The sequence below is a fragment of the Bradyrhizobium sp. S3.3.6 genome, from assembly GCF_040546905.1.
GTDB classification, from domain to species: domain Bacteria; phylum Pseudomonadota; class Alphaproteobacteria; order Rhizobiales; family Xanthobacteraceae; genus Bradyrhizobium; species Bradyrhizobium cytisi.
In genome coordinates this window covers 226,595-275,840 of record NZ_JBEPOT010000012.1, presented here as the reverse complement: position 1 = coordinate 275,840, position 49,246 = coordinate 226,595, and the positions used below count along the sequence as shown (strand labels likewise).

The 49,246-nt window shown below is 64.0% G+C and carries 52 protein-coding genes and 2 tRNA genes (1 of these 54 only partly in view); 33 read left to right on the top strand and 21 right to left on the bottom strand.

The genetic code is table 11. The features are described from left to right. Window positions 1–112: 112 nt before the first annotated feature. Window positions 113–844 (bottom strand): SDR family NAD(P)-dependent oxidoreductase, encoded by a 732-nt coding sequence (locus ABID59_RS29640; protein ID WP_354085698.1) that lies wholly within the window; start codon window positions 842–844, stop codon window positions 113–115. Between the two features lie 385 nt (window positions 845–1,229). Between ABID59_RS29640 and ABID59_RS29635 the strand changes: the two genes are divergently transcribed. Further along, window positions 1,230–1,457 carry a hypothetical protein gene (locus ABID59_RS29635; protein WP_148749875.1) on the top strand — a complete coding sequence of 76 codons (228 nt, stop codon included), beginning with the start codon at window positions 1,230–1,232 and terminating at the stop codon, window positions 1,455–1,457. Window position 1,458: 1 nt separating this feature from the next. Here ABID59_RS29635 and ABID59_RS29630 read toward each other — a convergent pair whose 3' ends face one another. The 4 genes from ABID59_RS29630 to ABID59_RS29615 form a co-directional block, all read right to left on the bottom strand. Further along, the gene (locus ABID59_RS29630) at window positions 1,459–1,962 is read right to left on the bottom strand and encodes a DUF6496 domain-containing protein (RefSeq protein ID WP_354085697.1); all 504 of its coding nucleotides are present in this window, start codon (window positions 1,960–1,962) and stop codon (window positions 1,459–1,461) included. 68 nt (window positions 1,963–2,030) lie between these two features. Beyond that, a complete protein-coding gene (locus tag ABID59_RS29625) occupies window positions 2,031–2,813 on the bottom strand; it encodes an alpha/beta fold hydrolase (RefSeq protein ID WP_148749877.1) in 783 nt (260 codons plus the stop codon). A 4-nt stretch (window positions 2,814–2,817) separates the two neighbouring features. Beyond that, window positions 2,818–4,113, bottom strand: a complete 1,296-nt coding sequence (locus ABID59_RS29620) for an O-acetylhomoserine aminocarboxypropyltransferase (RefSeq protein WP_354085696.1) — start codon at window positions 4,111–4,113, stop codon at window positions 2,818–2,820. A gap of 97 nt (window positions 4,114–4,210) precedes the next feature. Further along, on the bottom strand, window positions 4,211–5,017 hold the full coding sequence (locus ABID59_RS29615) for an IclR family transcriptional regulator (protein WP_354085695.1): 807 nt from the start codon (window positions 5,015–5,017) through the stop codon (window positions 4,211–4,213). Between the two features lie 128 nt (window positions 5,018–5,145). Here ABID59_RS29615 and ABID59_RS29610 point away from each other — a divergent pair, with 128 nt between their 5' ends. The 6 genes from ABID59_RS29610 to ABID59_RS29585 are packed head-to-tail and all read left to right on the top strand — an operon-like array spanning window position 5,146 to window position 9,757. Then, complete coding sequence (locus ABID59_RS29610; protein ID WP_354085694.1) at window positions 5,146–6,111, top strand: Bug family tripartite tricarboxylate transporter substrate binding protein; 966 nt, start codon at window positions 5,146–5,148, stop codon at window positions 6,109–6,111. 3 nt (window positions 6,112–6,114) lie between these two features. After that, on the top strand, window positions 6,115–6,732 hold the full coding sequence (locus ABID59_RS29605; protein WP_354085693.1) for a flavin reductase family protein: 618 nt from the start codon (window positions 6,115–6,117) through the stop codon (window positions 6,730–6,732). Between the two features lie 49 nt (window positions 6,733–6,781). Further along, window positions 6,782–7,642 (top strand): fumarylacetoacetate hydrolase family protein, encoded by an 861-nt coding sequence (locus tag ABID59_RS29600; protein ID WP_354085692.1) that lies wholly within the window; start codon window positions 6,782–6,784, stop codon window positions 7,640–7,642. 3 nt (window positions 7,643–7,645) lie between these two features. Further along, window positions 7,646–8,449 (top strand): 2-oxo-hept-4-ene-1,7-dioate hydratase, encoded by an 804-nt coding sequence (gene hpaH / locus ABID59_RS29595; RefSeq protein WP_354085691.1) that lies wholly within the window; start codon window positions 7,646–7,648, stop codon window positions 8,447–8,449. Window positions 8,450–8,474: 25 nt separating this feature from the next. Next, on the top strand, window positions 8,475–8,867 hold the full coding sequence (locus ABID59_RS29590; RefSeq protein WP_354085690.1) for a RidA family protein: 393 nt from the start codon (window positions 8,475–8,477) through the stop codon (window positions 8,865–8,867). Between the two features lie 14 nt (window positions 8,868–8,881). After that, entirely contained in the window at window positions 8,882–9,757 is an 876-nt protein-coding gene (locus tag ABID59_RS29585; RefSeq protein ID WP_354085689.1) for an amidohydrolase family protein, read from the top strand. Between the two features lie 51 nt (window positions 9,758–9,808). Here the strand turns inward: ABID59_RS29585 and ABID59_RS29580 are convergent, their stop codons facing one another. Then, a complete protein-coding gene (locus ABID59_RS29580; protein WP_354085688.1) occupies window positions 9,809–10,816 on the bottom strand; it encodes an LLM class flavin-dependent oxidoreductase in 1,008 nt (335 codons plus the stop codon). A gap of 339 nt (window positions 10,817–11,155) precedes the next feature. Here ABID59_RS29580 and ABID59_RS29575 point away from each other — a divergent pair, with 339 nt between their 5' ends. Genes ABID59_RS29575 through ABID59_RS29565 form a run of 3 tightly spaced genes read left to right on the top strand, consistent with a single transcriptional unit; the run spans window position 11,156 to window position 12,825 of the window. Continuing rightward, window positions 11,156–11,659, top strand: coding sequence for a peptidase associated/transthyretin-like domain-containing protein (locus tag ABID59_RS29575; RefSeq protein WP_148749887.1), 504 nt, complete (start codon window positions 11,156–11,158; stop codon window positions 11,657–11,659). Between the two features lie 35 nt (window positions 11,660–11,694). Beyond that, on the top strand, window positions 11,695–12,297 hold the full coding sequence (locus tag ABID59_RS29570) for a ferric reductase-like transmembrane domain-containing protein (protein WP_502916836.1): 603 nt from the start codon (window positions 11,695–11,697) through the stop codon (window positions 12,295–12,297). A gap of 39 nt (window positions 12,298–12,336) precedes the next feature. Further along, the gene (locus tag ABID59_RS29565; protein ID WP_354085686.1) at window positions 12,337–12,825 is read left to right on the top strand and encodes a cyclic nucleotide-binding domain-containing protein; all 489 of its coding nucleotides are present in this window, start codon (window positions 12,337–12,339) and stop codon (window positions 12,823–12,825) included. Between the two features lie 1,045 nt (window positions 12,826–13,870). Here the strand turns inward: ABID59_RS29565 and ABID59_RS29560 are convergent. Beyond that, window positions 13,871–13,945 (bottom strand) — tRNA-Thr (locus tag ABID59_RS29560). A gap of 315 nt (window positions 13,946–14,260) precedes the next feature. Here ABID59_RS29560 and ABID59_RS29555 point away from each other — a divergent pair. The 5 genes from ABID59_RS29555 to ABID59_RS29535 all read left to right on the top strand — a co-directional run bounded on the left by ABID59_RS29555 (window position 14,261) and on the right by ABID59_RS29535 (window position 18,261). Beyond that, complete coding sequence (locus tag ABID59_RS29555) at window positions 14,261–14,467, top strand: hypothetical protein (RefSeq protein ID WP_354085685.1); 207 nt, start codon at window positions 14,261–14,263, stop codon at window positions 14,465–14,467. Window positions 14,468–14,506: 39 nt separating this feature from the next. Then, entirely contained in the window at window positions 14,507–16,213 is a 1,707-nt protein-coding gene (locus tag ABID59_RS29550; protein WP_354085704.1) for an FAD-dependent oxidoreductase, read from the top strand. Between the two features lie 179 nt (window positions 16,214–16,392). Further along, window positions 16,393–16,701, top strand: a complete 309-nt coding sequence (locus tag ABID59_RS29545) for an EthD family reductase (RefSeq protein WP_148749892.1) — start codon at window positions 16,393–16,395, stop codon at window positions 16,699–16,701. 196 nt (window positions 16,702–16,897) lie between these two features. After that, window positions 16,898–17,407 carry a hypothetical protein gene (locus ABID59_RS29540; RefSeq protein WP_148749893.1) on the top strand — a complete coding sequence of 170 codons (510 nt, stop codon included), beginning with the start codon at window positions 16,898–16,900 and terminating at the stop codon, window positions 17,405–17,407. Between the two features lie 29 nt (window positions 17,408–17,436). Continuing rightward, window positions 17,437–18,261 (top strand): alpha/beta fold hydrolase, encoded by an 825-nt coding sequence (locus ABID59_RS29535; RefSeq protein WP_354085684.1) that lies wholly within the window; start codon window positions 17,437–17,439, stop codon window positions 18,259–18,261. 9 nt (window positions 18,262–18,270) lie between these two features. On the opposite strand, the gene ABID59_RS29530 is transcribed toward ABID59_RS29535, so the two are convergent. Continuing rightward, the gene (locus ABID59_RS29530) at window positions 18,271–18,924 is read right to left on the bottom strand and encodes a TetR/AcrR family transcriptional regulator (RefSeq protein ID WP_354085683.1); all 654 of its coding nucleotides are present in this window, start codon (window positions 18,922–18,924) and stop codon (window positions 18,271–18,273) included. 84 nt (window positions 18,925–19,008) lie between these two features. On the opposite strand from ABID59_RS29530, the gene ABID59_RS29525 reads away from it, so the two are divergent. The 9 genes from ABID59_RS29525 (at window position 19,009) to ABID59_RS29485 (ending at window position 24,953) form a co-directional block, all read left to right on the top strand. Then, the gene (locus tag ABID59_RS29525) at window positions 19,009–19,947 is read left to right on the top strand and encodes an SDR family oxidoreductase (protein WP_354085682.1); all 939 of its coding nucleotides are present in this window, start codon (window positions 19,009–19,011) and stop codon (window positions 19,945–19,947) included. A gap of 26 nt (window positions 19,948–19,973) precedes the next feature. Continuing rightward, window positions 19,974–20,633, top strand: a complete 660-nt coding sequence (locus tag ABID59_RS29520) for an NAD-dependent epimerase/dehydratase family protein (RefSeq protein ID WP_354085681.1) — start codon at window positions 19,974–19,976, stop codon at window positions 20,631–20,633. Window positions 20,634–20,715: 82 nt separating this feature from the next. Further along, window positions 20,716–21,165, top strand: a complete 450-nt coding sequence (locus ABID59_RS29515; protein WP_354085680.1) for a DUF2948 family protein — start codon at window positions 20,716–20,718, stop codon at window positions 21,163–21,165. Between the two features lie 158 nt (window positions 21,166–21,323). After that, the gene (gene hisD, locus ABID59_RS29510; RefSeq protein WP_148749899.1) at window positions 21,324–22,619 is read left to right on the top strand and encodes a histidinol dehydrogenase; all 1,296 of its coding nucleotides are present in this window, start codon (window positions 21,324–21,326) and stop codon (window positions 22,617–22,619) included. Beyond that, the gene (locus tag ABID59_RS29505) at window positions 22,616–23,113 is read left to right on the top strand and encodes a UPF0262 family protein (RefSeq protein WP_354085679.1); all 498 of its coding nucleotides are present in this window, start codon (window positions 22,616–22,618) and stop codon (window positions 23,111–23,113) included. Before hisD ends, ABID59_RS29505 begins: the two co-directional genes overlap by 4 nt. A gap of 5 nt (window positions 23,114–23,118) precedes the next feature. Beyond that, entirely contained in the window at window positions 23,119–23,586 is a 468-nt protein-coding gene (locus ABID59_RS29500; protein ID WP_354085678.1) for an arsenate-mycothiol transferase ArsC, read from the top strand. A 158-nt stretch (window positions 23,587–23,744) separates the two neighbouring features. Beyond that, window positions 23,745–24,374, top strand: coding sequence for a Maf-like protein (locus tag ABID59_RS29495; RefSeq protein ID WP_148749902.1), 630 nt, complete (start codon window positions 23,745–23,747; stop codon window positions 24,372–24,374). A gap of 133 nt (window positions 24,375–24,507) precedes the next feature. Then, entirely contained in the window at window positions 24,508–24,693 is a 186-nt protein-coding gene (yacG, locus tag ABID59_RS29490; protein ID WP_354085703.1) for a DNA gyrase inhibitor YacG, read from the top strand. Window positions 24,694–24,877: 184 nt separating this feature from the next. Continuing rightward, window positions 24,878–24,953: transfer RNA gene (locus ABID59_RS29485), tRNA-Phe, on the top strand. Window positions 24,954–25,050: 97 nt separating this feature from the next. Here the strand turns inward: ABID59_RS29485 and eutC are convergent. The 6 genes from eutC to ABID59_RS29455 all read right to left on the bottom strand — a co-directional run bounded on the left by eutC (window position 25,051) and on the right by ABID59_RS29455 (window position 31,459). Beyond that, window positions 25,051–25,848: an ethanolamine ammonia-lyase subunit EutC gene (gene eutC, locus ABID59_RS29480; RefSeq protein WP_210250879.1), complete on the bottom strand. Its 798-nt coding sequence runs from the start codon at window positions 25,846–25,848 to the stop codon at window positions 25,051–25,053. Beyond that, window positions 25,848–27,245, bottom strand: a complete 1,398-nt coding sequence (locus ABID59_RS29475; protein ID WP_354085677.1) for an ethanolamine ammonia-lyase subunit EutB — start codon at window positions 27,243–27,245, stop codon at window positions 25,848–25,850. Before ABID59_RS29475 ends, eutC begins: the two co-directional genes overlap by 1 nt. A gap of 11 nt (window positions 27,246–27,256) precedes the next feature. Continuing rightward, on the bottom strand, window positions 27,257–28,084 hold the full coding sequence (locus tag ABID59_RS29470; RefSeq protein WP_354032525.1) for an ABC transporter permease: 828 nt from the start codon (window positions 28,082–28,084) through the stop codon (window positions 27,257–27,259). Window positions 28,085–28,089: 5 nt separating this feature from the next. Then, on the bottom strand, window positions 28,090–29,301 hold the full coding sequence (locus tag ABID59_RS29465; RefSeq protein ID WP_148749906.1) for an ABC transporter permease: 1,212 nt from the start codon (window positions 29,299–29,301) through the stop codon (window positions 28,090–28,092). A 65-nt stretch (window positions 29,302–29,366) separates the two neighbouring features. Continuing rightward, window positions 29,367–30,416 carry an ABC transporter substrate-binding protein gene (locus ABID59_RS29460; protein WP_354085676.1) on the bottom strand — a complete coding sequence of 350 codons (1,050 nt, stop codon included), beginning with the start codon at window positions 30,414–30,416 and terminating at the stop codon, window positions 29,367–29,369. Beyond that, window positions 30,413–31,459: an ABC transporter ATP-binding protein gene (locus ABID59_RS29455; protein WP_347340221.1), complete on the bottom strand. Its 1,047-nt coding sequence runs from the start codon at window positions 31,457–31,459 to the stop codon at window positions 30,413–30,415. Before ABID59_RS29455 ends, ABID59_RS29460 begins: the two co-directional genes overlap by 4 nt. A 379-nt stretch (window positions 31,460–31,838) precedes the next feature. Between ABID59_RS29455 and ABID59_RS29450 the strand changes: the two genes are divergently transcribed. The 6 genes from ABID59_RS29450 to ABID59_RS29425 all read left to right on the top strand — a co-directional run bounded on the left by ABID59_RS29450 (window position 31,839) and on the right by ABID59_RS29425 (window position 39,251). Then, window positions 31,839–33,224: an aminotransferase-like domain-containing protein gene (locus ABID59_RS29450; RefSeq protein ID WP_148749909.1), complete on the top strand. Its 1,386-nt coding sequence runs from the start codon at window positions 31,839–31,841 to the stop codon at window positions 33,222–33,224. Window positions 33,225–33,230: 6 nt separating this feature from the next. After that, on the top strand, window positions 33,231–34,478 hold the full coding sequence (locus ABID59_RS29445) for an NAD(P)/FAD-dependent oxidoreductase (protein ID WP_354085675.1): 1,248 nt from the start codon (window positions 33,231–33,233) through the stop codon (window positions 34,476–34,478). 232 nt (window positions 34,479–34,710) lie between these two features. Continuing rightward, window positions 34,711–35,376, top strand: coding sequence for a response regulator transcription factor (locus ABID59_RS29440; protein WP_354085674.1), 666 nt, complete (start codon window positions 34,711–34,713; stop codon window positions 35,374–35,376). Window positions 35,377–35,549: 173 nt separating this feature from the next. Further along, window positions 35,550–35,834: a circadian clock KaiB family protein gene (locus ABID59_RS29435; RefSeq protein WP_187434695.1), complete on the top strand. Its 285-nt coding sequence runs from the start codon at window positions 35,550–35,552 to the stop codon at window positions 35,832–35,834. Next, complete coding sequence (kaiC, locus tag ABID59_RS29430; protein WP_354032520.1) at window positions 35,831–37,324, top strand: circadian clock protein KaiC; 1,494 nt, start codon at window positions 35,831–35,833, stop codon at window positions 37,322–37,324. The genes ABID59_RS29435 and kaiC overlap by 4 nt, the downstream gene beginning before the upstream one ends. Before the next feature lie 25 nt (window positions 37,325–37,349). Then, window positions 37,350–39,251 carry a response regulator gene (locus ABID59_RS29425; RefSeq protein ID WP_354085673.1) on the top strand — a complete coding sequence of 634 codons (1,902 nt, stop codon included), beginning with the start codon at window positions 37,350–37,352 and terminating at the stop codon, window positions 39,249–39,251. A 112-nt stretch (window positions 39,252–39,363) separates the two neighbouring features. Here the strand turns inward: ABID59_RS29425 and ABID59_RS29420 are convergent, their stop codons facing one another. Both ABID59_RS29420 and ABID59_RS29415 read right to left on the bottom strand, forming a co-directional pair. Further along, window positions 39,364–40,137, bottom strand: a complete 774-nt coding sequence (locus tag ABID59_RS29420; protein WP_354085672.1) for an SDR family NAD(P)-dependent oxidoreductase — start codon at window positions 40,135–40,137, stop codon at window positions 39,364–39,366. A gap of 79 nt (window positions 40,138–40,216) precedes the next feature. Then, window positions 40,217–40,597 (bottom strand): winged helix-turn-helix transcriptional regulator, encoded by a 381-nt coding sequence (locus ABID59_RS29415; protein ID WP_148749915.1) that lies wholly within the window; start codon window positions 40,595–40,597, stop codon window positions 40,217–40,219. Between the two features lie 149 nt (window positions 40,598–40,746). Here ABID59_RS29415 and ABID59_RS29410 point away from each other — a divergent pair, with 149 nt between their 5' ends. The 3 genes from ABID59_RS29410 (at window position 40,747) to ABID59_RS29400 (ending at window position 43,140) form a co-directional block, all read left to right on the top strand. Beyond that, window positions 40,747–41,136 carry a DoxX family protein gene (locus tag ABID59_RS29410; RefSeq protein ID WP_354032518.1) on the top strand — a complete coding sequence of 130 codons (390 nt, stop codon included), beginning with the start codon at window positions 40,747–40,749 and terminating at the stop codon, window positions 41,134–41,136. Window positions 41,137–41,360: 224 nt separating this feature from the next. Continuing rightward, window positions 41,361–42,221, top strand: coding sequence for an SDR family NAD(P)-dependent oxidoreductase (locus ABID59_RS29405; protein ID WP_354085671.1), 861 nt, complete (start codon window positions 41,361–41,363; stop codon window positions 42,219–42,221). Between the two features lie 7 nt (window positions 42,222–42,228). Continuing rightward, a complete protein-coding gene (locus ABID59_RS29400) occupies window positions 42,229–43,140 on the top strand; it encodes an NAD-dependent epimerase/dehydratase family protein (RefSeq protein WP_354085702.1) in 912 nt (303 codons plus the stop codon). A gap of 119 nt (window positions 43,141–43,259) precedes the next feature. On the opposite strand, the gene ABID59_RS29395 is transcribed toward ABID59_RS29400, so the two are convergent. The 5 genes in view from ABID59_RS29395 to ABID59_RS29375 are tightly spaced (at most 35 nt apart) and all read right to left on the bottom strand, a layout consistent with a single transcriptional unit that may run on beyond the window. Then, window positions 43,260–45,572 (bottom strand): TIM-barrel domain-containing protein, encoded by a 2,313-nt coding sequence (locus tag ABID59_RS29395; RefSeq protein ID WP_354085670.1) that lies wholly within the window; start codon window positions 45,570–45,572, stop codon window positions 43,260–43,262. A gap of 20 nt (window positions 45,573–45,592) precedes the next feature. Next, window positions 45,593–46,672: an ABC transporter ATP-binding protein gene (locus tag ABID59_RS29390; protein WP_354085669.1), complete on the bottom strand. Its 1,080-nt coding sequence runs from the start codon at window positions 46,670–46,672 to the stop codon at window positions 45,593–45,595. Window positions 46,673–46,690: 18 nt separating this feature from the next. Further along, window positions 46,691–47,755 (bottom strand): carbohydrate ABC transporter permease, encoded by a 1,065-nt coding sequence (locus ABID59_RS29385; RefSeq protein WP_354085668.1) that lies wholly within the window; start codon window positions 47,753–47,755, stop codon window positions 46,691–46,693. A 1-nt stretch (window position 47,756) separates the two neighbouring features. After that, window positions 47,757–48,797: a carbohydrate ABC transporter permease gene (locus ABID59_RS29380; RefSeq protein WP_502916394.1), complete on the bottom strand. Its 1,041-nt coding sequence runs from the start codon at window positions 48,795–48,797 to the stop codon at window positions 47,757–47,759. 35 nt (window positions 48,798–48,832) lie between these two features. Next, window positions 48,833–49,246, bottom strand: partial view of an ABC transporter substrate-binding protein gene (locus ABID59_RS29375; protein WP_354085667.1) — the 3' portion only. 879 nt of this gene lie beyond the right edge of the window; the window shows 414 of its 1,293 coding nt (coding positions 880–1,293); its start codon lies beyond the right edge, outside the window; it ends in the stop codon at window positions 48,833–48,835.

Below are 49,246 nucleotides of genomic sequence, written 5' to 3'. Positions count from 1 at the left end.
GGCGCTGCGCTAGCGCAGCGCCGGAGCCGACCAAATCATGAACAGTGTCACCCATCCATCCGGTCTGTTCTGTTACCAATCCATCCGCTGGACAGGCCGCAATCACCGAGTTTCAATTAAACGCCATCCCGCCACTCAGCGCGATCGTCTGCCCGGTCATGTAGGCGTTGTCGACCAGCAGCATCACGGCCTTCGCCACCTCATCCGCCGTGCCGAAGCGGCCGAGCGGGATGCGGCTGATGAGTTGCGGCTGGCCGCTCATCATGTCGGTCTCGATCAGCGACGGCGCTACCGCATTCACGGTGATGCCCTCCTTCACCAGCCGCGCCGCGTAACCGCGCGTGAGGCCCTCCATGCCGGCCTTGGAGGCGTTGTAGTGCGGGCCGATCGAGCCAGCGCCGCGCGCGGCACCCGAGGAGACGTTGACGATGCGGCCCCACTTTCGCGCGCGCATCGACGGCAGCACGGCCTGTGTGCACAGGAAGACCGATTTCAGGTTGACCAGGATGGTGCGATCGAAATCGTCCTCGGTGAGATCGTCGACGCCGCGCGTGATGGTGATGCCGGCATTGTTGACGAGAATATCGATCGGCCCGAGCCCGGCTCCGGCGCGCGCGACCATGTTGGCAACGGCCTCGCGCTGCGAGACGTCGGCGGCAACGACGATGGCACGGCCGCCATGTTGGCCGATCTCGCCTGCGAGCTGCTCGGCCTGTCCGATCTGCTCGCGGCAATTGATTGCCACGGCTGCGCCGGCCTCGGCCAGCGCGCGGCAGACGGCAGCGCCGATCCCGCGCGAGCCGCCGGTGACGAGCGCTACGCGCCCCTCCAGATCGTGCGCCATATCAGGATCTCCCCATGATTGCGTTAGTCGAAGTTTACCACGCCTGGCCGTGCGGGCGCGTTGAACTCATCGCGAGATGAATCCGCCTGTCAGCACTTGCAGCGGGAGGAACACCCCAGCGCGCCGCTGCCAAATATGGATAGCCATTTCATTGACCAATCGCGCCAATCGCTCGATATTCGAAGCATCGAAACTGCTCCTCGAGCTTGATGCCGCGATATGAGAACCGATCACCAGCGTAATCCTGACGACATGCACGCGTGCATGACGCGGCGCTGTTTCTCCGCGGCCACCGGCGCCTGTTGTTGTTGCTGACCACATCCTGGCAACGCCTCACACCGCAAATCCAAGACAGGAACGCCGAGATTTCGGCGAGCGAGCAGTCATGTCCCAAGCCCAGTTTCAAGCCCAGTTTCAGGCCCGGTCCAACGCCTACATCATCGAAATCCACGATCGCGCCGCTGGCATCATCACAAGAGATGAGCGCGGCTTCCGCTTCTTCTCCTCCGAGCGCCTGTTCGACAGTCTCGAAGGCCGTCAGTTCCGCTCGGCACGCGAGGCCGAGCGCGCCGCGCGTGCCGTGTTCTCGGAGCGGAGCCGGCGCGCGAGCTAGATCAACTCCGGCGGTGGGCCCTGGTGCGTGCCGCCTTCTTTGCGGCCGTGGAGCGGACCTTGGCGCCCTTGGTGTGGCTCGCCTTCCGTGCAGCGGCCGAGCGTGACGCAGCGGTTCGCCGGCTCGCGGCGCGCTTGCCCTGCTTCGACAGCGCACTCCGCGATGCGGTCGAGCGCGGCTCCTTCTTCAGGACGCCTTCGACGGCCCGCGAGACGCGCGGACGGCGCTTCGGGGTGCGTTTGCCCTGACCGGCCTCATAGGCGTATTTGGCGCTGCGGCGCGTCGCCTTCTTGACGCGTCCTTTGCGCGGCGGCGGCAGATCGACGCCGGCGCGGCGCGCCTCGGACAGGCCGATGGCGATGGCCTGGCGCGCCGAGCGGGCGCCATGCTTGCCTTTCCTGATCTTGTCGATCTCGTCCTTGACGAATTCACCGGCCTGCGTGCTGGCGGATTTGCCGGCGCGCTTGTCCCGCTTGGCTTTACGAATGACTTCCTGTCTTGGCATGGGTCGAGTTCCCTCTTGCAATCGCAAAGGTGTCCAACCGCAACGCGCGACGCGGAAGATTGATCCTATCAGCCCCTCAACGCCGCGAGCAATTCATCGGGCCGCTCGGCCATGATCATGTGGCCCGCGCCCGGCACCACGATTGTTTTCGCATGCGGGATCGCGGCGGCGAGCGCCTTGCCGGCCTTCGCCGGCGTCATCATGTCCCGCTCGCCGAGGATGAGGGTCGCAGGCACCTTCACGCTCGCCGCCGCAGCAAGCGCATTCGCGTAGGCATTGCAAGCCGACAAATCCTTGAACAGCACGCCCGGCTCGCAAGCTTGAAGCACCGCCTGCGCGCCGCCATGCATCCACAGGCCCGGCGCGAGACTGCCGCCGAGCTCGGCGTTGAAGCCGAGGCCCCAGATCGAGACCATGTCGAGCGCGTCCTGCTCGTTGGCTTCGGCCGCTTTCAGCAGATCCGGGCCGACCGTCATGGTCGCGGCCGTGCCGATCAGGCTCAGCGCCGAGACCTTGGCCGGGTGCCGTGCCGCGGTCTCCAGCGAGATCAACGATCCCATGGAATGGCCGATCAGGTGCGCCTTCGCTGCGCCCGCCGCACCGAGCAACGCCGCCGTCCAGTCGGCCATGTCAGCGATACTTGTGAGTGACGGCCCGGCCGAGCGGCCGTGGCCGGGCAAGTCCGGAGCGAGAACGCCAAACCCGTGATGGGCGAACCAGCGCGTGTGCAGCGCCCAGGTCGAATGATCGAAGCCGGCGCCGTGGATGAAGGCGACCGTGGGCAGCGCCTTGTCGAATTCGCGGCCGCCGGTTGCGGCAAACACCTCGGCGCCGTTGACGGAGAGCTTCATCGTGTCAAACCTTCTGCGAGATGCGCAGCGCCTGCGCGAGATCGTCGATGATGTCGCTGGCGGCCTCGATGCCGACCGACAGCCGCACCAGCTCCTCGCCGATGCCGGCAGCCCTAAGCTGCTCGGCGTCCATCTGCTGATGCGTGGTCGAGGCCGGGTGGATCACCAGCGTCTTGGCGTCGCCGACATTGGCGAGATGGCTGATCATGCGCAGCTGTTCGATGAACTTGCGGCCCGCAGGCCGGCCGCCCTTGATGCCGAAGGAGACGATCGAGCCCGCCCCGCGCGGCAGCAGCGTCTTCGCGAGCTGGTAGTCGGGATGGTCCTCCAGCGCGGGATGCAGCACCCAGTCCACGGCCTTGTTGGATTTCAGCGCCTCCAGCACGAGATGCGTGTTCTGGATGTGGCGATCCATGCGTACGCCCAGCGTCTCGACGCCTTGTAAAAGCTGGAACGCGTTGGTCGGCGACAGGCAGGCGCCGAAATCGCGCAAGCCTTCGGTGCGCGCCCGCATGATGAAGGCCGCCGTGCCGAACTGCTCGTCGAAAACGATGCCGTGATAGCCGCCATAGGGCTCGGTCAGCACGCCGAACTTGCCCGACGCGCGCCAGTCGAAGCGGCCGCCATCGACGATGGCGCCGCCGATGGCGATGCCGTGACCGCCGATCCATTTGGTCGCCGACTGCATCACGATGTCGGCGCCGAGCTCGATCGGCCGGCTGAGATAGGGCGTCGCAAAGGTGTTGTCGATCAGCAGCGGAATCTTTGCCTCATGCGCAATCGCGGCGACCTTCGGGATATCCAGCACCTCAAGTCCGGGATTGCCGATGGTCTCGCCGATCACGAGCTTCGTGTTCGGCTCGATCGCCTTCCGGAACGCATCATGATCGCGCGGCTTCACGAAAGTCGTGGTGATGCCGAAGCGCGGCAGCGTGTGCGCCAGCAGATTGATGGTGCCGCCATAGAGCGAGCTCGACGCCACGATGTGGTCGCCGGCATTCAGAAGCGTCGCGATGGCGAGATGCAGCGCGGCCATGCCGCTCGCGGTGCAGATCGCGCCAACGCCGCCCTCCAGCGCCGCGAGCCGCTCCTCCAGCACGCCGGTAGTGGGGTTTGAGATGCGCGTATAGATGTGGCCGGCGCGCTCCAGATTGAACAGCGCCGCCGCGTGATCGGAATCCTGGAACACGTAGGACGTGGTCTGGTAGATCGGCACTGCGCGGGCGCCGGTCGCGGGATCCGGATGCTGGCCCGCGTGCAGGCTCAGGGTCTCGAAGGCAGGCGGTTTTGGCGCGGGCATGCGTGGCCTCGTTGGTCGATCGGCGATGGCGGCCGTTGTGCCACAAAAACGCGCGCCACGTCAGCCCATTGACAGTCTCGCGCGGGCTCGCGCAGCGCTATGCACTCGCGCGGATGGCCTGCTCGATGCTCCGCGCCTCGCGCAACAATATCTCCGCAACCTCCTGCTCGCGGCGGGGGCCGAGCCTCGTCCGAACGGCGGACACGGTCATCGCCGCCGCAGGGCGCCCGTCCGGGGTCTTGATCCAGGTGGAGATCGACGTCGTGCCCTGCACGAGACCGATCTCCCGCATGCCATATCCGCGCCGCCGCGCCGCGGTGACCTGGCCGAGCACGGTTGCGGCGTCGGTCCGATAGGCCTCGAACCGCTTCTCGTTCGCTGTGACAATTTTTCGCGCGTCTGGCGCCGGCAGCGCGGCGAGGATGGCGACGCCGGCGCTGGAGACGCCGAGCGGGCGGCGCGCGCCGACCTCGATCGACAGCACCTGGATCGGATAGGCGCCGATCCTGCGATCGACGCACAGCGTGTCGTTGCCGGTGCGCACCGTCAGGAACAGCGTGTCGCCGATTTCGGCGGAGGCGCGTCGCAGCGAAGGACCTGCGGCCACCAGCAAGGGCGAGGGCCGGGAACGCGCGAGCGCCAGCTCCGGCACCTGGTTGCCGATCGCGTAGCGGCCGGTTCTGTCGTGCCGCTCGACGATGCCTTCCTCGATCAGCACGTGAACAATGCGGTGCACCGTCGGGCGCGTCAGCCCGGTTGCCTGCACCACCTCGGCCAATGGCACACCGTCTTCGCGGCCTGCGGCAAGAATACGCAGCACCGACAATGCGCGACGGATCGCTTGCGCACCCTGTCGCGGTTCCAGCGCGTTGCGCGCGGATCTTGAGGAATGGGCTTGGTCCATATTATGGACAAGAACGCCACAATTCACTCGACAGGTAAAGCGCTCATCTGGAGATTGCGCGCCGATCGAGCGCCGTGCACAACGGCGAAGCGCTCGAAGTGGGTTGGAAGCGCCGCCGGGAGGTTAACATGAAATTAATCGCGATTGCCATGGCCGTCGTCACTGCGATGCTGGCGGGGCCCGCGTCGGCCCAGCAATGGCCGGCGCGCAGCGTCAAGCTGATCGTGCCGTATCCCGCCGGCGGCAATGTCGACAGCGCCGCGCGCATCATCGCCGACAAGCTCCAGGAAAAGCTCGGCCAGCCCTTCATCATCGAGAACAAGGCCGGTGCCGGCGGCATGATCGCGGGCGAGGCCTTCGCGAAATCGGCGCCCGACGGCTACACGCTGTTCGTCGGCGCCAATGGTCCGGTCCTGTTCGCGACCGAGATCAACAAGCGCGACGCCTATCATTGGAAGAAGGACTTCCTGCCGATCTCGACCATCTCGATGACACCGCTGGTGCTTGAGGTTCATCCGTCGGTGCAGGCCACAACCTTCAAGGAATTCATCGAGCTGGCCAAGCGCGAGCCCGGCAAGCTGACCATGGCCTCGCCCGGCCCCGGCACCACCAACCATCTGCTCAGCGAGCTGATGCAGTCGAGTCTCGAGCTGCAATGGGTCACCGCGCATTACCGCGGCAACGCGCCGGCCATCAACGATTTGCTTGGTGGCCAGGTGCAGTTCGCCTTCGACCAGCTCACGGTCAGCCTCCAGCACATCAAGGCCGGCCTGTTCCGTGCGCTCGCCGTCACCAGCCCGCATCGCCTCAAGTCGCTGCCCGACGTGCCGACCTTCGCCGAGCTCGGCTACAAGGACTTTGACGGCCAGACGTTTACGGGCCTGTTCGCGCCCGCAGGCACGCCGGCGCCGATCGTGGACAAGCTGCACGAGACGCTGGTTGCGATCCTGAAAGATCCGGGCGTAGTCGATAAGTTCGACAATCTCGGCGGCGAAGCCGTCGCGATGACGCCCGACGAGTTCAGGGCATATCTCGAGCGCGAGGACGCCAAATGGATTCCGGTCGTGCGCAAGGCCAACATCAAGGCTGACTGAGCGATGCGGATCGACCCCACCGAGCTCGGCGCGGAGCGCATCTACCGGCTGATGACCGGCATCGTGGTGCCGCGCCCAATCGCCTGGGTGACGAGCCTGTCGCGGAGCGGCGTGCTCAACCTCGCGCCGTTCAGCGCCTTCACCTTTGTCTCGCAGAAGCCGCCGATGCTCGCCATTAGCGTCGGTCGCAAGGGCGCTGATTACAAGGACACCGCGCACAACATCCTCGACACCGAGGAATATGTCATCCACATCGCCGACACGCCGCTGATGAATGCGGTGCACGACAGCTCCATCGAGCATCCGCCTGAAATCAGCGAGGTCGAGCAGCTCGGGCTGGAGACGCTTGACTGCGAGCGCATCAAGGTACGAAGGCTCGCCGCTGCGCCGGTTGCGATGGAATGCCGCTTTCGCCAGTGCCTCGAATTCGGCGAGGCGCGCAGCCGGCTGATCGTCGGCGAGGTCGTGATGTTCCACATCCGCGACGGCCTCGTCACCAACGGCAAGGTCGAGACCGCGGCACTCGATCCGATCGCCCGCATCGGCGGGCCCCGTTATGCCCGCCTCGGCGAGATCGTGACGCTGAACACCGTGTTCCAGACGTCCAAATCGAAGGACTGAACGTGCGGACGCTTGGCATACGCCGCCTGAAGACCATTGGAGAACGACGATGCGACTGTTGAGCTATCTGGTGGACGGAGAGCCGCGCTACGGCGCGGCGATTGATGGCGGCGTGGTCGATCTGACCACGCGGATCGGCCGCGATTTCTCCGACCTCAAGGCGCTGATCGCGGCCAACGCGCTGGCCGAGGCGCAGGATGTGGTGGCCGGCCAGAAGCCCGACTATATGCTTGAGAAGCTCACGCTGCTGCCGCCGGTGCTGTCGCCCGAAAAGCTCTGGTGCATCGGCGTCAATTACGCCGAACGCAATGCCGAATATAAAGACAATTCGGACCTGCCCAAATATCCGAGCCTGTTCGTTCGCAGCATGTCGTCGATGACGGGCTCCGGCCAGCCGCTGGAGAAGCCGCACGTCTCGGATCAGCTCGACTACGAAGGCGAGCTCGTCATCGTGATCGGCCAGGGCGGCCGTCATATCCAGCGCGAAAAGGCCTTCGCGCACATCTTCGGCATGACGCTGTGCAACGAAGGCACGATCCGCGACTGGCTGCGCCACGGCAAGTTCAACGTCACGCAGGGCAAGAACTTTGACCGCTCCGGCAGCATCGGCCCGTGGATCGTCACCGCGGACGAGCTCGATCCGCGAGGGCCGCATGACATCGTCACCCGCGTCAACGGCGAGGTGCGGCAGCAGGACACGACCGAGCGGCTGATGTTCCCGTTCGATGTCCTGATCTCCTATCTCTCGACCTTTGCGACCCTGAAGCCCGGCGACATGATCGTGACGGGCACGCCGACGGGCGCGGGTGCCCGCTTCGATCCGCCGCGCTGGCTGAAGGTTGGCGACGTCGTCGAGGTCGAGTCCAGCCGCATCGGCGTGCTCAGGAACACCGTGGCCGCGGAGCAGTAAGTGATGCTTGATACCGTCACGATCGAGCGCCTTGCTGGGCGCCTCGATGAGGCCGAGCGCACCAAGGCGCTGATTCCAATGTTCTCAAAGGACTATCCCGGCTTCAGCATCGAGGATGCCTACGCCGTCCAGCGCGCCTGGACAAAACTTCAGCTCGGTCGCGGCCGCGTCATCAAGGGCCACAAGATCGGCCTGACCTCGAAGGCGATGCAGAACGCGGTCGGCATCTCCGAGCCCGATTACGGCGTGCTGTTTGCCGACATGTTCTATGCTGATGCCACGCCGATTCCGTTCGATCGCTTTCACGCGCCACGGATCGAGGTCGAGCTTGCCTTCGTGCTGAAGGCGCCGCTGCGCGGTCCGGATTGCACCATCTTCGACGTGCTCAACGCTACCGATTACGTCACGCCCGCGCTCGAAATCCTGGAGACGCGCATGCATCGCGTCGATCCCGAGACCGGCAAGGCGCGCAAGGTCGTCGACACGATCTCGGACAACGCCGCCAATGCCGCGCTGGTGCTCGGCGGCCGGCCGTTCCGCCCGCTAGACGCGGATTTGCGCTGGATCGGCGCGCTCTTGTTCCGCAACGGCGAGGTCGAGGAGACCGGCCTTGCCGCCGGCGTGCTCAACCATCCCGCCAACGGCATCGCCTGGCTCGCCAATCGCCTGGCACCGCATGACGAGCATCTCGCCGCCGGCGAGGTGGTGCTGGCGGGATCGTTCACGCGTCCGGTCGATATCCGCCGCGGTGATACCTTTCATGCCGACTATGGCGCCTTCGGCTCCGTGTCGTGCCAGTTCGTCTGAACCAATAAAAAAGGAGGAAGCGCACATGACAGGCCCAACGCGGCGCAAGAGCATCCATATCGGCGGCTTCAAGCACGCCAATCCGATTCCGAACGCCTGCCGCATCGGCAATCTTGTGATGTCGGGCGTCATCCTCGGTCGCGACGGGGCTGGCACGATGCCGGAGAGCCTGGACGCCCAATGCGCCAACGTGTTCGCGCATATGAAGGCGACCGTGGAGGCTGCGGGCGGCACGACGGACGACATCATCAAGATGACGGTGTGGTTGAAGGACCGCACGCAGCGCGGCCCGGTCAATGTCGAATGGCTGAAAATGTTTCCGGACGAGCATTCGCGCCCGGCGCGTCACGCGCTGCCGATGGACAACATGGACGGCGGCGCACTGGTGCAGTGCGACTTCACCGCCGTGATCGACTGAGGGAGTTTTTGCACATGCCGACCTATCTGCCGTTCGATCCGAACCCGCGCCGTCCGGTCAAGGCGCCGCCGCCGAAAACCGTCGACAGCCAGTTTCACGTGCTCGGCCCCGTCGACAAATATCCGGAACGTCCGGGCGCGGCCTATCGGATGCCCACGGCCACCTGGGAAGCGGCATTGCGCATGCACAAGACGCTCGGTATCGAGCGCGGCATCATCGTGCAGACAACGACCTACGGCGCCGATCATTCCGTCGTGCTCGACGGTCTCGCCGCGATGGGCCCGAACTATCGCGGCTGTGCCAATGCCTTGGTGTTTGCTGAAGCGAACGATTCCTATCTCGCCAAGCTGCATGATGCCGGCGTGCGCGGCGCGCGCTTCAGTTTTCGACAGGAGCTGGGCGCGGTATTGTCGGACGCTGATTTCGCCCGTGCGATCGCAAGGATTCGCGAGCTCGGCTGGTACGTCAAGATCCAGCCGGAGAAGGACGGCATCGTCTCCAGCGTCGCCAAATACGAAAATCTCGACGTGCCCGTGCTGATCGACCACATGGCGCGCCCCGACCCCTCGCGCGGCAAGGACGATCCGAACCTGCGCAAGATGCTGGAGCTGCTCAAGAAGGGCAATTTCTGGGTCATGCTCTCGCTCGGCGAGAAGACCTCGCAAGCGGGCCCGCCGTATGACGATGTCATTCCGATCGCGCGCAGCTATATCGAGGCCGCGATCGACCGCTGCGTCTGGGCCAGCGACTGGCCGCATCCGGTCTCGGTGAAGCAGCCGCCGAACGACGCCGATCTGCTCGAATTGATGTTCCGTTACGCGCCCGACCAGGCGGAGCTGGAGAAGATCCTGGTGCACAATCCGGCGAAGCTGTTCGGGTATACGGATTAGAGGCTCGGGACTCGCCAAGAGCGCACCTTCGTCGGGGTGCGCACATCGCGCTCACAGCACCGGCTGCCTCGCCAGCCGATCCCGCACCTCGGCCGCGATCTCGAACGAGCGCAGCCGGGCGGCGTGATCGTAGATCTGGCCCGTGGTCATCAGCTCGTCGGCTGCGGTGTCGGCAATCAGCGCCTTCAGCTTCTCTTCGACGACCGCGGGCGAGCCGACTGCGGAGCAGGCCAGCGATTGCGCGACGCCTGCCTTCTCGGTCGGCGACCACAGCGCGTCCATGTCGTCGACCGGCGGCGGCAGCTGGCCGGGCGTGCCGCGGCGCAAATTGATGAACTGCTGCTGCAGCGAGGTCAACATGCGCTGTGCCTCGCCGTCGCTGTCGGCGGCGAACACATTGACGCCGACCATCGCATAGGGCTTGTCGAGCTGCGCCGATGGCTCGAACCGCGCGCGGTATTCGCGCAGCGCCGGCATCATCATCTGCGGCGCGAAGTGCGAGGCGAATGCGAAGGGCAGCCCCAGCATGGCCGCGAGCTGCGCGCCGAACATGCTCGAGCCGAGGATCCAGAGCGGCACTTTCGTCCCCATACCGGGCACGGCACGGATCGCCTGGTTCGGCTGCAAATCGCCGAGCAGGGCTTGCAGCTCCAGCACGTCATGCGGAAAATTCTCGGCAGCCGTCGCCAGATCGCGCCGCATCGCCCGCGCCGTGAGCTGGTCGGTGCCCGGCGCGCGGCCGAGCCCGAGATCGATCCGCCCGGGGTAGAGCGACTCCAGCGTGCCGAACTGCTCGGCGATCACCAGCGGCGAATGGTTCGGCAGCATGACGCCGCCCGAGCCGACGCGGATCGTCCTGGTCCCGCCCGCGACATGCCCGATCACCACGGATGTCGCCGCGCTCGCAATGCCCGTCATGTTGTGGTGCTCGGCCAGCCAGAAGCGCTTGAAGCCCCAGGCTTCCGCATGCTGGGCGAGATCAAGCGAGTTGCGAAACGCCTGCGCGGCGTCAGCGCCCTGCTTGATAGGCGCGAGGTCGAGCACGGAGAAGGGGATCATGGGAGGGCTGCCGGTGTGGGGGATCTGCGCGTGTGAGAAGATCACATGTAATGTCAGCGCGTTTGCGTCGCCACCACCCCGGTCACAACCCTGTTATTGCGGCCTATGGCGCCCTATGACTCAACTGGGCGTTTCGCACCTGTTGGTGTACCTTGAGCGTCGCATAGCGGTCTCGTGTCCCGGACGCGGTGCAGCGTGGAACGCTGCGCCGCAGAGCCGGGACCCATGCTCCGAATTGTGGGCCCCGGCTCTGCGACGCATCACTGCGTGCTGCATCGCGTCCGGGGCACGAGAGTAGCCGCACGTCGCCGCCACCGCACCGTCGCAGGAGGAATCGACATGACCATCGTCGTACTCAGCCGCCGCAATCTCCTCGCCGCCGGCGGCACCGTCCTCGCAACCGGAGTTTTGACAGTCGGGGCTTCCAGACTCCTGCTGCCGGCCCGTGCGGAGGGCCTCGCGCCGACTGAGTCGATGACGGGCGGGGCGAACAACTACCGCAAGGGCGCGGCGGTCGTGGAGCGGATCGGCAAGGGCGGCTTCTGGATGAGCGGCACCGTTCGCCGTGCCGGCGACGGGGCGCCGCTTGCCGGGCAGCGCATCCAGATCTGGGCGCACACGGTCGAAGGCCAGGAGCACGAGCCGCAGAGCCACGGCGCCACGCTCACCGACAAGGATGGGGCGTTCCGGCTCGAGATGCCGCAGATCATTCCGATCTTCGGCCAGCCGCACGGCCACCTCGCCTATGACAGCGGTGAGTTCAAAACCGTCTTTCTGCGGCCGATCATGCGAAGCGCGAAGGAAACCAGCCTCGAGGCGCACTTCGTGCTTCAGCCGGCTTGACCGCGTTGCAAGTGAAGGCGTGGAGATCGGCCCGGGTGCACTTGATCTGGGCCGCCCTTGCTTTGGCCATCGGCGTGCCGATCGCGCTCGCTGCGGCAAGCGAGCAGCTCGCATGGCGCGGTCCTGTCTACATCCTCGCTGGATTCGCAGGCATCGTCGCCCTCGGTCTCGTGCTGGTTCAGCCTTTGCTGATCGGCGGATATTTGCCGGGCCTGTCGGCCTATCGCGGGCGGCGTGCACACCACTGGATCGGCGGCGCGCTGGCCTTCGCGGTGGTGATCCATGTCGCCGGCCTCTGGATCACCAGTCCGCCTGATATGATCGACGCCCTGACCTTCGCGTCGCCGACGCCGTTCTCCCCCTTTGGCGTGATCGCGATGTGGGCCATCTTCGCTGTCGCGCTTCTGGCGCTGCTACGCCGGCGGCTGGGCCTGCGACTGCGAACCTGGCGCATCGTCCATCTTCCGCTCGCGATCGTCATCGTCGCGAGCGGCGTGGTCCATTGCCTGCTGATCGAGGGGACGATGGAGACAATCTCGAAAGCGACGCTCTGTGCATTTGTCCTCGCTGCAACCGCCAAGGCGATGATTGATCTCCGGCGAAAGCGGGCGTTGCGCGGCGAGAGCATTGCGAGGTAGTGAACCGGGCAGAATCGATTGCGATTTCGGGTTGGGGCGATGACTGAAAGTTCTTCCGATCTGAAAGCATTCCTGCTCGCGACGCCGTTCTTCGGCGGTCTCACGGACCCAAGTCTCGACCTCCTGCTATCGATGCTGGTCGAACGCAGCTTCGACGTCGGCGCGACCGTCGTGGCGGAAAGCGAGCCGGGACGCTCGATGTTCATCGTCAAATCCGGTCGTCTCGCGGTGAGCAAACGGGCGAATTCGGGGGACGCCATCCCGATTTCCACCCTTAGGCCCGGCGATTTCTTCGGAGAAATGACGCTGATCGAAATGCAGAACCGCTCCGCCACGGTGGTCGCGGAGGCCCCGACCGTGCTGTACGAGCTGACCGCGCAAAAGCTCTACGTCTGCTACAAGGCCGATATCCACGCCTATGTGATCGTCCTGCAGAACATCAATCGCGAGCTGTGCCGGCGCCTGCGCCGTTCCGACGATCGCCTCACTAGGCATCGAATGGATGAAGAGGGAAACTCTGCGAATTGAATGTGCGTCTCGGCGATGCCGCGAGTTCGTAGCCCGTAGGATAGGTAGAGCACTTGCGAAACCCATCATGTTTCGTCACCGGGGAGGGAAGGCTTGATGGGTTTCGCTTCCGCTCTACCCATCCTACGAGCTACAGCAACGCCAATGAGTGCAGCGAATTTCTATGAAGCCCGAAGGCAACCAAGCCGGAGAGAAGCAGCGCAGTCCCAGTCACGATCAGGCAAAACGCAAACACTATTGAAGCCTTTGGTTCGTCACGAATGACAAGGACGATAATAGATAAAATTTTACCGACAATCGAAAGGAAGAATTAACCTTACTTCCGCAGCCCGACAGGTATGAACCTCGGCATCTTGGATCCGATGTCCGCGCAGATTTAGCCCGTCGGGCAAAACACCCGGCTCCCACCAAAATCCCGTCAACCCTCCTTCATAAAAATATTCCACTTTACCGAAATTCGGATTTGCGGCACACTCCCGCCATCCCGACCCCTGGAGAGGGGCGATCGTACGTCGTCACGAACGTGGGTTGGGGGGCGGTGGACGCGGCAGCGCCGGCGCGGATGTGGGAGCAGGGCGGGCAGAGGATTGAGCCGAACCCCGTGAGCTCTCTGCAAGCCGCGTCGAACGAACGGCGCCTGTATCCCGCGAAGCCCTCGGGCGAAGCGGGATCGCTGCGTACGGCTAAACCGTGTGGTCCTGGCTGTCGTCGCTACAGCCAAGCTTTCGCGGAGGTGTGGAGCGCCCAACCGGGTCAACCACATCGTCAATTCGCTGAAAGCGAGGGAGGCCAGAAGGAACTCGGCTCCCGGGAGAGCGCGGCATACGCCGTCAACCCATCGCGCAGGGAAGGCCGAGTGTTCGGCGTCACCTGTATGCTGCTGTGCGGTTTCCTTGCGCTACACTTTCGCGCAGCGGACCGCGGGTGCCCGTCGGCACCCGGTCTTCCCTGCGCCCTCTTCACAGAGGAGGGCGACGGAAAACAGCATAACTCGGGCGTTTCGTGCCGCGAGAATGCTGATTCATGCGTACTTCGAGAGATGAAATGGTGCTGCCAGACAGGATTGAACTGTCGACCTCTCCATTACCAATGGAGTGCTCTACCACTGAGCTACGGCAGCATGTGCTGGGATAAGAATCGGCCGCCCAAGGGGCCTACCAAGCGGGCCGATATCTGCCACAGGCCTCCCCGCTGTGCAAGCTTGCAGGACCTGCCAAGATGAGAAAATCGGGACGATATCGGGGGTATCACGGCTGCTTTGGCCCGAAACGACCGACTTTCCGTCGATTTTGGTTCCTACTCCCCCGGCCAACTGGCCAGTTGGCCGGTGCGGCGGATTCGACCCATTTTGAGTTTCCACGATCGGGACCGCAGGGCCCTCTTGAGCTGCCGCATTCTCCGGGCATGTTATCGCCAACCGCTGTATGGACCCGTGATGGCTGACGAGAACGACAGAAGCGCGAGACAGGCGAAGGGATCGCGGGACGACCGCCTGAAATCGGCGCTGCGAGAGAATCTGAAGCGGCGGAAGCTGCAGGCGCGCGAACGCGCCGCAAGCGCCGACCCCTCGCAAGTCGACGATGGTTCCCTAGATGAGGGGACCGTCGGCAAGACTGGACCAATAGACAGGACCGGCCGCTAAAATCGAGCGGCCAGAATTTTTGGAGTGCATGCAGTGACCATGGGGCAGGACAACTCACACCAAACCGAACGCGATGCGATGATGTCGCGCTTCACCCGCCCCGAGCAGACATTTCCCGCGCTGACATCCGCCGAAATCGAGCGCATGAGACATTTCGGCGAGCTCTGCACCTACACAGACGGCGAGCTGCTGTTCGAGACCGGCAAGCCGGGGCCGGGCATGTTCGTCGTGCTGAAGGGCCATGTCGCCATCACCCAGCGCGACGGGCTCGGCAATATCACCCCGTTAATCGACCAGGGACCGGGGCAATTTCTGGCCGAGCTCAGCCAGCTCTCGGGCCGTCCGGCGCTGGTCGATGGTCGCGCCAAAGGCGATGTCGAGACGCTGCTGTTGCCGCCGGAGCGGCTGCGCGCGTTGCTGGTTGCCGAGGCCGAGCTTGGCGAGCGCATCATGCGCGCGCTGATCCTGCGCCGGGTCAATCTGCTGCAGGCCGGCGTCGGCGGCCTTGTGCTGATCGGTCCGTCGCATTCGGCCGGCGTGGTCCGCTTGCAGGGCTTTCTCACCCGCAACGGCCAGCCGCATCATTTGCTCGATCCCGAGCGTGACCGGGATGCCGCCGAGCTGATCGCGCGCTATTCGCCGAAACCTGAGGATTGGCCGCTGGTGGTCACGTCCGACGGCGCGGTGTTGCGCAATCCCGGCGAGACCGAGCTTGCGCGCGCCATCGGCATGATCGGCGGCCCGCGCAACGACCGCATCTACGACGTCGCGATCGTCGGCTGCGGACCGGCCGGGCTTGCGACCGCCGTGTATGCGGCGTCCGAAGGGCTCTCGGTTGCCGTGCTCGACACCCGCGCTTTCGGCGGCCAGGCCGGCGCCAGCGCGCGCATCGAAAACTATCTGGGTTTCCCGACCGGCATTTCCGGCCAGGCACTGACGGCGCGCGCCTTCAACCAGGCGCAAAAATTCGGCGCCGACATCATGATTCCTGTCACGGTGAAGTCGCTCGACTGCACGCGCAAGGACGGTGCGTTTTCCGTCGCGCTCGACGGCAGCGATCCCCTGCGCTCGCGCTCGATCGTGGTCGCGAGCGGCGCGCGCTATCGCCGGCCTGACATCGAGAACCTCGACAAGTTCGAGGGTCGCGGCGTCTGGTACTGGGCCTCCCCGGTCGAGGCGAAGCTGTGCGCCGGCGAGGAAGTGGCGCTGGTCGGCGCCGGCAATTCGGCGGGGCAGGCGGCCGTGTTCCTGTCGGGACACGCCAGACGCGTGCTGATGATTATCCGCGGCGGCGGCCTCGGGGCCAGCATGTCGCGCTATCTCATCGAGCGCATCGAAGCGACGCCGAACATCGAGCTTCTCTTCAACACCGAGATCACCGCGCTCGAAGGCGACGAGGCAACGCTGCTGCGGCGGATCCGCTGGAAGAGCCGGCTGTCCGATGACGAGGATTCCGCCGACATCAAGAATCTCTTCTTGTTCGTCGGCGCCGATCCCGCCACCACCTGGCTCGATGGCTGCGGCGTGACGCTCGATCGCGGCGGCTTCGTCGTCACAGGCGCGCAGTCCGAGCTGAACCAGGGCAAGCTGGTGGCGCCGCTGGAGACCTCCGTGCCCGGCGTCTACGCCGTCGGCGACGTCCGCTCCGGCTCGGTCAAGCGCGTCGGTGGCGCCATCGGTGAAGGCGCGCAGGTCGTGGCCTCCCTGCACGGCTATCTCGGCGACGCCGCAAAACCGGCGCTTTAAAGCACGATCTGGAAAAGTGTGAAGCGGTTTTCCGAAAAGATCGTGCTCAAACAATAAGTCAAGGACAAGACAAGCGAATGGCAAGCCGATTGTGACTTGCCATCTTGCCGTGTCCCACGGACTATCGCCTCGTCGCGACCAATCGCGCGTGGAAGAAAAGATTCACAAGGGAGGACTAAATGGCCGAACTCGTCGTGCTCTACAAGACGCCCAAAGACGTTGCCGCCTTCGACAAGCATTATGCCGAGACCCACATTCCGCTCGCCAAGAAATTGCCCGGCTTGAAGAAATACGCCGTCAGTACGGGCGCTGTCGGCTCGCCGGCCGGACCTTCAGGCGTTCATCTCGTCGCCATTCTCTCCTTCGACAGCGTGGGCGACATCCAGAAGGCCTTCGGCAGCGAGGCGGGCAAGGCTGCAGCCGGCGACGTTCCGAAATTCGCCAGCGGCGGCGCCGACCTCTTGATCTTCGACACCAAGGAAGTGTGATCGCGACGATCGATTCAACTTTCGTCGAAAGCTGCCATCGTTTGTGACAGCGCTGCAAAAAAATCAGCCATGCGTTTGTCGATTCGCACGACGACGCATGGCTGCGCCCGCATATGTGACGTCAGCGCAGGTAGCAATCCGATGAGGAGCGTAATAACAATACTCTGATCTCAATGCTGAGAGTAGGAGAGATGCCATGGTACTCGGGATGAGCCTGCAAGCCTTCACACTGGTCCATGTCATCATCAGCCTGATCGCCATCGCCGCCGGCCTGATCGTGATGTTCGGCTTGCTCGGCTCGAAGCCGATGCCCGGCCTCACCGCGATCTTCCTCCTCTTCACCATCCTGACCAATGCGACGGGCTTCTTGTTTCCATTCAAGGAGCTGCTGCCCTCGTACATCATCGCTGGCATCTCGCTGGTGCTGCTCGCGATCGCCTGCATCGCGCTGTATGGCATGAAGCTCGCGGGCGCGTGGCGGCCAGTCTACATCGTGACCGCGATGATCTCGCTCTATTTCAACGTCTTCGTGCTGGTGATCCAGTCGTTCCTGAAGGTGCCGGCGCTGGCCGCGCTCGCGCCGGCCGTGCCGCCCGCGCCGCCGTCGGGCCCTGTGTTCGCCGTGGTGCAGGGCATCGTGCTGGTGTTCTTCGTGCTGGTGACCATCGGCGCCTGGCGCCGCTACAAGCCGATGGCGTTCGCCTGATCGTTTCTGACTAAAGGAGTCCCCCCCCAATGCCCATCATCACCACCAAAGACGGCGTCGAGATCTTTTACAAGGATTGGGGTTCGGGCCAGCCGATCGTGTTCAGCCATGGCTGGCCGCTGTCGTCCGACGACTGGGACGCGCAGATGATGTTCTTCGTCACCCGCGGCTATCGCGTCGTCGCCCATGATCGCCGCGGCCACGGCCGCTCGGCGCAGGTCGCCGACGGTCACGACATGGATCACTATGCCGACGACCTCGCGGCGGTGAGCGCGCATCTCGACCTCAAGAACGCCATCCATGTCGGCCATTCCACCGGCGGCGGCGAGGTCGTGCACTACATCGCGCGCCATGGTGAGAGCCGGGTGGCGAAGGCCGCAATCCTCTCCGCGGTGCCGCCGCTGATGGTGAAGACCGAGGCCAATCCCGGCGGTCTGCCGAAGAGCGTGTTCGACGGCTTTCAGACGGCGCTCGCGGCCGGCCGCTCGGCGTTCTACCGCGACGTCGCCGCTGGCCCGTTCTACGGTTACAACCGTCCCGGCGCAAAACCGTCGGAAGCGGTGATCCAGAACTGGTGGCGCCAGGGCATGATGGGCGGCGCCAAGGCGCATTACGACGGCATCGTCGCGTTCTCGCAAACCGACTTCACCGAGGATTTAAAGAAGATCAACGTGCCGGTGCTGGTGATGCACGGCGACGACGACCAGATCGTGCCTTACGCCGATTCCGCGCCGCTGTCGGCCAAGCTGCTCAAGAACGGCACGCTGAAGACCTACAACGGCTTTCCGCACGGCATGCCGACCACGCACGCCGAAACCATCAACGCGGATCTGCTGGCGTTCTTCAAGGGCTGAGCGGATCGCTCACGCCAGGATCGCCCTGATCGCGTCGAAGGTCCGCTTGACGAAGGCCTCCGGCTTGTCGCGCGTGCCTTCGCTGAGCCAGCTCTCGCCGCCGACGCGCATCGCGCCGGTGGCGATCATGGCGACGAGGCGGGCGTTCAGCCGGTCCGACTTGTGCCCCGAGCGTTGCGCAAGTCCGTCCGCGAGCGCGCGCTCGAGCTTTTCGTATTTGAGCTGGTCGCGGGCCTGAAGCGCGGGATTGTCGCGCTTGAGCCGCGACATCGCCGCTGCCTCGGTCGGGTCGATCCGCTTGACCGCGGCTGCGATCGCGTTTTCCGCCGCCGTGAGCATGGACTCATCCGCAGGCCGCGCGAGGATCCCGGCGACCAGCGCGGCGGCCGCATCCTCCTGCCAGGCGGCGACGACGTCCTCCTTCGACGCGAAATAATGGAAGAAGCTCCGGCGCGAGACGTCGGCAGCGGCAGCGATGTCATCGATGGTCGTGGCCTCGAAGCCGCGCTCGAGGAACAAGCCCATTGCCGCGCGCTTCAGCCGCTCGCGGGTTTCCTGCTGCTTGCGCTGGCGCAGGCCGGGGCTGGCAGCGGATTTTGCTCGTGCCGGCAATGGCTTGGCGGCTTTGCTGGCCGATGTCGCGGCGGGCTTCGAAGCCTTCAAATCATTTCACCTCTTGCAAACTTGCACTCAGTGCACATTTAGACCCGTCGCTGGCCTCATTCCAGCCCTGAACGGAGATATGGCATGACCGACTGGACCACGGCAGACATCCCCTCGCTCAGCGGCAAGACCGCCGTCGTCACCGGGGCCACCGGCGGCCTTGGCTACGAGACGGCGCTGGCACTGGCGGGCGCCGGAGCCATCGTCATACTCACCGGGCGCAACGACGCAAAGGGTCTGCGGGCGATCGAGGGCATTTGCGCCCGGTTTCCCAACGCCCTGATTGCCTATGAACATCTCGACCTCGCAAGCCTTGCCTCCGTGGCCGATTTCACCCGGCGCTTTGCCGCCAGCAACGAGCAGCTCGATCTCCTCGTCAACAATGCCGGCGTGATGGCGCTGCCGAAGCGGCGGCAGACCGAGGATGGTTTCGAGCTGCAGCTCGGCACCAATTATCTCGGCCACTACGCCCTGACCGCCCGCCTGTTGCCACAGCTTCGCCGTGCGAAAGCTGCGCGCGTTGTTAATCTCTCCAGCCTCGCGCATCGCTCCGGCGCGATCAATTTCGACGATCTGCAGAGCCAGCGGTCCTATCGTCCCTGGCGTGCGTACTGCCAGTCCAAGCTCGCGATGCTGATGTTCTCGCTCGAATTGCAACGGCGTAGCGATGCGGCGGGCTGGGGCTTGCGAAGCGTTGCTGCGCATCCCGGCTACGCGCGCACCGATCTCATTCCGAACGGACCTGGCACCAACACCCTGCAATGGCGAGTTGGCCGGTTGCTCCAGCCGTTGATCAGCCAGTCCGCTGCGGAAGGCGCGCTGCCCACGCTATTTGCGGCGACGTCGGCGGCCGCTGAGCCCGCTGGCTATTACGGCCCGAACTGGTTCTACGAATTGAAGGGGCCGCCCGTGCCGGCGCGGATCATGCCGCAGGCGAAGGATTTCGCTTCGGCGGCCATGCTGTGGGATGTCTCGGCGACGCTGACCGGTGTATCCTTCGACGAGATCGCGGCCGCCGCATGAGCCGTGACTTCGGTGGGGACGTCCCGATGCATGTCATCATTTTCGGCGCGACCGGCATGGTCGGGCAGGGTGCGTTGCGCGAGTGCCTGGTCGATGCCGGCGTCGAGCGCGTGCTGGTGGTCGGGCGCAGCCCGACCGGCGTGCGCAACGGCAAGCTGACCGAGATCATCCACGACGATTTCACCGATTATTCGGCGATCGAGGCGCAGCTCTCAGGCTTCGACGCCTGCTTCTTCTGTCTCGGCGTCTCCTCGATCGGCATGAGTGAAGAGCGCTACCGCCATCTCACCTACGACATCACGCTCGCCGCGGCGACGACGCTGGCGCGGCTCAATCCGCAGATGACCTTCACGTATGTCACCGGCGCCGGCACAGATTCCACCGAGCAGGGCTCGCGGATGTGGGCGCGCGTCAAGGGCAAGACCGAGAACGATCTGCTCAAGCTGCCGTTCAAGGCCGCCTATATGTTCCGGCCAGGCGCGATCCAGCCTCTGCACGGGATCCGCTCGAAGACGCCCTGGGTGCAAGCGGTCTATGATGTGACCTGGCCGCTGTGGTCGGTGCTGCGCCGGATCTCGCCTGGGCTCGTCACCTCGACCGAGCAGATGGGCCGCGCCATGATCCATGTCGCCCGGGTCGGCTATCCCAAGAAGCTGCTGGAGATGAAGGATATCAATAGCCTCTAGTCCGCGTGATCGCTAGCTTGCGCGGAAATTTCGGCAGCCCGGCGCGTTGAGCCGTATCAGCCCTCGAGGAGAAGTGTCGGTGATGTCTCCCCAGCTCAAACTGATCGCGCTCGATGCCGACGATCTCGCGGTGATCTCGACCCATGTGCAGGACGCCCGCGTGCAGCCTTCCGACATCATCTGGCGGCAGGGCGAGAAGCGCCTCGTGGTCGGCATGAGCCGGCTAGACTGGGAGCAGACGCTGGCGGGCGAGACCGGGCCGCGCCGGCTGGTCTCAGCGCTCCGCTTCGACCGCGTGCTCGCCTGCAAGTCGCGCAACATCGATCTCGCGATACCCGAGGCGGTCCTGGACCTCGTCGGCATCGAGTTTCATCCCCGGGACGGCCGCGATGAGGAGCCCAGCGGCAGCGCGCTCTTGCTGTTCGCCCAGGGCGGCGCCATCCGGCTCGACGTCGAATGTCTGGAATGCGAGCTGACCGATCTGGGCGCGGACGAATTGGGAACGGGGCTGGGGATCGAGGGGGAGGGGTGAGGTTGCCTGTATACCTACCGAACCGGCTCAGGCCCTCGCCGGAACGGTAGCTTCCAAAGGGGGCTGCCAAGGGTTGACGCAGCTTCCCCGCCGCGCCATTGAGCAGGGGGCCGGTGAGCCAGACGGCGCCCCCTCAACCAGCAGAAGCCAAGCCCAAAATGCCCGTTCGTCTCGACCGCAGCAGCGCCGATTTTGACCAGCGATTCGCGGCCTTTCTCGCCGCCAAGCGCGAGATCTCGGCCGATGTCGAGGCCGCCGCGCGCACCATCGTCGATGACGTGGCCAGGCGCGGCGATGCCGCCCTGCTCGAGGCCACGGCAAAGTTCGACCGGCTGACGCTGGATGCTTCCGGCCTTCGCGTCTCGACCGCCGAGATCGAAGCCGCGAAAAAGGCCTGCGATGCCGCAACGCTGGATGCGCTCAAGCTCGCGCGGGACCGCATCGAGACCTACCATCGCCGTCAGCTGCCGAAGGACGAACGCTTCACCGACCCGCTCGGTGTCGAGCTCGGCTGGCGTTACACCGCAATCGAATCCGCCGGCCTCTACGTGCCCGGCGGCACTGCGGCCTATCCGTCGTCGGTGCTGATGAATGCGGTGCCGGCGAAAGTCGCCGGTGTCTCGCGCCTGGTGATGGTGGTGCCTTCGCCCGACGGCAAGCTCAATCCGCTGGTGTTGGCGGCAGCGCATCTCGGCGGCGTCACCGAGATCTACCGCGTCGGCGGCGCGCAGGCTGTGGCCGCGCTCGCTCATGGTACCGCGACGATTGCGCCGGTCGCAAAGATCGTCGGTCCCGGCAATGCCTATGTCGCCGCCGCAAAACGGCTGGTGTTCGGTAAGGTCGGCATCGACATGATCGCGGGCCCCTCCGAGGTGCTGGTGATCGCCGACGACACCGGCAATGCCGACTGGATCGCCGCTGATCTCTTGGCGCAGGCCGAGCACGATGTCAGCGCGCAATCGATTCTGATCACTGACTCGGCGCGCCTCGCCGCCGATGTCGAGAAGGCTGTCGAGGCGCAGTTGAAGACGCTGCCGCGCGCCGCAATTGCCGGCAAGTCCTGGGCCGATTTCGGCGCCATCATCATGGTGAGCTCTCTCGCCGACGCCATTCCGCTCGCGGACGCGATCGCTGCCGAGCATCTCGAGATCATGACCGGTGATCCCGACGCGCTCGCCGCTAAGATTCGCAACGCCGGCGCCATCTTCCTCGGGGCGCATACGCCGGAGGCGATCGGCGATTATGTCGGCGGCTCCAACCACGTGCTGCCGACGGCGCGCTCGGCGCGATTCTCCTCGGGCCTCGGGGTCGCCGATTTCATGAAGCGGACCTCGATCCTGAAATGCGGCCCGGACCAGCTGCGTGCGCTGGGGCCGGCTGCGATGACGCTCGGACAAGCGGAGGGGCTGGATGCCCATTCGCGCTCGATTGGATTGCGCCTCAATCTGTCATGACCCAGCCGCCCGAACAGGACGCCTCGACCAATCGCATCGTCGCGGTCACGCTCGACGAGGACTCGATCGGCCGTTCCGGGCCCGACATCGAGCATGAGCGCGCGATCGCGATCTACGATCTGATCGAGCAGAATTTGTTCGCTCCCGAGGGCGCCGACGGCAAGGGCCCATTCACGCTGCATATCGGCATCACCGGCAGCAGGCTGATGTTCGACATCCGCCGCGAGGACGGCACGCCCGTGGTCGCGCATCTGTTGTCGCTCGGACCGTTCCGGCGGATCGTGAAGGACTATTTCATGATCTGCGATAGCTATTACCAGGCGATCCGCACCGCGACCCCGGACAAGATCGAGGCGATCGACATGGGCCGCCGCGGCATCCATGACGAGGGATCGCGCACGCTGCAGGAGCGGCTGAAGGGCAAGGTGCGGGTCGATTTCGAGACCTCGCGCCGCCTTTTCACGCTCATTACTGTCCTTCATTGGAAGGGTTAGGCGCGATGGCGGGTCCGCCACGCGCACGCGATCCGCAATCGGTGCTGTTCGCCTGCGCCATGAACAGCGTGCGCTCGCCGATGGCCGAGAGCCTGCTGCGGCACATGTTCGCGCAGGGTCTCTACGTGAAATCGGCCGGTGCGAGGAAGGGCGAGCTCGATCCGTTCGCGATCGCCGTGATGGCCGAGCTCGGCCAGGACATCTCCACCCACAGGCCGCAGACGTTTGAGGAACTGGAGGACTGGGAGGGGCTGAATTTCGACCTCATCATCACGCTCTCGCCCGAGGCACACCACAAGGCGCTGGAGCTGACCCGCACGCTTGCCGCCGACGTCGAATACTGGCCGATGCAGGATCCCACCACCATCGAGGGCAGCCGCGACCAGAAGCTCGCCGCCTATCGCGAGGTCTGCGACCAGCTCCTGATGCGGATTCGCCGGCGTTTCGCCAAGGTCGGCGCGGCGAGCGGGTAGCATTGGGCAGGCGTAACACCCGCGTCACAGACTAAGGGCACACGCATGTCGGACACCTCGAATCACCAAAGTCCGGGTTCCCGGGTTGTGAAATCAGCCCCCTTCCGATAGGTTCCGCGCGCAATTCACCCCCTGCCTCGTCTCCCAAAAATCACCTGATGCTCGGCCGCCCCAAATTCGTTCTTGCCTCCGGTTCGCCGCGGCGCCTGTCGCTGCTCAACCAGGCCGGCATCGAGCCGGACGCGCTCCGGCCGGCCGATGTCGACGAGACGCCGAAGCGGGGCGAGCTGCCGCGTGCCTGCGCCAATCGCCTCGCGAGGGCCAAGGCCGATGCGGCGCTGAAATCGGTGCAGCTCGATGACGAGCTGCGCGGCGCCTTCATCCTGTCCGCCGACACAGTGGTGGCGGTTGGCCGCCGCATCCTGCCCAAGGCCAATCTCGTCGACGAGGCCGCGCAGTGCCTGCGGCTGCTGTCCGGCCGCAACCACCGCGTCTACACTGCGATTACGCTCGTGACACCGCGCGAGGCCTTCCGCCAGCGTCTGGTCGAGACCCGGGTCCGCTTCAAGCGGCTGTCGGAAGACGACATCCAGGCCTATATCGGCTCCGGCGAATGGCGCGGCAAAGCCGGCGGCTATGCCGTGCAGGGCATCGCCGGCTCCTTCGTGGTGAAGATGGTGGGCTCCTACAGCAACGTGGTCGGCCTGCCGCTCTACGAGACCACGACGCTGCTCGGCGGCGAAGGCTTTCCGATCCGCTTCGGCTGGCTCAACGCCACGGCCATTTGACCACGGCCCGACAAAAATCTCGAAAACAACCCCATGCACAGTAGAATCGGCAGGCGGCGCGCCTGCGCCTCCGCCGCAGGAACCCGTTTGCCGAGAGGCTCTTGAACCCTTTCACCTCGTGTAAGTTGCCGCCATCAAGGACGACCACATCAAAAAGCCCGCTGCGCCCCTCAAAACCTGCCCGATCTGCGGCAAGCCGCAGGCGGAGGCCACCCGTCCGTTCTGCTCCTCGCGCTGCCGCGACGTCGACCTGAACCGATGGCTGAAAGGGTCCTATGTCATCCCCGGCCGCGACGACGAAGCCGACGGCGAAGAATAATTAGTTATATCAATAGCTTGCATGGAAGTCCGATGCATCGCGCGCCAGCCGCGGCAATGGCGCCCGACCTTGTGCACAGCCGGCCCGCACCCGGCGAAGCCTCTTGGCGAAGCCGGGTGGACAGGCCGCTTCCAGCCCACTATAAACCGCCCGCTCGATGGGCTTTGGCCCCTCTTTGGAGCACGCCCAGGTAGCTCAGTTGGTAGAGCATGCGACTGAAAATCGCAGTGTCGGTGGTTCGATTCCGCCCCTGGGCACCATTCCTGAACAGATTTACGAAACCTCGCAATGGCTGGAGTGCCGGTCTCGGTTGCTCGGTCATTTGCCAATGACTAGATAGGACATCGTCGTTCGCGCCTATTCTCGCGGCCCGACCGCGCTGATTGCTTCTGTTCCCCGCAAATCGTTGAGTCGGACGCCCGTCGTGGCATGCTTGAACGCCAGCTCCACCACACCGACGATCTGCGCAGCCGCGTCTTCCGGCGACAGTCCAGCGGGACGGATATTGGATATACAGTTCCGGCTCGAATCCATCATGCCGACCCGCGGCCGCCACGTGATATAGGCGCCGAGCGAGTCGGCTGCCGACAGACCCGGACGTTCGCCAATCAGGACGACGGCTAGCTTTGCGCCTAGCAATTCACCGATCTCGTCACCGACCGCGACGCGCCCCTGCCCGACAAGGACAAGTGGTCCCATCGTGAGGCCTTGAGCCAACAAGAGCCGGCGCAGCTGATCGACCAACGGCAGAAGGTTGATCTCGATAGCCGATGCGGAGAGGCCGTCGGCGGCGACGATCGCGACATCGCTGCCGCGTTGCTGGCCGTCGATGGCCAGACGCCCTGCGGGCGATAGGCGGCGTCCCAGATCCGGGCGGCGCAGATATTCGGCGCGATCGGCCGCGGTGCTCTGGACATGGACGACGCTCCAGTCTCGCTCGCGAAGCGATTGCCCGATGGTGTCGAAATCAAGCGCGGCGTGAACGGCGTCACGCGCGCGCGCATGATCGAGCATGAACCGAAGGCCCGTAGCCGTCAGTTGCCCGGATCCGGCGCGCCCGAGCGCGATGCGCGCCGGCGTGAAGCGTCGCAGGCGCGCGAGTTTGTCGGTCACTGCGAGCTGGTTGTTCCGATCTGGCGGCTCGTCCGGCATCATCAGGCTTCCATCGTCTCGATCAGCGCAATGGCCGGACCGATCGCTCCAGACGCGGCTTTCTCAAGCAAACGGCCGTCCACGTCGGCGAGGCCCGTCCGCTGCAGCCAATCCTCGAACTCCGGAGCGCATCGCCGACCGAGAGTCTGACGGACGTAGAGGATGTCGTGAAACGCCAGACTCTGATAGTTCAGCATGACGTCATCGGCGCCGGGAACCGCAATGACGAAGGTGACGCCTGCGGCGGTCAGCAGCGTCAGCAGCGCATCCATGTCGTCCTGATCGGCTTCGGCATGATTGGTGTAGCAGACATCGCATCCCATCGGCACGCCGAGCAGCTTGCCGCAGAAATGGTCCTCGAGTCCGGCCCGCGTGATTTCCTTGCCGTTATAGAGATATTCGGGACCGATGAAGCCGACGACCGTGTTGACGAGCAGCGGCTTGAAACGCCGCGCGATGGCGTAGGCGCGCGCTTCCATCGTCTGCTGATCGATTCCAAAATGCGCGTCGGCGGATAGTGCGCTGCCTTGCCCGGTTTCAAAATACATGACATTCCTGCCGACGGTGCCGCGAGCCAGGGAAAGCGCCGCATCATTGGCCTCCGCCAGGAGGGACAAGCTGATCCCGAACCCTCGATTGGCTTTTTCAGAGCCAGCTATGGATTGGAAGACGAGATCGACCGGGGCGCCGAGATTGATGGCCTGGATCGCGGTCGTGACATGTCCCAGACAGCAGGTCTGCGTCGGAACTTCGAGGCGCTCCCGGACATTGTCGAGCAGGCTGACGATGCGCACATAGTCTTGCAAACTATCGGTCGCGGGATTGACGCCGATCACCGCGTCGCCGACGCCGAACAAGAGTCCGTCAAGCAGACTGGCCGCAATTCCTCGGGAATCGTCGGTCGGATGGTTCGGTTGCAGCCGCGTGGAGAGCCGGCCGGCAAGCCCGATCGTGTTGCGGAAAGCGGTAATGACGCTGCATTTGGCCGCCACGACGATGAGGTCTTGCGCGCGCATGATCTTGGACACGGCGGCGGCCATTTCCGGGGTCAGGCCGGGGACCAGCGCGGCCAGATGGCTGGTCGTTGTCCGCGTGTCGAGCAGCCATTCGCGAAATCCGCCGACGGTCAGATGGGACACCGGTTCGAATGCCGTCAGATCATGGCTATCATGGATCAGACGAGAAACCTCGTCCTCCTCATACGGCACGAGATCGATATTCAGGAAGGTCTTGAGAGGAAGATCGGCCAGCGCCATCTGGGCAGCAACACGCTCGATGGCGCTCTGCGCCGCGACGCCGGCTAAAACATCACCCGAGCGGGCTGGCGATGCTTTGGCAAGCAGCGTCCTGAGATCGTGAAAGGTCCAGCGTGTACCGTTGATTGTCGTGTGATAGCACATGCAACAATGCCTCACTCGGCCAGGGCGCTGGCGCTTTGCCGCGATCGACGGGCGAGCAGATTGGCTACGATCAACAACAGGATCGACAGGCCCATCATCAAGGTGGCGGCCGCCGTGATCGCCGGACTCAATTGCTCTCGCAGGCCCGTGAACATTTCGAGTGGCAGGGTGCGCTGCTCGGCGTTGGCGAGGAATTGCACCACGACCACTTCGTCGAACGACGTCACAAAGGCGAAAGCGGCGCCTGACAATACGCCTGGCAGGATCAGCGGCAGCATGACCCGAATGAATCCGGTCAGCGGTCTCGCCCCGAGAATGGACGTCGCTCGCATCAGGTTGCGGTCGAACCCCGTGAGGCTTGCGCCGACGGTCACCACGACAAAGGGGCTCGCCAGAACGGTATGCGCGAGGATGATGCCGAAATAGGTATTGGCGAGCCCGACGCGGGCATAAAACAGATAGGTTCCGACCGCCGTCACGACGACCGGGACGATCAGGGGCGAAATCAGCAAAGGCACGACGAACCGCCGCGCCGGGAATTTCGGATCCGACAGGCCGATCGCGGTCAGCGTTCCCAGCACGGTCGCCAGCACGGTCGATCCCAATCCGATCAGCAGGCTGTTGCCGATGGCGGCGCGCCAGCGCGGCGTCCCGAGCACGACTTCGTACCACCGCGTTGAAAGCCCGGCGAGCGGGAAGGTGAAGAATGAACCGCTGTTGAAAGACAAGGGCACCGGCACGAAAATCGGCACGACGAGGAAGATCAGCACCAGCACGCACCAGAACCAGAGCGCGGTGACGCGGACCCATTCGGCGGTCGTTGGGTATGGCGACAACATGGCGTTCATCCCATCTTGAAGAGATCGAGACCGAGGTACCGCGTCAGGGTGACGTAAAGGCCGAGGGTAGAGGCGAGCAGCACGAAGCTCAACGCCGCCGCCATCTCCCAATTGAGCTCGACGTTGACGTAGTTGGCGATGAAATTGCTGATCAACTGGTCGCTTGCCCCGCCGATTAGCACCGGCGTGATGTAGTAGCCGAGGCACAGGATGAAGGTGAGCAGGCAACCGGCGAGAACGCCGGGCATGACTTGCGGCAGATAGACCCGCCAGAACGCGGTGAAAGGCCGGGCTCCAAGTGATTGGGCGGCTCTGACCAGCGAAGGCTTGACCGAGCGCATCACGCTGTAGATCGGCAGCAGCGTAAAGGGCAGCTGGATATGCGTCATCGCGATGATGAGCCCGGTGCGGCTGTACATCAATTCGAGGCGATCCGACGTCAGGCCGAGCCAGAGCAACAGGTCGTTGAGCAGGCCGAATTTCTGCAGGATCACGGTCCAGGCGGCGGTACGCACAAGGATCGACGTCCAAAACGGCAGCAGCACCAGAACGAGGACCATGCCGGCAACCGCGGGGCGCAGATTGGTGATTACGAAGGCGAGCGGAAAGGCGAGCGCCAGCGTTGCGAGCGTGACGATCGTTGCGATCAGAAACGTCCGGCCAAAGACCCGGAGGAAGACCGCCTGGTCGGCCGGAACCGCGCCGATGGTCCCCCGCTCGGTCCATCGCAGGTCAAAGGCGCTGAGGAGATAGAACGAGGTGAAGCGGTTTGTGCCGGTGCGAATAGCCGCCCAGCTTTGCTCTTCGCCGAGCAGCGGAGCCGCCTTGATCATCGCCTCCTTGCCCGTCGCCTGATCCTGCGTGGCGATGCGCGCTACGCGGAGCACCTGGCTGCGGGCGCCGGGCAGGCGGGTGTTGAGGGCCTTGGCGAATTCATAAACGGCGCCTGCCGCCTGCGCCTGCTTCAAATCGGCCGCCAAGGCGAGGAAGACGGGCTCGCCGGGCACGCCGGCGCCGCTGTCCTGCCGGAGCGCCGCGATGGTGTGAGGCAGCGCATTGGCAATTGTCGGCTCGTAGACGGCCCGCGACAGCAGCGCGACGATCGGCGCGCCGAAACTGAACAACAGAAGCAGCAGGAGCGGGGCCGCCAACGCAAGCGGACGCAGGCCGTCCCATCGGTCCGTTGTGCCGATTTTCGGTAAGGCGATCGATGACATGAGGCACCCCTCGCGTGGCGTTAGGACCGGGTGGTGCCCGATCGGCGTTCTCGTCGCGGCCTATTCTATTGGGCGAGCCAGGCGTTGAAGCGCTTGACCAAGTCCTCGCCATGGTCACCCCAGAATTCGACGTCGCCGACCAGGTAGCTCTTCATGTGATCGGGCGCGGTGGGGAGTTTCGGCAGGACCTCCTTGGGAACGAACGGCGTCGCATCCGTCACCACCGGACCATAGGGAATGAAGCGGCCGAGCCGCGCGCCGACTTCAGGATCGGCCGCATAGGCGAGATATTTGTAGGCGAGGTCGAGGTTCTTGGCGCCCTTCGGAATCGCGATCATGTCATATTCGACGATCTGGTTGTCCCAGACGATCGCGAAGGGGCGCTTGTCCTGGTCGATCGCGTTTTGAATGCGCCCGTTCCACGCGGTCGTCATGACCACCTCCTTGGAGGCAAGCAGTTGCGGCGGCTGTGCGCCGGCATCCCACCAGACGATATCCTTCTTGATGGTGTCGAGCTTCTTGAAGGCGCGGTCGACCCCGGCCGAGGTTCCCAGCACTTTGTAGATGTCGGCGATCGGCACGCCATCGGCCATCAGAGCCCATTCCAGATTCTGCGCGGGCGCCTTGCGCATGGCGCGCTTGCCGGGGAATTTCTTGGTGTCGAAAATATCGAGCACGGAAGTCGGCGCCTCTTTCAGCACGGTCGTGTCATAGGCCAACACGTCGCCATAGACATCGATGCCGACGCCGCAATCGAGCGCCGTGCCTGGCAGGAATCGCGAACGATCGGCGACCTTCGAATAATCGAGGCGGATCAGAACGCCGGCGTCGCAGCCTTGCAGGACCGTCGAGGTTTCGACCGTCACGAGGTCGATCGGCACATTGCCGGTCTCGACCATCGCTTTGATCTTGCCGAGCTCGCCGGTATATTCCTGCTCGTTGAACTTGATGCCCATCTTCTTGGCGAACGGCTCGAACCAGGCCTGCCGCAGCGCCGCCTGCCACGCGCCGCCGGTGGCCATGACGGTGAGTTCTTCGGCGCTGGCGGGTTGAAGCTGGCCGACGATCGCGGCGCTCGCCAAGGCAAGCAAGGTCGTCCTGGATACTCGCTTCATGAAACGCTCCCTATGTTCGCTGAGCTGCCGTCCGGGACGGCGCCTGCCGGAAAAGCCCGGCAATCGGATATAGGCCAGCAAAGGTCGATCGCTTCGCCCGCCGCCATCGTTGCTTCAGGTCCGACTTTTACAGTCAGGATCTGCCCGCTCGCCAAACGCGCGAGTAGGCGCTGATGGTCGCCGTGATAGATTCGGCCATCGACCGTCGCCTGAAACCGGTTGTCCGAATCCGCGCCGGCGCCCGACAGCCCGATCCGCTCGGGCCGGATCGTCAGATGGACCGGCGCGCCCGGACGAATATCGCCGATCGCCATCGCGGTCGTCTTCAATCCTGTTGGCAGCGCGACCAGACATTGATTGCCGACGACGCGTTCGACGACACCATCCAGCGCATTGTTTTCGCCAATGAAGCCTGCGACGAACGCAGTCGCCGGCTTATTGTAAAGCTCGTCCGGCGTTCCGATCTGATCGATGGCGCCGCTTTCGAAGATGGCGACGCGATCCGACATCGTCAGTGCTTCGCTCTGGTCGTGCGTCACGTATACGATGGTGACGCCGAGCATCTGATGGATCTGCATCAATTCGATCTGCATGTGCTCGCGCAGCTTCTTGTCGAGAGCGCCGAGGGGTTCGTCCATCAGAACGAGGGTCGGCTGGAAGACGAGCGCGCGGGCGAGCGCGACACGCTGCTGCTGACCGCCCGAGAGCTGCGCCGGCTTGCGGTCCTTGAAGCGCTCCAACTGCACCATTTCGAGGGCGCGCACGACGCGCGGCCCGATCTCCGCCCTCGGCAGCTTTCTCACCGACAAAGGGAAGGCGACGTTGTCCGCTACGCTCATATGCGGAAACAGCGCGTAGTTCTGGAACACCATGCCGATGTTGCGTTCATAGGGCGGCAGGCGGTCGACCGACTTGCCATCGAGCGTAATGACGCCCTCGCTCGGACGTTCGAAGCCCGCCAGCATGTTCAAGGTCGTGGTCTTGCCGGAACCTGAGGGACCGAGGAACGTCAAAAACTCGCCCCGGCCGATGCTCAAATTCAACCGGCGGACCGCATGAAAATTGCCGTACGATTTCTCGACGTCAATGAATTCGACAAATTTGGCGTCGCCTTGGCCCGTTGCGAGTCGCGCGCCTGCCGCAAGGGGACTACGAAGCGACGAACTTTGTCCGGTCGAAACCATCGCTCCACCTCCCAAGGTTGCCCACAATTATGTGACCACACAATAGACGATTGAGTGACCGTACAATGCGGAAATCTGAGCGTCAAGGCTATCAAATGATGCAATTTACGGCGTCGACCATGTCATATAATAGGCAGTTGAAGCCGTAAGGAATGCATACAAGTCGGATTGTCCGATTCTTTTCTCCATGTTAAGAATGCCTTGGCCAAGACAAGAACGCTCGGGGCACCCAGCCGAAATGCTCGAAAATCTGGAACTGCCGGACAACGATCGACCGATTTATCAGCGTTTGGCGGATGCCATCGGTGAACGAATTGCTTGCGGCGAACTGGCTGAGGGCGACAGGTTGCCGCCACATCGAGAAATTGCGCGCCTGCTCGGCATCAATGTCACGACCGTCACCCGCGCCTTCTCGGCCTTGCAACAGCGCGGACTCGTTGAGGCGCGCCCCGGCCGCGGGACACTTGTCGCCGCGAAGGAGACGGAGGAAGGTGGATTCAAATCCGCGCCCAGCGATGAGGCCGGTCTGATCGATCTGTCCGTCAACAGGCCGGCGACGTCGGCTTATCGCGACGCGCTGGCGCTTCTTCTGCCGCACATCGCCAAAGATCGCCGATTTGGCGCGTTGCAAGACTATCATCCCCCGGAAGGTCCGCTATGGGCGCGCGCCGCGGCTGCGGATTGGCTCAATGGCGTAGCGGGCGATGGCGATGCCGGTCGCGTTGTCCTGACCGACGGCGCTCAGCATGGCCTTGCCTGCGTGCTACGGGCCCTGACGCAGCCCGACGATGTCGTCCTCGCTGATTCCATCACCTATCAAGGCATCAGCGCGCTTTGCCGGTCACAAGGTGTCGACCTGCGTGGGGTGTCGATCGACCGAGAGGGCATGCGGCCGGATGCTCTCGAGGCGGCTTGCGCGACCTTGCGCCCTCGCGCGGTTTTCCTCGTACCCAGCTTGCACAATCCGACAACGGTTACATTGAGCGAAGAGCGCCGCCGCGCGCTCGGGGCGATTGCGCGGCGCCATAACGTGCTGATCATCGAGGACGATGTCTACCGTCCGTTGCTCGATCGCGCCATTCCATCTTTCGCGGCCCTCGAACCTGAACTCACCGTCCACATCAGCGGCCTATCGAAATGCATCGCACCCGGCCTGCGCTACGGATTTGTGGTCGCGCCACGCGCAGTCTTGGGCAATGTCGCGGCGGCGCTGCGGATTGATTGCTGGAGCATCAGCCCGCTCACGGCATTGGTTGCCACCGTTTTGCTGGAAGAGGGGACCGCGAAGCGGATCATCGAATTCCAGCGCGAGGAACTGCGCCGGCGGCAGGCCATTTTGCGCGACGCCCTCGCGGCATTCGATGTTCAGACGGACGAGACGTCGCCTCACGCCTGGCTGCATTTGCCCGAACCGTGGCGAGGCGCTGCTTTCGCGCGCGCCTGCCGTCAGCGCGGAGTAGGCGTGCTTCCTGCGGACGCATTTGCGGTAGGACGCGAAACGCTCGCCCACGCCGTGCGCATCAATGTGGGCGCGGCGCCTTCAGCCGGCGAATTGCGGCAGGCGCTTTCGATCATGGCTGAACTGCTGAATGCCGGTCATCTCGAAATCTCGGGCGCGGTGTGAGGCGCCGTGGCGGAGTTGATCAAAACAGACGTCGCGATTGCCGGAGCCGGAATCATCGGCCTTGCGATTGCATTTCGGCTGGCGGGAGCTGGCCGTGAAGTCGTTGTCGTCGATCCGAACGAGGCAGGTTCGGGCGCCTCGTACGGCAATGCCGGGACATTGGCTCCTTACGCCTGTGCGCCGGTCGGCAACCCCGACGTTCTCTGGAATCTGCCGAACCTGCTTCTCAAGGCGGACAGCCCTCTCACCGTCAGGCTAGCCGCCTTACCCGCACTCGTTCCCTGGCTGTCGCGGTTCGTTTGGCAATCCGCGCCGGCTCGAGCGCGCCGCAACGGACACGCGCTTGCGGGCTTGCTCAAGGATGCGATGCCGGATTGGCGAGCGCTCGCCGAAGAGGCTCGACTTGCGGACCTGCTTCGCTATGAAGGCTGCCTCTATTACTATCGGGGAAAGCTTCCGCAAAAAGATAGCGAGTGGGGCGCCCGGCTGCGGAACGAGCTCGGCGTCCGACAGGAATGGCTGACGTCGGCAGAGGTCGCAAGGCTGGAGCCCGCGCTTCCTCCCGCGGCCGGCGGCGTTTTTTTCCCCGATGCGGCCCATACCGTCGATCCAGCCGTGATGACCCGCCGACTGGCGGCCGCAGCCGAGGCCAAGGGTGCTACGTTCGAACGCGCCCGCGTGGATCGGCTGGAGCCGCAGGACAGCGGACGCATCCGCTTGATCTGCCGCGACCGCACGATCGAAGCGCATACGGTCGTGCTCGCCGCCGGCGCCTGGTCGCAGTCTCTGGCTGCGCCAATTGGAGAGAATATTCCCCTCGATACGGAGCGCGGCTACCACATTGAATTCGCGATGGATGTCTGTCCGATCAACAGGCCCGTCAGCCCGGTCGATCTGGGCTTCTATATCACACCCATGGCCGGTCGTTTGCGGGTCGCGGGAACGGTCGAGCTTAGTGGCCTCTCGGCACCGCTCAATCAGAAGCAAATTGCTCTCCTGGAGCGAGGCGTCCGCAAGCTTTTCCCGAATCTCGGACCCGTTCAATCGCAGTGGCTCGGCTTTCGCCCCTCGCTTCCGGATTCGCTGCCCGTCATTGGACCGAGCCGACGCTATCCGAACCTGATCCACGCCTTTGGACACGGACACCTCGGCATGACCTTGGCCGGCGTAACCAGCCGCGTTGTTGTAAGCCTGATCGAAAGGCGCAATGATGTTCCGGACCTTTTCGCATTCCGACCTGACCGGTTTGGTTGAGTGATTTTTCGCGGCCGGATACCTCGCTCCAAAACCGCGCGCTGTCCACGGCTGCCGGCTTGGTGATGTCGTCGATCAGCGGGTGCGGCCGAGCGCGCTGGCCGTTTTGATCCGAAATAGTGCTTTTCTACTAGCGGCTTAGTCGGGAGGAACCACACTTCTCGCACGGCGTTGTCAGGGCGAACATTTCAAAGTTCGTCAGCCCCATCACCAATCGCAAAGGGGAAACGCCATGGATGACGTGGTGAATGATCGTTCGCGCCCGCAAGAACAGCTCGAGCGCGTCGTGACTGCACTCGGAACAGGAGCGGTGCTACTCGATTCCAATCGCGAGATCGCGTGGATCGATGAGCGCACCCGCGAGCGCCTGAACGGAGGCATCGACGAGCTCGCCGCGTCGTTGCGCACGCTCGATGCCGGCGCCGCCGTTCATTGTTGTCTCTCCGCCCAACAGATCGTGATCAATGGAGATGCGGTCACGATATGCCTTATTCAGGAACGCGAGCTTTCCGGGGACGAGCATGGACGTGATGCGGTCACGGCACTCGAGGCCGCGTTGGCCGATCCATCCCGGTTTACGCGCTCGATCATCGAAGCGCTCAAGGCGTTCCGTAAAGCCAAGCCGGCGCCAAGAACCTCGGATCTGGACATTCTCTCCGATCGCGAGCGCGAAGTCTTGGGCCTGATCTGCGAGGGCCGCAGCGATACCGAAATGGGGACCATGCTCAATCTTTCACAGAATACGATCCGCAACCACATCGCCTCGCTGTATCGGAAGATCGGTGTGAACCGCCGCAGCGCCGCTATGATTTGGGCGCGTGAGCGCGGCATCACGCCTCAAGATGCCTTGTCCGGACGGCGGCGGACGTCGCCGCGCCCGAGTCCCTCGGTTGAATAAGGCTTACTAGAAGGTTGGTATTTCTCTCTCTCTTGCGCACGAGGCGAGGAAACGCTCTTACTTTGCGATCCATCGCGCGTGCGGATGAAATCGATCATCCGTACTGAAAGGGGTGGCCGCGGGTCTGCCGTCGCCCGCTGGCGCCCCGCGATGTGCAACCAGGGCCACGCCCCGTGATCGACCCAATTCTACGCCTCTACGTTGCCGGAACCTCGGCAACTGCCCGGCGGGCTGAGAAACAGCTTGCCGAGCTTCAGGCGCGCATCCATCCGGCGTGCAAGGTCGAAATCATCGACGTTCAGGAGAGGCCGGAACTCGCTGAAAAGTCAGGCATCCTGGCGACGCCAACGCTCGCGTATGAAAGCCCTGAGCGCTCACGGCGCATCGTCGGCGATCTCGGCGACACCAGGCGTGTCCTGGATTTTCTCGGCATAGAACTGAAAGGGAAGTCCGCATGATCGCGCAAGACGAGGACATGGAGGTCTCGGATGTCCTGGACCGGGTGAAGACCGGTGTGAATGCCTTCGATGAGCTGGTGATGGGCGGCCTGCCGCGTGGGCGCACGACGGTTGTCGGCGGGACGCCAGGTAGCGGCAAGACGGTGTTCGCGACGCAATTTCTCGCTCATGGCATTACTCACTACGGCGAAAACGGGGTTCTGGTGACGTTCGAAGAGCCGCCCGTCGATATCGAGGCCAACATGCGCAGCTTCGGCTGGGATCTTCCCGCCTGGCGCAAGGAGGGGCGTCTGGCCTTTGTCGATGCGAGCCCTTCGGCGAGCGACGAAATGGTGGTCGGCGATTACGATCTGGCCGGCCTGCTGGCGCGCATCGATCATGCGGTCAAAACCGTCCGCGCCCGTCGCGTGGTGCTGGATTCGCTGACGCAGCTCTTCGATCACTTCATCGGCGACCCGAAGATATTGCGCCGCGAGCTGTTCCGCATCAGCAGTGCCCTGAAGAAATCGAAGCTCGCGGTGCTGATGACCGCAGAGCGCAACAACGAATACGGCGAGATCACGCGCCATCGCCTCGAAGAGTTCGTTGCGGACAATGTCGTGATTTTGCGCAACGTGCTTCACCGCGAAAAGCGCCGCCGTACCATCGAAGTGCTGAAAATGCGCGGCAGCCATCACGCCGAAGGCGAGGCGCCGTTCACCTTACTGGAGAATCGCGGTGTCGTGGCCGTGCCTCTGTCGTCGCTGCGCCTCGAACAGCAGTCGAGCATGGTGCGGGTGACCAGCGGCAATCCCGCGATCGACGAGATGTGCGGCGGCGGCTTCTTCCGCGACAGCGTCACGCTCGTGAGCGGCGCCACCGGGACCGGCAAGACGCTCTTGGTGACGAACTTCCTCGCCGGCGGCGTCGCCGCGGGCGAAAAGTCCATCCTGTTTGGATACGAGGAGAGCAGAGGCCAGTTGTTTCGCAACGCAAGCGGCTGGGGCGTGGACTTCGCGCAAATGGAGGCGGAGGGCAAGCTCAAGATCATCTGCCTCTATCCGGAAGCGCAAGGCTTGCCGGATCATCTCCTCACCATCCAGGGCCTGGTCGATGAATTCAAGCCGAGCCGGATTGCGATCGACAGCCTCTCTGCGCTGGAGCGAATCGCCCCCGACGCGGGCTTTCGCGAATTCCTGATCAGCCTCACGTCCTTTATCAAGAAGCGTGAAATCGCCGGCCTTTGCACGGCGACCAGCAAGTCGCTGGTCGGTGGCGAAAGCGTCAGCGAACAGCACATTTCGACGCTGACCGACTCGATCATTCTGCTGCGCTATATCCAGGAGCAGGACAGGATGCATCGCGGTCTGATGATCCTGAAGATGCGAGGCAGCGAGCACGCCAAGGAGATTCGCCGTTTCACCATCGACAACACCGGCATGCATCTCGGTGATCGTTTCGAGGACGCACCCAACGTGTTCACCGGCGGCGATCCCGAGTACAGACGCTGAGGTCCGGACCGCCGAATAATACCCCATGCGAGACATCACGATGAATGCGGCAAGTCCCCGAGGAAGCGGTGGTATCGATCAGGCGGACATCCGCTTCCTGGTCGAGAAGAATGCCGACGGAATCATCGTTGTCGACGAAGACGGCATCGTGTTGTTCGCCAATCCGGCCGCGGAACAGATTTTCGGCCGCGCGCGCGAGACGCTGACCGGTTCGCCGATCGGCATACCTCTGATCGGCGGCGACACGACCGAGATAGCGATTCATCGTCCGGGCGGCGGTTCGATCGACGCCGAGATCCGAGTTGTGGATACGACGTGGGATCGCCGCCCGGCGCTTCTGGCGAGCTTGCGCGATATATCGGCGCGAAAGGCGATGGAAGAGCGGATGAGGCAGTCGGCCAAGATGGAGGCGGTCGGCCGGCTGACCGCCGGCATCGCGCATGACTTCAACAACCTGTTGACGGTCGTGCTTGGAAACCTGGAAAGCGCGCGGCGGCAGTCCGCCGTGGCGACGACCGAACGGGCTCAGGCCCTTGACAACGCGACGCGCGGCGCACGCCGGGCCGCAGTTCTGACCGAACGGCTGCTTGCCTTCGCGCGTCAAAAGCCGCTGGAGCCGGTCCTCCTCGATGTCAACGAAATCGTGTTGAGTATGTCCGATTTGCTTCAGCGCACTCTGGGCGAGAGCATCAATGTCCGTACCGTGCTCGATCCCGAAGCCTGGAACATCGAGACCGATCCGACCGAACTGGAAGCAGCGATGCTGAATCTCGCCGTCAACGCGCGTGATGCGATGCCGGATGGCGGTGAACTCGTGATTGAAACCTCGAATGTCGAGCTTGAAGCCGCCTATGCCGCAGCCAACGCCGATGTGACGACCGGACCGAATGTGATGATCGCGGTCTCCGATACAGGCACGGGGATGACGGCCGATGTCCTCAAGAAAGTGTTCGAGCCGTTTTTTACGACCAAACCCGACGGCCGCGGGACCGGTCTCGGACTCAGCCAGGTCTACGGCTTCGTGAAGCAGACCGGCGGCCACCTGAAGCTTTATAGCGAGCCCGGGCTCGGAACGACTGCGAAGATTTACTTCCCAAGAGCATCGAAAACGCCGCGCAGCCCTAAAGCCGATGGACCGAAAAAGCTTGACCATGTTCCGCTCGCCTGCGAGGGCGAAGTCATCCTTGTGGTCGAAGATGACGAGGATGTTCGCAACTACACCGTCAGCAGCCTGCGCGAACTCGGCTATGTCGTGTTTGAAGCCATCGATGGGACCTCTGCGCTCGAGATCGTAGAACGCGAAGCACGAATCCATCTGCTCTTTACCGATCTCGGCCTTCCGGGCGCCATGGACGGAAGGGCGCTTGCGGACCGCGTTCGCGTCATCAGGCCGTCTTTGAGGACACTCATCACGACAGCATACGCCGGCAGTGTCCTTCTCAGCGAGGGAAGGCTTGCTCCTGGCGTCGAACTACTTAGCAAGCCTTTCACTTTGACCGCTCTGGCCATGCGTATCCGGGAATTGCTCGATCGGGACGAAGAAGGTCAGGGCGGCCGCATTCTTGTCGTCGATGACGAAGTCCTGATTCGCATGTTGGTTGTGGATACTCTCGGGCGCGAAGGGCTGCAGGCTGAAGAAGCCGGCAGCTTCCATGAGGCTCTCGCGAAGATTCGAAACATCGGCGACAAACTGGTCGGGGCAATCATCGACCTCGGTCTTCCAGACAAGCCCGGCGATGGACTTGTCGCCGACATCAGGGCTTTGCAGCCACATTTGCCGATCATCTTGGCAACCGGCTATGCCAGGGAGAATGTCCGCCAGCGGTTTGCGCAAGATGCGTTGCTGCAGATCGTAGCAAAGCCGTTTGATATGGAAACTCTCATGGCTGCGCTAACAACGATGGGAGTACGAACGCGGAGGATCTGATACGATGGCGTTGTCAGATGGCGCGAGAGCGCTCTAGGTGCAAAACCTGCGCTTCGCGGCCGCAGCTCCAACGTCACAAGCTCGCGACTACGCAGAAACACCGGGCGCGGTCCTAAGCCTGAGGAAGCGCGATGCCCGTTAGCTCCTCCAATTTGGCGATGAGCTGCTCCTGGAATTGGAGATCGAGGGTCTCACCGGCCGGCTGCTCCTGCCGGAGATGGTGCCAGTAGCGTCCGCTGACCATTGCAGCCGGTTCGTCGCTGATGGCAAGCCAGGTCTGGGTCCTTTGGCCGGTATCGAGGTCGACCGGCGCACCCGGGCCGCCCATTCTCGTGCGCGCCCAGCCGGGATCGACGGCATTGCTCAAGACCCGCGGCCAGCGTCGCGCCAGGGCGAAAGCGAGCGCGACGAGCTGCAGCTTGCTTTCGGCGTAGGCCTTAGCCGGATCCCAGGTCCGCTTCGTCCAGTCAACGTCGCCCAGCGAACCCTCTCCGCCGCGGTGCAGGCCGCTGCTGAGGTAGACCAACCGACCGGGACGCTCGATCAGCGCAGTCAGGATGTACGGCGCCAAGGTGTTCACCGCCAACGTGGAGGCATGGCCCTCGGGCGTCGCGCCGCGACTGCGCTCCGTGTAGACGCCGGCGTTGTGGATGATCGCATCCATTCGCCCGATCGCGTTGACCTGATCCGCGATACCTCTGGTCTCAGCGGCGCTGCGGAGATCGCCGATGACGATTCCTGCGGCCCGCGAGGAGAGCTTGCCGATGGTCGCGACGCGATCCGCCGATCGGGCATGCAGCACCACGCGGTGTCCGTGGTCGAGAACCGACTCCGCCGCCGCCCGCCCGAGTCCGTCCGTGCTGCCCGTAATAAAAACAATCGCCACTCGCTCCTCCTCTCGATGTCCAGAAGCTCCCAGGATCGCCGCCCTCACGCCAGACCGACGCAAGGCAATGTGTTCGCATTCAGCTGCCCTTGGCTTTCCGCCCGCGGCCGCTCGGCTTTACGGGCACGCTCTTTCCGTGCTCCTTCCACCAGGCGGTCAGTGCCTGCATCATGGGACCGAGCCCCCGCGCCTTGGACGTGATCTCATATTCGACGCGGGGCGGCACTTCCGCGAATACAGTGCGTGACACCAGACCGTCCGCTTCGAGCTCACGGAGCTGTGCCGTCAGCATGTGCTGGGTGATGCCCGGGATCGCCTTTCGCAGCTCCCCGAAGCGGTAGACCCGCTGATTGAGCAGCCACATGATCTCCAGCTTCCATTTGCCTGAGAGCAGCGCGAACGCGCGCCGCATCTCTTCATGCATGTTGATCTGTTTATCGGCCATAGTCTGCTTTTCCATACTAGCAACAGGTTATTCATCCTACTTGCGAATACAGATCTTAGCCGACATTTTCGATGTGCGCTGCGGATGCAGAGACAATCACGCATTTCGAGCAGCCGCGAAGTCGAAGGAGCTGTTGCTGCCGCAACCGCGCTCAGGAAGAGATCATGGCATCGGTCTACATATATTGGGTCAGCACCACGCTTTTGTGCCTGCTGTATCTGACCTCGGGCTACATGTACGCAACAAAAGGGGACTGGGTCCGGAAGGCACTCGCCGACCTCGGTTACCCAGCCTACCTCGTGCCGTTCATGATCGTGGTGAAGATCGCAGGCCCAGTCGCCATCGTGTCGCGTTTCAACGTGGCGCTCAGCGATCTCGCCTATGCCGGTGTCTTCTATCACCTCCTGCTGTCTGGAATGGCGCACATCGGCGTGCGCAGCCTCAAGGGCGCTCTGCCGGCGGCCATTGGCCTGATCTTGCTGGCCGCTTCCTTTGCAACGCAGAACGTCGCTCGTGAAGTCCCGTCACCCTACGTGCAAGCGGCGATGCTCTGACGCACCAGGAAAATATCGAGCACACCATCGAATGGAGACAAGAGCGCACGACGGAGCATTCTGGAAAGTTTGCAACGTCAGCGAACTCGCCCAAAAAATCGGGGACGCGAGAGTACCCGCACCTTCTCCAGAGCCGCAACGGACGCAATGGGCGCAGAGCTCGTTCGAGCTGACGCGCGTCGTATCGTGACAAACAACTTGTTCCTACCGAAAGAGGATCACTCATGAATGAGCGACGGGTATCTGGTGGCAATTACGTGTTTTTCGGCGGTTCCACGGGCATTGGTCGTGCTGCGGCCGTGGGGCTGGGGCGCCGCGGCGCGAACGTGCTGATCGTCGGTCGGGGACGAAAGGCCGGCGAGGTCGCGATCGAGGCCGTTCGCGCAGCGGGCGGCGCGGCCGCCTTCCTGAGCGCCGACCTATCGACCCTCAGGGGCGTCAAGGCGGCGGCCGAGGAGGTCATGGCGTGGCGACCGGTCCTGCACGGGGTGATGCACACCGCCATGGCCGCGTTCAAGGGCAAGACCTTGACGGCTGACGGTCTGGAGTTCGCCTTCGCCCTGCAATACATGGCGCGCGCGGCGCTCAATCGGGCGCTGGCCGAACCGCTCGCCGCCTCGGGCGATGGACGCATTGTCAGCATCTCGGGCAATGTCCCGTTGTCTTTCATGCCAGATCTGGATGACCTGCAATTCGAGCGCCGCAAGTGGAGCTTCTACAAGTCGATCCTGGGTACCCACCTCCTTGGTCATCTGCATGTCCAGGAAGCTGCACGGTTGTGGCGCGACCGTCCTGTGACCATCGCGGCGGCCTGTGTCGGTTCCACCAAGACCAAGGTCATGGCCGATCCGCTCATGCCCTTGAGCATGAAATTGTTGGGGCTGTTCGGTACAACGCCCGAGGTTTCCGCAGTCAACGCAGTCCGCATTTTGACCCAGGCTTCGCCGGCCGACCTGGATGGAGCCGTCCTGCGCAACCCCAAGCGTTTCGAGCCGGAGCCACTTGCAATGAACTCCGATGCCGCCAGGAAGCTATGGGCCCTGACGGGCGACATTGCGGCCAAGCACGGCTTATCGTTGGAATAACGAGCCAATGAAAACGAATGTCATCGTAGGGGCCAGTGCTGTCGGAAGCGCTGTCGCGTCCCTGCTCGCTGAACGCGGCGAGAATGTCCGGCTCGTGACACGCAGAGGCGGCGGCCCAACTCATCCTTTGATCGAGCGCATCGCGGCGAACGCGGCCGATGCCGATCGGCTGAGCACAATCGCCGAAGGTGCAGCCGCTCTCTTCAATTGCGCCAGCCCGGCCTATGATCGTTGGCTGATCGACTGGCCGCCGATCAGTGCGGCAATATTGAAGGCTGCGGAGCGCAGCGGCGCGGTCCTCGCGACACACGCCACACTATATCCCTATGGTCCGGGCTCCGGCGTCATGTCAGAAGCCACGCCGCTCGCTGCCACGCATCCCAAGCTACGCATGCGCGGCGAGATGTGGCAGGAGGCGCTCGCGCTGCACCGCGCCGGCCGCATCCGCGCGACTGAAATACGCGCCAGCGATCATATCCAGCCCCAATCGTTGGTCAGTCTGGCGATGTTCAGACCCATGCTCGCCGGCAAGCGCGTGAAATCGCCGATACCAGTCGACGTGCCTCGAACCTGGACGTCGACCGGGGATGCGGCCCGCCTTCTGTCGACGGTGGCAACCGACAAACGCGCTTGGGGCAGAGCATGGCACGTGCCGAGCCATGAGCCGATGACGGCACGCGAGCTCCTCACCCGGTTCGCGAAAGCCAACGGTCTGCCGGAACCGAAGATAACGGTCATACCCTGGGGCTTGGTCTGGACAGTCGGCATTTTCGTCCCGATGGTTCGCGAACTCCGCGCGACACGCTATCAGTTCGCCGACCCCTTCATCATGGACTCTCGTCTCGCCCGAGAGACTTTCGGGATGGAGCCGCAACCGCTGGAGACCGCGTTGCGCGATGCCGCGCGGATGCTGGAGTGAGATCTCCTTTCGCGCCGGAAACCGTACGCTCTCAAATGCGTCGAGAAGACAGTCGCCGGATCGCGCTCAATCCGTTAGCGCCGGGTGCGATCGAGACCGGCTTCGGTCGCGCGCGCGGCTCACTCTGTCGTGCCGGCAAGACGCAGATTCGGCACGCCGACGCCGCGGGCACGGATTGGTGCGGCCAACTTTCCTCCGCTGACATCGAGAACGAAGCCGGTATCGTCGGGGCGCAGGCGCAATTCAATGGCCATGCCGGTCTTGCGCCAATCTGCCGTCTCGCCATCATCGACGTAGACAAGGCCGAAGCCACCATGATCGGGCGCTCCGAACGCGATCGCCGTCAGCCCCTCCTTGTCTTCGACCGGAACGATCGCGCCCGCGCGTGCGAAGAGCGGTAGCCGGCCCAGAGGCGCTGCGACAGTAATGGTTCGCCCGCCCTCGAATGGCGTCCCGTCATGCCAGTCGTACCAGCCACCGGGATGGGCGGGCAGGTAGACTTCGCGCGTCGTCGCGCCTTCTTCCAGCACCGGAGCGACGAGGAGATCGGGGCCAAGCATGAAAGCATCCTCGACGGCTCCGGCGGTCGCGTCGGACGCGAAATCCCACAACAGCGGGCGCACCGCCGGCACGTCGTCGGCCGCCGCACGCCACATCTGGGTGTAGAGATAAGGGATGAGGCTGTGACGCAGGTTCATGGCGGATCGGACCTGCGGAAGTACGCCCGGATGCATCCAGGGCGTGTTGACGATGCCGCTCGTCTTCCAGGAATTCATCACCATGCGCGGCCACAACGCGCAGAACTCGACAAACCGGCAGAGCAGCTCCGGGCCTGGCGACGGGCCATGGAAGCCACCGACGTCGTGGCCGATGTTGTAAAGCCCCGACAGGCTCATGTTGAGCCCCTGGGTCAGGTTGTAGCGCAGCGTCTTCCACGAGGTTTCGTTGTCGCCGCTCCAGGTCTGGCCGTAGCGGGCGATGCCGGCGCTGCCGGCGCGCGTGATGGTATAGGGGCGTTTGTCCGGTGCCTGTGCGGCCTGGGTCTCGTAGGCGAGCTTGTGCATCAGGAGCGCCTGCGCGGGACGGGCGAGCCCTTGCGGAAACGGCCGTCCGTCGCCGTCGCAGACCGCATCCTCGTCCCAGATCTCGTATTCGTTGTTGTCGCTCCACACCGCCGTCACCCCATAGGCGAGCAGCGCGTCGCGGATGCCGTCCGCCCACCACTGCCGGCCCTTCGGGTTGGTGAAGTCGACATGGAAACCGAGGCCGTCCCAGAATTGCGCGACCGCCGGATCGCCGGTCTCGCCGTCAGCGACCAGAATGCCGCTCGCCCTGGCTTCAGCGAGCCGTGGATGATCGTCGAGCAGGCAGGGCTTGATGTTGGTGACCGGCCGCATGCCGGCCGCCTTGAGCCGCGCCATCGTCGCCGACGGATCCGGGAATTTGTCGCGGTTCCAGTTGAAGACGTAGCGGCGGTCGCCGATCGAGGTGTAACCCGAGCCGAAGTGAAAGCTGTCGCAACGAATGCCGTGGCGTTTGCAATCCTCGATGAAGCCGGTGATGCGCGCGTCCGCATCCGGCGCGTCGGCAATCGTCATGGTCGTCATCGCGAATCCGAGCGTCCAGCGGGGCGCAAAAGCCTGTCCGCCGGTCAGCCAGGAAAACCGGCGCGTGACTTCCGGCACGGTCGGGCCGGCGAGCACGTAATAGTCGAGGTCGCCGTCCTCGGCGCGATAGCTGCGGAACAGCCCATGGTAATTGTCGATCGTGCAGCCGAGGTCGACCGAGCCGAGGGCGAGATTGTCGTAGAACACGCCGTGCGCGCCGCGTGGGCCATCGACGATGAAGAACGGCAGCATCTTGTACAGCGGATCGGAAAGCTCGGCATCGTAGCCGCAGGGGTCGACAGCGTCGATCGCGAAGCGCCGGCCTGTGCGATCGAGCGGACCGGCCTTATCTCCGAGGCCGTAATGGCGTTCGTCCTCGTGCCGTTCCATCGCGTGCAGCGACGCACCGGTCTTGCGCGACAGCAAGTAGGCCTGGGTCGGACGGTCGCGCAGCAATGGCCGGTCCTCGCCGTCGCGGTACCAGGCGATGCCGAACGGATCAAGCTGCACTTGCGCGCTGAGACCCGCGGCGGCGAGCGTGACGATGCCGCCGGCCTCCGACACCGTCGAAGCCGGATTGGCAAAGCCGGAGAAATCGTCGCGCAGCCGTCCTTCGAACGGCGGCTCGGTGCGACCAGGCGCAATCGCCCAGCCGCGGTCGAGGCGATAGCCATCCTGCTGGCGCAGGGTGACGCGGCCGATGTCGCTCTCCAGAATCGCGACGCGCAGCGTCGCGAGCGGAGCCGCCGCCGGTCCGGTCGCGAGGTCGAACAGCGCGGCTTGGCCGTCGAGACCGCGGAAGCGGCCGTGGGTCAGGGCTTTCATGAAATCAGGCTCCGGGTCGGTCAGGGCCGGGCGAGGGTTGCGCCGGCTGCGTCGAAGATGTGCAGGTGGTCGGCGGCGAAGCGGATCGCGACCGCATCGCCGCGGTGGAACTGTGACTGGCCATCCTCGCGCAGCGTGATCTGCGGCAGGCCGGGGGCCGAGGCATAGATGAAGGTCTCGCCGCCAAGCCGTTCGACGAGGTCGACTGTTGCTGTGAGCATGCCCGTGTCGGGCGTGGCGTCGATATGCTCGGGCCGGATGCCGAGCGTCACGGCCGCGCCGGCGGCGAGGCCGGAAGGGGCGCGAGGTAACGCGACGTCACGTTCGCCGACCGTGAGGCGGAGCATGCCGTCGTCGGAAACCACCACAGCCGGCAGGAAGTTCATCCGGGGCGAACCGATGAAGCCGGCAACGAAGGCGTTCGAGGGGTGATTGTAGAGCTCGAGGGGCGTGCCGATCTGCTCGATCCGGCCAGCTTTCAGCACCACGATCCGGTCGGCAAGTGTCATGGCTTCGACCTGATCGTGGGTGACATAGATCATGGTGCCGCCCAGCTTGGCATGCAGCGCGGCAAGCTCCTTGCGCGTCGCGACGCGCAACTCCGCGTCGAGGTTCGACAACGGCTCATCGAACAGAAAGATCTTCGGATCGCGCACGATGGCCCGGCCGATGGCGACGCGCTGGCGCTGTCCGCCGGAGAGCGCCTTGGGTTTGCGGTCGAGATAGTCCGTGAGCCGCAGCATGGCGGCGGCGCGCTCGACCCGCTCCTCGATCTCCGCAGGCTTCAGCCTCATGTTCTCGAGCGCAAAGGCCATGTTCTTGCGCACGCTCATGTGCGGATAAAGCGCATAGGACTGGAACACCATGGCAAGCCCGCGCTCGGAGGCCGGCAGATGGGTGACGCGCTCGCCGTCGATATGGACCTCGCCGCTGGTTACGTTTTCGAGGCCGGCGATGACGCGCAGCAGCGTCGACTTTCCGCAACCGGACGGCCCGACGAAGACGACGAATTCGCCATCCTTCACGGCGAGATCGATGCCGTGCAGCACGTCGATGCTGCCGAAGGATTTGCGTGCGCCCGTGAGTTTCAGCTCAGCCATGGTGATAGCCCCGATCGGTCATTTCATTCCGGTCGAGCCGATGCCCGTCGTGATGAAGCGCTGGAGGAACACGAAGACGAGCGCGACGGGAATGAGCGTCACGACCGTCATCGCAAGCAGGTAATGCCACTGGGTCTGGAGCTCGCCCTGGAAGGCATTGAGCGCGATCTGCAGCGTGTAGACCTCGGTCTTGGTCAGCACCGCGAGCGGCCACAGGAATTCGTTCCAGCGCCACATGATCGAGAAAATTGCCAGAACCGCCAGCGCCGGCAGGGTCAACGGCATGACGATGCGCCAATAGATCTGCCACTCGGACGCCTTGTCCATGCGCGCGGCCTCGATCAGATCCTTCGGCAAGGTCAGCATGTATTGCCGGAGCAGGAACACGCCGGTCGGCGTCGCGGCACCCGGCAGGATCACCGCCCAAAGCGAGTTGGTGAGGCCGAGTTCGGTCACCACCAGATAGACCGGCACGAGGATGATGGTCACCGGGATCATCAGCGTCCCGATCACCGCCAGGGTGGCCGCCTGCTTGCCGGGGAACTGATAGACGGCGAGCCCATAGGCGGCCATGGAATTGATCAGCAGCGTGATCAGCGTGGCGATCACCGTCACGAATACCGAATTGTACAGGAAGCGCAGGAAGGCGAAGCGCTGCAGCGGCTCGCTGTAGTTCTCGGTCGCAAGCGCGACGCGGCGCACCGGTTCGCGCTTGTCGATCGCGACGCGGAACTGTTGCGAGGGATCGGCGGGATCGACCATCTGGGCAATGAGGCCGATGCGCCGGACCTGCGCCAATTCGCGGACCGTGCCGTCGGGAAGCTTGGCGCGGAACAGCGGCAGCTTCTGCGGCTGACCTGATACCGTCACTTCGACCTGTGCGAACGGGAGCAGCGACGGGGGAAATTCCAGCAGCGCGCTCTGGGTCTTGAACGATGACAGCACCAGCCATAGCACCGGTCCGAACATCAGGACGACACCGAGCGCGAGATAGACGTAGGCCGCGATGTCGGTCCAGTGCAGGGGACGTCCGGGCCCGTTGCGACGCTGACCGAGCATGCTTGAAAGGCGGATGGTTGCCATCTCAAACCTCTTTGCGCCGCGCGGCGGCGAATTGCAGGAGCGTCAGGACAAAAAGCACGACACCGAGCACGACGGACGCTGCGGCAGCGAGGCCGAAATTCTGCACCTGGCTGGAGAACGCGGTCTCGTAGATGTACTGGACCACCATCAGCGTCGCGGTGCCGGGACCGCCGCCGGTCAGCACGAAGACCTCGTCGAAGGTCTGCGCGCCCTTGATGAGCGCGAGCACGATGACGACGATCATGTTCGGCCACAGCAACGGCAGCGTGATGCGCAACAATACGCGCCAGCGTGGCGTCGCGTCCATCTCCGCCGCCTCGTAGAGATCGGCGGGGATCGCTTGCAGACCGGCGAGCAGGATCAGGGTGTAGAAGCCCATATGGGCCCACACCGAGACGAATACTGCCCAGAACATCGCCCAGCCCGGATCGACGAAGAACAGGATCTTCTGACCGCCGAGCGTGGTGATGGCGGCGTTGAGGAGCCCGTCGCGCTGCAAGATCCATTTCCAGATCAGTGCGACCACCACGGGCGACAGCAGCACGGGAAAGAAATAGACCGCCCGGAAAAAGCCCCTTCCACGGATCTTCATGTTGAGAACGAGCGCGGTGACGAGCGAAAACAGCACCATCGCCGTCACCTGAAAAACGACGAACTTTGCGGTATTGGCGACGCCGCGCCAGAAGTGGTCCTCGCGGCAGCTCGATGGATCGAGATAGGAGCCGCAGTCGAGCAGATAGGCGAACTGGTCGCCGCCGACATAGGGGCGCTGCGAGGGAAACAGCGCCGTACCGCCGGTCACCGAGAACACGACGTTGATGCCGATCGGCAGGAATACGAACAAGCCGAAGAAGACGAAGTTGGGAAGCAGGAACACGTACGCCATGCGCCGCGCACCGATCATGCGCTGCATCCATCGCATCGGCGGATCGAGCAGCCGCAGCGCGACGCCAACCGGCAGGACCGCGACCTGTCCGAGCCGGGCGAGCGCGCCGGTTGCTATGCCGCGCTCAGGTCGGATCGTGGACGAGATGCCCGACATCACACTGATCCTCCGGCCCGATGAAGGCGTTGCCGTCACTTCTTGTTGCGTTCGGCTATCTGCTGCGCGACGTCGGCGGTGATGCGCTTGTAGGCGTCCTCGAGCGTCGTCTCGCCCGAGACCGCCTGCCCGAGCCGGCTGATGACGGCGTTCAGGACGATTCGGCTATTGCTGTAGCCCTGGATCCGGTAGGCGATCGGAGAAATCTGGGCCGCGCTTGCGGTGAAGACCCTCAGCGCGGCGGCGGCTTCCGGGCTGGCCGTCGGATAGTCGAGGCCCTTCTTCGCGAGCCCGAGGTGGCCGGGCACGAACAGCGAGCGCGAGTAGAACTCCGCCAGCACCGGTTCGCTCGCGAGATAGTCCATCACCCGCGCGACTTCTTTGGGATGCTGGGTCGTCTTGAAGGCCACAAGACCGGCGCCGCCCAGCATGCTGCTGCACCCGCCGGG

Excerpts from the sequence above, each read along its gene's own strand:
- ABID59_RS29495 (WP_148749902.1), top strand. The coding sequence starts at position 23,745 with ATGCTCGGCCGCCCCAAATTCGTTCTTGCCTCCGGTTCGCCGCGGCGC.
- ABID59_RS29620 (WP_354085696.1), bottom strand. The coding sequence starts at position 4,113 with ATGCCCGCGCCAAAACCGCCTGCCTTCGAGACCCTGAGCCTGCACGCG.
- ABID59_RS29550 (WP_354085704.1), top strand. The coding sequence starts at position 14,507 with ATGGGGCAGGACAACTCACACCAAACCGAACGCGATGCGATGATGTCG.
- ABID59_RS29615 (WP_354085695.1), bottom strand. The coding sequence starts at position 5,017 with ATGGACCAAGCCCATTCCTCAAGATCCGCGCGCAACGCGCTGGAACCG.
- ABID59_RS29585 (WP_354085689.1), top strand. The coding sequence starts at position 8,882 with ATGCCGACCTATCTGCCGTTCGATCCGAACCCGCGCCGTCCGGTCAAG.
- ABID59_RS29475 (WP_354085677.1), bottom strand. The coding sequence starts at position 27,245 with ATGTGCTATCACACGACAATCAACGGTACACGCTGGACCTTTCACGAT.
- ABID59_RS29555 (WP_354085685.1), top strand. The coding sequence starts at position 14,261 with ATGGCTGACGAGAACGACAGAAGCGCGAGACAGGCGAAGGGATCGCGG.
- hisD (WP_148749899.1), top strand. The coding sequence starts at position 21,324 with ATGCCCGTTCGTCTCGACCGCAGCAGCGCCGATTTTGACCAGCGATTC.
- ABID59_RS29520 (WP_354085681.1), top strand. The coding sequence starts at position 19,974 with ATGCATGTCATCATTTTCGGCGCGACCGGCATGGTCGGGCAGGGTGCG.
- ABID59_RS29635 (WP_148749875.1), top strand. The coding sequence starts at position 1,230 with ATGTCCCAAGCCCAGTTTCAAGCCCAGTTTCAGGCCCGGTCCAACGCC.
- ABID59_RS29535 (WP_354085684.1), top strand. The coding sequence starts at position 17,437 with ATGCCCATCATCACCACCAAAGACGGCGTCGAGATCTTTTACAAGGAT.
- ABID59_RS29580 (WP_354085688.1), bottom strand. The coding sequence starts at position 10,816 with ATGATCCCCTTCTCCGTGCTCGACCTCGCGCCTATCAAGCAGGGCGCT.
- ABID59_RS29600 (WP_354085692.1), top strand. The coding sequence starts at position 6,782 with ATGCGACTGTTGAGCTATCTGGTGGACGGAGAGCCGCGCTACGGCGCG.
- ABID59_RS29605 (WP_354085693.1), top strand. The coding sequence starts at position 6,115 with ATGCGGATCGACCCCACCGAGCTCGGCGCGGAGCGCATCTACCGGCTG.
- ABID59_RS29500 (WP_354085678.1), top strand. The coding sequence starts at position 23,119 with ATGGCGGGTCCGCCACGCGCACGCGATCCGCAATCGGTGCTGTTCGCC.
- ABID59_RS29405 (WP_354085671.1), top strand. The coding sequence starts at position 41,361 with ATGAATGAGCGACGGGTATCTGGTGGCAATTACGTGTTTTTCGGCGGT.
- ABID59_RS29415 (WP_148749915.1), bottom strand. The coding sequence starts at position 40,597 with ATGGAAAAGCAGACTATGGCCGATAAACAGATCAACATGCATGAAGAG.
- ABID59_RS29610 (WP_354085694.1), top strand. The coding sequence starts at position 5,146 with ATGAAATTAATCGCGATTGCCATGGCCGTCGTCACTGCGATGCTGGCG.
- ABID59_RS29540 (WP_148749893.1), top strand. The coding sequence starts at position 16,898 with ATGGTACTCGGGATGAGCCTGCAAGCCTTCACACTGGTCCATGTCATC.
- ABID59_RS29590 (WP_354085690.1), top strand. The coding sequence starts at position 8,475 with ATGACAGGCCCAACGCGGCGCAAGAGCATCCATATCGGCGGCTTCAAG.
- ABID59_RS29515 (WP_354085680.1), top strand. The coding sequence starts at position 20,716 with ATGTCTCCCCAGCTCAAACTGATCGCGCTCGATGCCGACGATCTCGCG.
- ABID59_RS29565 (WP_354085686.1), top strand. The coding sequence starts at position 12,337 with ATGACTGAAAGTTCTTCCGATCTGAAAGCATTCCTGCTCGCGACGCCG.
- ABID59_RS29380 (WP_502916394.1), bottom strand. The coding sequence starts at position 48,797 with ATGTCGGGCATCTCGTCCACGATCCGACCTGAGCGCGGCATAGCAACC.
- ABID59_RS29575 (WP_148749887.1), top strand. The coding sequence starts at position 11,156 with ATGACCATCGTCGTACTCAGCCGCCGCAATCTCCTCGCCGCCGGCGGC.
- ABID59_RS29505 (WP_354085679.1), top strand. The coding sequence starts at position 22,616 with ATGACCCAGCCGCCCGAACAGGACGCCTCGACCAATCGCATCGTCGCG.
- ABID59_RS29390 (WP_354085669.1), bottom strand. The coding sequence starts at position 46,672 with ATGGCTGAGCTGAAACTCACGGGCGCACGCAAATCCTTCGGCAGCATC.
- ABID59_RS29440 (WP_354085674.1), top strand. The coding sequence starts at position 34,711 with ATGGATGACGTGGTGAATGATCGTTCGCGCCCGCAAGAACAGCTCGAG.
- ABID59_RS29525 (WP_354085682.1), top strand. The coding sequence starts at position 19,009 with ATGACCGACTGGACCACGGCAGACATCCCCTCGCTCAGCGGCAAGACC.
- ABID59_RS29625 (WP_148749877.1), bottom strand. The coding sequence starts at position 2,813 with ATGAAGCTCTCCGTCAACGGCGCCGAGGTGTTTGCCGCAACCGGCGGC.
- kaiC (WP_354032520.1), top strand. The coding sequence starts at position 35,831 with ATGATCGCGCAAGACGAGGACATGGAGGTCTCGGATGTCCTGGACCGG.
- ABID59_RS29395 (WP_354085670.1), bottom strand. The coding sequence starts at position 45,572 with ATGAAAGCCCTGACCCACGGCCGCTTCCGCGGTCTCGACGGCCAAGCC.
- ABID59_RS29640 (WP_354085698.1), bottom strand. The coding sequence starts at position 844 with ATGGCGCACGATCTGGAGGGGCGCGTAGCGCTCGTCACCGGCGGCTCG.
- ABID59_RS29460 (WP_354085676.1), bottom strand. The coding sequence starts at position 30,416 with ATGAAGCGAGTATCCAGGACGACCTTGCTTGCCTTGGCGAGCGCCGCG.
- ABID59_RS29470 (WP_354032525.1), bottom strand. The coding sequence starts at position 28,084 with ATGTTGTCGCCATACCCAACGACCGCCGAATGGGTCCGCGTCACCGCG.
- ABID59_RS29465 (WP_148749906.1), bottom strand. The coding sequence starts at position 29,301 with ATGTCATCGATCGCCTTACCGAAAATCGGCACAACGGACCGATGGGAC.
- ABID59_RS29385 (WP_354085668.1), bottom strand. The coding sequence starts at position 47,755 with ATGGCAACCATCCGCCTTTCAAGCATGCTCGGTCAGCGTCGCAACGGG.
- ABID59_RS29630 (WP_354085697.1), bottom strand. The coding sequence starts at position 1,962 with ATGCCAAGACAGGAAGTCATTCGTAAAGCCAAGCGGGACAAGCGCGCC.
- hpaH (WP_354085691.1), top strand. The coding sequence starts at position 7,646 with ATGCTTGATACCGTCACGATCGAGCGCCTTGCTGGGCGCCTCGATGAG.
- eutC (WP_210250879.1), bottom strand. The coding sequence starts at position 25,848 with ATGATGCCGGACGAGCCGCCAGATCGGAACAACCAGCTCGCAGTGACC.
- ABID59_RS29450 (WP_148749909.1), top strand. The coding sequence starts at position 31,839 with ATGCTCGAAAATCTGGAACTGCCGGACAACGATCGACCGATTTATCAG.
- ABID59_RS29410 (WP_354032518.1), top strand. The coding sequence starts at position 40,747 with ATGGCATCGGTCTACATATATTGGGTCAGCACCACGCTTTTGTGCCTG.
- ABID59_RS29545 (WP_148749892.1), top strand. The coding sequence starts at position 16,393 with ATGGCCGAACTCGTCGTGCTCTACAAGACGCCCAAAGACGTTGCCGCC.
- ABID59_RS29400 (WP_354085702.1), top strand. The coding sequence starts at position 42,229 with ATGAAAACGAATGTCATCGTAGGGGCCAGTGCTGTCGGAAGCGCTGTC.
- ABID59_RS29425 (WP_354085673.1), top strand. The coding sequence starts at position 37,350 with ATGCGAGACATCACGATGAATGCGGCAAGTCCCCGAGGAAGCGGTGGT.